Below are 55,429 nucleotides of genomic sequence, written 5' to 3'. Positions count from 1 at the left end.
CCCCAACTCCTGGCGGGGCTTCAGCCGCTTCATCAACCAGGACGAATGGGACTGAGACACCACCCCGCACACGAGCCCACACCACCCGGCCCGACTCTCCCCGGGCCCGCCGTCGTCGTCCCCGGCGGCGGGCTCCCGGTCGAGCTCCCCACAGCCGCACCGTGCCGTCGCCGTGCCCCCGCAGTACCTCGTGCCGGCCGTCGGTCACGACCCGGCCCGTCGGCCCATCGACCCGGCGGCTTGGTGGGCGTGCGGTCCGGGGAGGCGTACAGCCGGGGCGCGCGGAAGCGGAACCCCGGCCGCGGGCGTGCGTCCGCCCCGGACGGCAGCGGAACCGTGTGGCGCGCACCGGCGTCCGTCCGGATGCCCGCAGGATCGCGAACAGTGCCGGAGGAAGCCGTCCATGCCCGAAACAGCCGCCCGTTACCTCTACCTCGCCCGGCACGGCGAGGCCACCCCGGACGAGAGCGGGCTGACGGACGACGGGCGCCGCCAGGCCGTACTGCTCGGCGAGCGGCTCCGGCGCATCCCGCTCGCGGCCGTCCACCACGGCCCGCTCCCACGGGCGGCACAGACCGCCCGGCTGATCTGCGAGCGGCTCGACGGCGTGTTCCCGCAGCCGTCCGAACCGGCCGGGGACTACATCCCCCACCTGCCGGAGCGAGAAGAACTCCCCGCGGAATCGGCCGACTCCATGCTCGCCCGCCTCTCCCTCTTCCCGGCCGAGGAACGCGAGCGCGGACCGGAACTGGCCCGGGAGGCCCTCGCACGGTTCACCGGACCCGTCGAGGGGGACGAACCACGCCACGAACTGGTCGTCACCCACAACTTCCTCATCGGCTGGATCGTCCGGGCCGCCCTCGACGCCCCCGAGTGGCGCTGGATGGGCCTCGACCACGCCAACGCCGCACTCACCGCCATCCGGTACGCGCCCGGCCGCCCCGCGTCCGTGCTCTTCTGCAACGACACTGGGCACCTCCCCGCGGAACTCCGCTGGACCGGCTTCCCGCCCGAGCTCCGGATCCCGCTCTCCGACGAGGGCCGACCGGCCGCGACGCGGACGGCACACGGACGACGTGACCACCGATGAGCGGACGGGCCCACAAACACCGCCTAGACTCGGCGAAATGGCGAAGTACTACGACGTACACCCCGTGAATCCCCAGCGACGCACCATCAGCAGCGTGGCCGACAGCATCCGGTCCGGCGCACTCGTCGCGTACCCCACGGACTCCTGCTATGCCCTGGGATGCCGGCTCGGCAGCCGGGACGGCATCGGCCGGATCAGATCGATCCGCAACCTCGACGACCGCCACCACTTCACGCTCGTCTGCCAGGACTTCGCGCAGCTCGGCCAGTTCGTCCACGTCGACAACGACGTGTTCCGCGCGGTCAAGGCGGCGACGCCCGGCAGCTACACCTTCATCCTGCCCGCGACGAAGGAGGTGCCGCGCCAGCTGATGCACCCCAAGAAGAAGACGGTCGGGGTCCGGATCCCCGACCACGTGGTCGCCCAGGCGCTGCTCGCCGAACTCGGGGAGCCGCTGCTGTCCAGCACGCTGCTCCTGCCCGACGAGGACGAGCCGATGACGCAGGGCTGGGAGATCAAGGAACGACTCGATCACGTGGTGGACGCCGTCGTGGACTCGGGCGACTGCGGCACCGAGCCGACCACGGTCATCGACTTCTCGGGCGGCGAACCCGAGATCGTCCGCCGGGGGGCCGGCGACACCGCCCGGTTCGAGTAGCCGCGCGTCGGTGGCCCCGCCGTCGCCGGCCGGGGCCGAGCGGCGCTCGCGACGGCAGGGCCGCGGCGCTGATCGGGGCGGCGGGAGCAGCCGGGCCCTCGGGCGGCGGTCACGATTCGTGCGGAGGCCGGGGAGATCGGTAAGGTGCCTGGTCACGACCGCACCCCGTTCGATCCTGGGACCGGTCAGAGCTCTGCCGCGGTCGGTGGCACCTCCACGACTGCTGTGCCGTTCTCTGCCTGCCCGGGACCCCGGGACACGGGGGGCGATCCTCATGGCGCGGGGCCAGTCGGGTCCCGCCCGACGGGCCAGGAGGAACCACGAGTGGCACAGATCATCGCCGAGGTCTCACGGACGTTCAACGAGTTTCTGCTCCTGCCGAACCGGACCCGGGCCGACTGCTCGGCCGCGACGGTCGACCTGCGTACGTCCCTGGTGCGGCACCTCGCGGGCGAGGCGTCGGCGATCGAACTGGGGTCCCCGTTCACGTCCGCGATCATGCAGGCCGTCAGCACGCCCGAGCTCGCGATCGCGCTCGCGCGCAACGGCGGTCTCAGCTTCCTGCACCACAACCAGCCGATCGAGGAACAGGCCGCGGCGGTCCGCCAGGTGAAGAACTTCAAGGCCGGATTCGTCACCAGCGACACGAACGTCCGTCCCGACGACAGCCTGGGCCTCCTGGTCGACGTCATGCGCCGCACCGGGCACAGCACCGCCGCGGTCACCCACGACGGGACCGCGAACGGCCGCCTGCTCGGCCTGGTGACCTCCCGGGACTTCCACCCCCAGCGCCACGACCTGGACGGCCCGGTCGGCGGCCGGATGACCGCCGTCGCCGACCTGGCCACCGCGGGGCCCGACGCCACGCTCTCCGAAGCCAACGCGCGGCTGTGGGACGAGCGGCTGGACTGCCTCCCGGTGCTGGACGCCGAGGGGCACCTCCAGCATCTGGTGTTCCGTTCCGACTACGCGGACAACAAGCGTTTCCCGCACCAGGTCGTGGACGCCGCCAAGCGACTTCGCGTGGGCGCGGGCATCAACACCCACGACTACCAGGAGCGCGTCCCGGCCCTGCTGGAAGCGGGCGCGGACGCGCTGTGCTTCGACTCGTCCGACGGCTACAGCGACTGGCAGGCACAAGCCCTGACCTGGGTGAAGAAGCACTACCCGGAGATCCCGGTCGGCGGCGGCAACGTGGTCGACGGCGAGGCGTTCACCTTTCTCGCCGAGGCGGGGGCGGACTTCGTCAAGGTCGGGGTGGGCGGTGGCTCCATCTGCATCACCCGCGACCAGAAGGGCATCGGCCGCGGCCAGGCCAGCGCCGTGCTGGACGTCGCGGCGGCCCGGGACGCCTTGTGCGAACGCACCGGCGAGTACGTGCCGATCTGTTCCGACGGCGGGCTGGTGCACGACTACCACGTGGCCCTGGCGTTGGCGATGGGCGCCGACTTCGTCATGATGGGGCGTTACTTCGCACGCTTCGACCAGGCGGCCGGCGCGAAGCTGCCCACCCGCGACGGCTTCGTGAAGGAGTACTGGGGCGAGGGCTCCAACCGGGCCCGCAACTGGCAGCGCTACGGCCAGGGCGGCCAGGGTCTCCTCTTCGAGGAGGGCGTGGACGGCTACGTCCCCTACGCGGGCGACCTCGACGAAGGGCTCGCCCTGACCGTCGCCAAGCTCAGGACCACGATGGTCTCCTGCGGGTCCGCCACCCTGCCTGAGTTCCGCTCCACGGCCCGGCTGACCCTCGTCTCGGACCAGAGCTTCCAGGAGAGCCACGCCAACGTCACCCTGCGGGACGCCCCGGCGACGGTCTCCTGACGGGCTTCCGGGGGTGCCGCCCCCGGAAGCGGTCGCTGCCCCGCCACCCCGGATCGGTTCAACCAGCAATCATTATCGGTATGCCATTTCGCGGGTGATCGCCCTTCGGGTCGGCCGCCTCGCGCCGGGGGAGAGGGGCGGCGATTTCGCGAACCCGCGGACGGTCCGGGCACCGGGGCGCCGTACGTCGCAGCCGGCGCGCGCCTCGCTCGTGCTCGATCTCGTCGGGCGGGAGAACCTGAGCAACGCCAACGCGCTGAACGCGCTGGCGATGAACATGACGCAGGTCATCGGCCCGGCCGTCGGCGGGGCGATGATCAGCGCCTTCGGGGCGCCCGCGGCCCTGTGGATCTCGACCACCTGGTACGCGGTCTCGCTCGAGGCGCTCTGGCCGCTGCGCGGCCCAGGTGCCCCGACTGCTCAGGTACAGCGGCGTCCACACGCCGTGACGCGCCCCGCCCTCGGCCGACGGCTTCGCGAATGGTGTACCGGAAATCGTGAACGGCGCCGCTCCCCGGCATCCCGGTGAAGAATGCCCGGAAGCGGTGCCGTGGGAGTTGTGCGGCCCGGGAAGTGCTCCTCGTGCCTCAGGAACCCTGTGCCCCGCGCCGCCGTGCCGCGACGGCGCGCCGGCTGTTCACCAGGTGCTCCGTCACGAGCTCCTCCACCCGCTGGACGTCACGGTCGGCGATCGCCTCGTAGAGCGCCTCGTGCTCCTTCGCGATCCCCACGAGGTCGTCGTGCTGCGCCAGGAACCATCGCATCCTGCTGCGAAGCGTCTGCTCCAGCTCGCGGAGCAGGTCGTTCCCGGCCAGCGAGGTCACCGTCTGATGGAAGTCGGCGGCGGCCCGCCGGGCCCCCACCGCGTCGCCCGCGAGAGCGGCGGACAGCTCGGCATCGAGATCCGCGCGGAGCCTTTCGAGACCCGCGCGGGCATGGCGCTGAGCGGCCAGCCGGAAGGTGAGCAGTTCGAGCGAGGTACGGATCTCGTCCAGATCGGCGATGTCCGAGGCGGTGAACTCCCGTACGACCGCCCATGTCCGGGGCCTGGGGGTGACCAGGCCCTCGGTCACGAGCGCCTTGAGGGCATCGCGGACGGGCACCCGGCTCACACCGAGCTCCGCGGCGATCTCGCGTTCGACGAGCTTGCTGCCCGGCAGCCGGACCCCGTCGAGGATGTCGTCCCGCAACTGCCGGGCCACACGCTCCGACTCAGGCTCGAAGGGTCCGGACTCTGTCATGGCCGATGATTCTTCCGTCATGGCGGGGACGGGACCGTCAGGAACGCGGACCGTCGGCCCGGTCGTCGCGCGCCGCGTTCTTCTCCTTGATCCGCGCGGCTTCCTTGCGGACCTCCGCCTGGGTGGCGCGCTCCTTCAGGAGCCACTCGGGGGACTCCTTCTTCAGCGCGTCGATCTGCTCCGTGGTGAGGGCCTGAGTGATCCCGCCCCGGGCGAGACCGGAGATCGAGACACCCAGCTTCGCCGCGACCACCGGCCGGGGGTGCGGACCGTTGCGTCGCAGTTCCTGCAGCCACTGCGGAGGATCGGACTGCAGGGCGTTCAGCTCGGTGCGCGAGACGACACCCTCCTGGAACTCGGTGGGGGTGGCCTCGAGGTACACACCCAGCTTCTTCGCCGCGGTCGCGGGTTTCATCGTCTGGGCGGTCTTGTGCGACGTCATGGTGTCCAGGGTATCGAGCATGTGAGCTACCTCCGACCAGGGCCGGTAACCTGGCGGGGTGACACGTTCGGAAGAAACCCCCTCGTTCCGGCTCGCCTACGTCCCGGGGGTGACCCCCGCCAAGTGGGTGCGGGTCTGGAACGAGCGGCTGCCCGACGTTCCGCTCACCCTCGTCGGAGTGTCGGCCGCCGAGGCCCCCGACATGCTGCGGGACGGCGGCGCCGACGCCGGCCTCGTACGGCTGCCCATCGACCGGACGGCCCTCAGCGCGATCCCGCTCTACACCGAGACGACCGTGGTCGTGGTGCCGAAGGACCACCTCGTGGCGGCGGTCGACGAGATCGGCACGGCCGACCTGGCCGACGAGATCGTGCTGCACCCCCTCGACGACACGCTCGACTGGGAGCGGCCCCCCGGGCTCCCGGCCAACGAGCGTCCCGCCACGACGGCGGACGCCGTCGCGCTGGTGGCGGCGGGCATCGGGCTGCTCGTCGTACCGCAGTCGCTCGCCCGCCTGCACCACCGCAAGGACCTCACGTACCGGCCGGTGACGGACGCCCCCGCCTCCCGCGTCGCGCTGTCGTGGCTGGAGGACGGGACCACCGACCTGGTGGAGGAGTTCATCGGGATCGTCCGGGGACGGACCGTCAACAGCACGAGAGGCCGGGCCAGGTCCCAGGAGCGGGCGGCGAAGGACAAGCGCGCGGAGACGGGCGGTGCGCGGCGCAAGCCCGCGGCCGGCGGCAGGTCGGCGGGGAAGAAGACGGACGGCAGATCGGCGGGGAAGAACCCGCGGGGCGGTTCCGGCGGCCGGACGGCCGGACGCGGCAAGCCCCGCCGCCGTTCGTAACCGCCCCGCGCCCCGTCTCCGCCGCGTACGCGGCGATCAGCCGTACGGGGCCGGGAACGACGAGTGACCGGGGGAGCGGTGCACCGGCGGACACCCGGCGCACCATCCGTGTCCGCCGTGCTCAGCGCCCGCGACGCACCCGGGGCTCGGGCACGAGGCGCACGACGCCGTTGAGCAGATGGTCGATCAAATCGTGCGAGGGCCTGTCCGTGAGGTTGGTGAGCAGCCGGGCCAGGGCGTTGAGGAGGAACGGCGACCCCATGACGTAACGGTTGAGGACCGGCTGGAAACCGGACCGGCTGAAGACGAGATCGGCGGCCTTGTTGCCGAGGCGGTAGTAGCTCCCCCAACGCCGGTTCATCTCAAGGGGATAGCCGCGCAGCACCTGTTCCCGCCGGGGCCCCCGGGGAAGGGCGAGAGCCAGCGCGACGGTCTCGGCCGCGACCTCACCGGCCTCCATGGCCTGGCCGATCCCCTCGCCGTTCCAGGGACTGATCATGCCGCCGGAGTCACCCACGAGAAGGAGCCCGCGGGCATACAGGGGGTGCCGGTTGAATCCCATGGGAAGGGCCGCGCTGCGGACCGGACCCTCCGCGTTCTCCTCGCGCAGCCCCCAGGCCTCGGGGGTGCGGGCCAGCCACTCGTCCAGCGCGGCGCGCAGGTCGGCCTTCCCGTGCCGGCGGTGCGGCAGCGCGCCGAGACCGACGTTGACGCGACCGTCGCCCATGGGGAAGATCCAGCCGTACCCGGGCAGGTAGTGGTCGCTCCCCGGGAAGCGGAGGTCGGCCCACAGTTCCAGGTACTCCTCCTTGGAACGCTCCGGGCTGTGGTAGTAGCGGCGGGCGGCCGTCGCGATCTGCCTGTTCCTGTCACGCTGGAGCCCCATGGCGAGGGCGAGCCGGGCGGAGGCGCCGTCGGCGGCGATCACGACCGGCGCGCGGAATTCCAGGGACTCCTTCTCCCCGTTGACGGCGGTGACCCCGGTGATGCGGCCCGCCCGGTCGGTCAGGGGGTGGGTCACCTTCGTACCGGGGCGCAGCCGAACTCCGGCGGCCACGGCGTGGCGGGCGAGGATGTCGTCGAAGTCGTGCCGGCTCCGGGAGAGGCCGAAATCCGGGTAACGCCCGAGCGCGGGCCAGTCGATGTGCACCTGATGGTCCCCGGCCACCCAGCGCATTCCGCGCGACCGCGTCCACCCCGGTGCCTTGATGTCGACGCCCATCCTGATGAGCTGGTGCACGGCGCGCGGCGTCAGACCGTCCCCGCACACCTTCTCCCGGGGGAAGTGGGACTTCTCCAGGAGCAGGACGTCCACGCCCGCTCTGGCGAGGTGGAAGGCCGCGGCCGAGCCCGCGGGCCCCGCCCCCACCACGATGACCTGGGCGTCCTGGTCCGACCCGTGGCCGGACCGGGCGTCGGACGGTGACCGCTCTGGTGTCGTCTCCCGCATCGGGAACCCCTTCTGGAACAGCCGGTGCCATACCGGGGACGGCATCCCCGGGCATCATCATCGATCAAGAAGGGGCCGGGCGGAACCAGGCCCGGTGATCCGGCAGCCGGTCGACACGGCGTCGAGCCGGTGCGCGGCCGGGGCCGCCGGATCCGCCCGGCCTACGACTCCAGATAGCGCAGGACCGCCAGCACACGCCGGCTGTAGCCGGTGGAGCGCGGCAGACCGAGCTTCTCGAAGATCGCGTTGAGATGCTTCTCGACCGAACTCAGCGAGAGGTGCAGCTGCTCCCCGATGGCCGCGTTGGTACGGCCCTGCGCGACCTGCTCCAGCACGTCGCGTTCCCGGGGCGTCAGCCCGGCCAGCGGGTCGGTGTGCGTGGTCCTGATCACCAGCTGCCGCACCACCTCGGCGTCGATGGCCGCACCGCCCGCATGGACGCGCTCCAACGAGTCCAGGAACTCGTCCACCTGCGCGACCCGGTCCTTGAGCAGATAGCCGACCCGCTCGGCGTTGGCGGACAGCAGCCGGACGGCGTAACTGCGCTCCACGTGCTGGGAGAGCACCAGCACACCCACCGGGGGCCACCGTTCCCGGATCTCCAGCGCGGCCCGCAGCCCCTCGTCGGTGTGCGTGGGAGGCATCCGGATGTCCACGACGACGAGGTCCGGCGGATCCGCCTCGACGGCCCGGACGAGGGACGCCCCGTCCCCGACCGCGGCGAGGACCTCATGCCCCTCCTCGGCCAGCAGGAGCGCCAGGCCCTCCCTGAGCAGGGTCGAATCCTCGGCCAGCATTACGCGCACGGCAACTCCGCGGTGATCGTGGTGGGGCCCCCGACGGGGCTGTCGATGTACAACCGGCCGTCGAGCGCGTCCACCCGGCCGCGCAGCCCGGCCAGTCCGCCGCCCGCGGGATCCGCGCCACCGGTGCCGTCGTCCCGGACGGAAACGGACAACCGGTTCCCGTCGCCCGTGACCCGGACCCGGACCCGGCCGGCACCGGAATGCTTGGCCGCGTTGGTCACGGCCTCCGACACCACGAAGTAGGCGGCCGTCTCCACGGGCCGGGGCAGCGGCGGCGGCACGTCGAACGCGATGTGCAGGGGAATGGCGCAGCGCTGTGCCACCCCGGTCAGCGCCTCCTCCAGCCCCAGCTCGTCCAGTGCGGACGGATAGACCTGCCAGGCCACTTCCCTCAGTTCGGTGAGGACTTCCCCGGCCTCCTCGTGCGCCTGCCGGAGCAGCGCGGCCACCTGCTCGGGCGTCCGGTTGCGGCGCGCCCGTCCCAGCAGCATGGCCAGCGCCACGAGCCGCTGCTGCACCCCGTCGTGCAGATCGCGTTCGATCCGCCTGCGTTCCGCGTCGACGGCCCGGAGCACCTCGGCCCGGCTGGCGGCCAGCTCCGCGACCCGCCGCTCCAGCAACTCCCGCTCGGAGGGGCCGAAGTGCTCGCGCGCCTGCCGGGTGTCGAGGGCACAGAGGGAGACGAGCCCCTGGAGGCCGAGGAAGAGCAGCAGGCCGCCGAGGACGGCCTGTGCCAACAGGGCGAGCGGGCCCGAGGAGGAGTGGGGCAGCCTGGTCACCAGCACACCGGCCAGGACGACTCCGTAGGCGAGCAGCGCGAGCACGGCACCCGTCAGCATGCCCGCCCAGGTGCGCACGGCGAGGTGGCGGAGCACGTCCGGGTCGGAGGCCCGGCGCGTGGGGAACCGGTCACCGAAGAAGAAGCTGCGACGCCCGCGTTCGAGTTCCACCAGGCGTCGCGCACCGGCGCTCAGCACGGCCCGTGCGCGCTGACGCGTGCGGGGCCACAGGAGGAACGGGCCCGTCGGCACGCCGACGACGGCGAAGTGGAGGAGCCCCGCCAGGGCGGTGCAGCAACCGAGCAGGGAACCGACGGCCCTCAGGTGCCACGGCCGGGCGCGCCCCGCCGGGGCGCCCCCCTCCTCGGGCCGTGGACCGGGCGAACCCGTGGCACGACCGGCCGAACCGTCTGTGGAATCCCCCCGCACGAAGGGCGAGGCTAGTCGTGCGGAACGGCCGGGGCAAGATCGTTCGTCCGGCCCGGGGCGGCCCCCGCCGTACGGGGCCGCGGCCCGCGGATCAGAGGACACGACGGTGCCGCGCCCGGCCGCGGGACCGGAGCCGCAGGACCACGTATCCGGCGACCGCAACCAGGGCCAGGGCGAGAACGGCCTTGGACAGGACCCCGACGTAGGTCTCCACCAGGTCCCACCGGTCGCCGAGCCAGTACCCGGCCGTCACCAGCACCGTGTTCCACAGCAGGCTGCCCACGGCGGTCAGCGCCACGAAGAGCGGCAGCCGCATGCGCTCCACCCCGGCCGGCACGGAGACGAGACTCCGGAAGACCGGCACCATGCGGCCGAGGAGGACGGCCTTGGTGCCGTGCCTGGCGAACCACTGCTCCGTACGCTCCAGATCGGACGTCTTCACCAGCGGTAGTTTCGCCCAGATCGCATGCATCCGGTCGCGGCCGAAGAGCATCCCGAGCCAGTACAGGGCCACCGCGCCCACCACGGAACCGAGCGTGGTCCACACGAGCGCGGAGGTCAGGGAGATGACGCCCCGCCCCGCCGCGAAGCCGGTCAGCGGGAGGACGACCTCGCTGGGCAGCGGCGGAAAGAGGTTCTCCAGGGCGATGGCGAGGCCGGCTCCCGGGCCTCCCATGGCGTCGACGAGATCGGCTGCCCAGCCCGCGACGCCTCCCGCGGGTTCCTGTGGAAGGCCCGACTGCACGAAATTCATGACCTGACTCCCGGCCGGTGGTGACGGGCGCGAGAAGTCCGTCGCGCCTCACCGGCAACGCTAGGAATCGGCGGTCGGCGCCGGTACGGGGATCACCGTCGAACCGGATGCGGTCGTCCGCACCCGCCGCCCTGCGGTTTTCCTCAACCACGAGGTCACGGTGGCGAGGCGCGGCGCGAACGCGACACCACGACGCCGTGCCGCGCGGATGCGGCGGCCGTCACCGGCCGGGGGCCCGGCGACGGTGAAACGCGGTCCGCCGCCCCCGGCCGGGGGCGGCGGCGTGCCGGGCCCCCGCTCAGTACGGCAACGGGCGGCCGGACGGAGTCCGCAGATCGAGGGGCGCCGGCCGGGACGGCGGTTGTGGACGTCGGACGATCCTGATGCGGCCCATTGCCATCACCTCCTGATCGGTAATCCGTCATATGCCCGGTGGGCAGCCCGCTCATGCGGATCTTCCGGGACTCTTCGCGACGGGACGGCGCGCCCGCCCCTCGCCCCACCAGGCGTACGCCGGGCGGAACATGACGGCGCGTCGGACACCGGACGGGCCGGGCGGCGCTTCGGCGCCGTTCCGTCCCGCACGGGACGGAACGGGAGACAACGGGAAGACGCCATCTTTACCTCGCGCAGGGGACAGCGGGTGCGCGTGCTCGCTATTCTTCCCGGCTATGAGCCATGAGCGTGGCACGGGTGGGGAGTTCGACGGGGTCGCGCGGAGCTCCGGGTGATCACCGAGGGCATGGGCCCTCTGCAGGACGCCCGTACCGCAGAGGTGTGGCAGGACTTCGGGGCCAGACTGCGGCAGTGGCGCAGGCGCGCCGGGCTCACCCAGGCACAGGTGGGCACCCGCGTCGGATACGACCACACCGCCATCAGCAAACTGGAACACGGCACCCGCAGGACACCGCTGCCGCTGGCCCGCAGGCTGGACGAACTCATGACGGCGGGCGGCGACCTCCTCGCCGCCTGCGAGGCCGCGGCGGAGGCCGAGAGCGCCGCGGGCCAGGGCGAGGAGGGCGGGGGAGCACCGCCCGCACCGGCCCCCGCGCGGACCGGCCCGCTGCCCGGCGAACCCGCGGGCGGCTCCCTGCTCGCCATGCTGCCGCCGGACACCGTGCTGCCCCGGAGCCTGCCCACCTACGGGCTGGTGTGCCCGGTGCACGGCCGCGAGGGGTGCGCCGTTCCCGCCCTCGACGACGTGGTCGCCCTGCACACGGCCTTCTGCGCGCTGGGCCCGGCCACGGTGTCCCACCCTCCGCTGGACACCGACACGGTGCACGCCCTGACGGCGCTGCTCGCCGTCTGTCTGCGGGCCGACGAGGAGCGGGCCTGGCCCGGAGCGACCGTCGTGGTCGAGCGCACCCTGCACGCGATGCTCCGCTGGATGGCCCTGCCCGCGGCGCCCTACCAGCGCCAACTGGCGCCGCTGGCAGCCGAGTACGCACAGTCGGCCGGCTGTCTGAGGCTGCTGTGGGGCCGCAACGCGACGGCGATGGCCTGGCTCGACCGGTCACTGGTCTGGGCCGGAATGGCCGGGCACATCGGGACGGAGGTGGCCGCACTCGGCGACATGAGTACCCTGGCCCGGCTGGAGGGCGACGGCCTGTCCGCCCTCGCCTACGGGGGCGCGATCCGGCAGGTGGCCGCCGGGCGGCACTGGGCGGGCGCCATGAGCGACCTGTACCAGGCGCGCGGCCACGCCGTCCGCGGCGACGCGCGACAGGCCCTGGGGCACATCGAACACGCCTGGTCGGAGCTGGACCGGGTCCGCGAACGGGACGAGACCGAGGCGCCCTGGCTGTCCGTCGCCTCCGTGCGCCTGCGGGTGGAGTCCGGTGCCGCAGGAGCGCTGCGGGACCTCGCCGCGGCGACCGGGGACCGTCGGCTGGCCCTGCGCGCGGTCGGGGCGGCCCGCGCCGCGCTGAACCTGCTCCCGCCCGGGATGGACTCGGCGCGGAAGCTGTTCCTGGTGCGCATGGCGGACGCCCACGCCTGCGCCCAGGACCCGCAGGCGGCGATCGCCGTCGCCCGGCCCGTGCTCGACACCACCGAGATCACCGCGTCGACCCTGCTCGGCCAGGAACTGCGCGGCCTGCACGGCAGGTTGGCGGCCCGGCGCGACGACCGGCCGGAGACCGACGACTTCGTCCGGCGGCTGGCCGCCGTCGTGCGCTGAGACGGCGGGGGCGGGGCGTGTGTGCACACGCCCCGCCCCCAGTGGTTCACCGGCGGAGGATCAACCGGCGTTCAGTGCGACGTCGTCCACGACGAAGCTGGTCTGCAGGTAGGCGTCCTCCTTGCTGGTGAAGCCGAGGGTGACCGTCTGGCCGGCGAACTCACCGACGTCGAAGGTCTTCTGGACGTAGGAGCCCGTGGCGTCCGTGTTGGAGTACGTCGCGAGCGTCTTGGTGCCCAGCTTCACGGTGAGCGTGTCGTACGCGGTCGGGTCGCTCGCCGACTCGTCGGTGTCGGTGCGCAGGTGGAACGAGAGCTTGTAGGCCGAGCAGCCCGACGGGACGGTCAGCGACTGCGAGACCGTGTCCGAGTGGGTGGAGCCCCAGCCGCCGAGCCACGCCGTGTACGAGCCGCCGTGCGCGGGCTTCTCGGACGTCCGGTTGTTGATCACACCGTCCGTCTGCGTCCATGGGGCGACACCGTCCTCGAAGCCGCCGTTGACGACGACCTGCCGGGCCTGGCAGCTGCCGCCGCCACCGACGACGAGGGAGTACGTGGTGGTGTGGGTGGCCTTGCCGGTCCCGGTCACCGTGATGGTGTACGTGCCCGCCGCGGCCTGTGCCCCGGCGGAGACGGTCATCGTCGAGGAGGAGCCCGACTGCACGGACGCCGGGTCGAACGAGACCGTGACACCGCTCGGCGCGCCGGAGGCGGACAGCTTCACGGTCTGCGCGGAGCCGCCGCTCGTCGCGGTCGACACGCTCGCGGTGACCGAGCCGCCCGGCTGCACGTTGCCGGTTACCGGCTTCACCGAGACGGAGAAGTCGTCGCCGGGCGCGGTGGTGCCGACGGACGTCTTCCACAGCGTGTGGGCGACCCCGTCCGCGCTGCGGTCGAGCGCGGTCGCGTTGATGTTGGCCGTGGTGTCACAGGACGAGTGGTAGCACGGGTCGTAGGAACGGCCCGCCGTACCGCCCCACTTGGCGGCCTGCGCCGACGTCTTCGTGTCGCTGGCGCCGGTGGCGTAGCCCGAGGTGGGGATGCCGCCCTGCTGGAAGGAGTAGTCGTCCGACCGCCCCTGGCCCTCGACGTTCTCCTCCGGCGAGAGGCCCAGCGAGTCCCAGTACTCCTTCATCGGGGCCGAGGCGGCCGAGCCGATGTTGTTGATGAAGTAGCCGCCGTTGGTCGAGGCGACCATGTCGAAGTTGTAGTACGCCTTGATGGTGCCGCGCTGGGCGGAGGTGAGCTGGCCGACGTAGTACTGCGAACCCTGCAGGCCCTGCTCCTCGCCGTTCCACCAGGCGAAGCGGACGTGCTTGGTCATGGCCGGGTTCCGCTGGGCCAGGGCGAGCGCGTTCTCCAGCAGGGTGGCCGAACCGGAACCGTTGTCGTTCATGCCGGGACCGGCCGACACGCCGTCCAGGTGGGCGCCGAACATGACGGTCTGGTCGGCCGGGCCGCCCGGCCAGTCGGCGATCAGGTTGTTCCCCCGGTAGGTGCAGCTGGTGCAGGTCTGCTCGCTGACGGTGTACCCGGCGGCCTGCAGCTTGCTCTTCACATAGGCGACCGAGGCCGTGTAACCGGCGCTCCCCGCCCGGCGGTTGCCGCCGTTCTGCGAGGCGATGGTGTTGAGCTGCGTGAGGTGCGCCTGCACGTTGGCGACGCTGATGTCCGGTGCGTCGCCGCCCGGGGTGCCACCGCCGCCGACGGTCAGGGTGTACTGCGCGGTGTGGCTCTGGGTGCCCTCACCCTTCACGGTGAAGGTGTACGAGCCGGGCGCGGCGCCGGACGACGCGGACACGGTCATCGTCGAGGACGCGCCGGACTGCACCGACGCCGGGCTGAACGAGGCGGTGACACCGCTCGGCAGGCCGCTCGCCGTGAGCGCGACCGCCTCCGCGCTCCCGGAGCTGACCGAGGTGCGCACCGTGGCCGTCACCGAACTGCCCGGCTGCGCCGAGCCCGACGCCGGGTCGAGGGAGATCGAGAAGTCGTTGTTCCCGCTCGGCGTGCAGACCGGGTCGCCGCTCTGCGCCGGGACGCTGATGGCGTCCCAGGCGGCCTTGGTGCGGTTGAAGAGCACACAGCCGGCGTCGAGGTTCTTGGCGGCGGTGAGCGTGGCCGTGCGATAGCGCTTGTACGTCATTCCGCTCGTCTTGAGCAGCATGCCGCCGTAGAAGACCTTGCCGGCGCTCTGGATGCCCACGCCGGCGATCGAGGCGTTGTTGCAGGTGGGGCTGGAGGGCTTGCCGCCGCCCGGGTTGGAGCCCTCGGCCAGCAGGTAGAACCAGTGGTTCAGCGGACCGGCCGCGGCGTGCTCCTCGGTGTTGGGTATGGAGGAGCTGTAGCAGCTCGGGTCACCGGTCTGCGCCGGGTCGTACATGACCCGGATCGGCCCGTTGCCGACCAGGTTGATCTTCTCGCCGACCGTGTAGTCCGGATCGTCGTACGGTGCCGGTTCGTTGGCGTACGCCTCGGTCAGGGCGCCCATGATGTCGCCGGTGGCCTCGCCGAGCCCCGACTCGTTGTTGGCGCCGCCGGGCGTGTACTGGTCGAGGCCGTGGCCGAACTCGTGGCCCACCACGTCCATCGCGCCGATCCACTGGTTGGCGTTGTTGTGGCCGATGGAGACCGACGAGCCGTCCCAGTAGGCGTTGACGTCGTTGAGCCCCACCTTCACCGGCCAGCTGCGGCCGTTGCCGTCGTGCCCGTTGCGGCCCAGCCAGTCCTTGAGCATGTTCCACTCGTGCTGCGCCGCCCACATGACGTCGACGCAGCCGGTCTCCTTGCTGGTGGCGTTGCCGGTGCCCCAGGAGTCGCTCGACTTGCTGAAGACACTGCCCGTGCTGTAGTCGGCGCAGCTCAGGCCGGGCCGGTTCGGGTCGCGCAGCGAGAAGCTGCCGCCCGAGGCGGTGGTGTCGATGGCCAGCGGCGACGGGCCGTTCCACTGGCTGTTGCCGGTGCCCGCCCTGACGTCGTCGTAGCTGTCGAGGACCTTGCCGGTGCCCGCGTCCACGAAGACGTGCAGCCGGCTGGGGGCCTTGGCGGTGCGTCCGGAGAGCACCGTCTCCCAGGCCAGCCGGGAGGTCTTCTCGGTGGCGCGCACCACCAAGCGCTGCGATTCGACCCGCCGCACCGTGCGGAGCTTCTTGCGGGCGGTGGCCTCGGCCTTCTTCGCGGAGACGGTCGGGACGGTCGGCACGTTGATCCGGCGGGAGACCGCCGACTGGGTGCCGCGGACCCGGCCCTTGGAGTCGGCGACCACGACGGCGTCCCCGCCGACGACGGGCAGCCCGCGGTAGGTGCGCTGGTACGCGACGGAGTACAGACCCTTGACCCAGGGGGTCACCATCTGCCGTTCGTACCGCTCCTCGGGCCCTTTGGCGAGGGTGTCGAGGCCGCTGGCGGCGGCCCGGTCGGCGGCGGACACCGCGACCGAGAGGGCGGACGGGGCGGGCGGGGACGGTTCGGCGGACGCCGACTGGCCGCTGGTGACCACCAGCATTCCGGCGAGGACGGCCAGGGTGGTCCCGGCCGTCAACGGTCTGCGTTTCATCGAGGCTCCTTGAGTTGGGGGGTCCTCGACCACGGACAGCCGCGCACGGAGACGCGACGGCGACGGCCGCCGGGTTTCCGGCGCCCGTGAGCGAGCGACCGAACACTCACACGTCGCCATGAACTCGTCAATGAACTGCGGTGGCCGCCGGGGGACTTGGCAAGTTTGGTCAAGCCGCAGTGGTGCGATCGCACGACGGCCGGGACCGGGGCGGCTTGCGGCCCCGGCGTGCGCGGCCGTCCGGCCCGGCTCCGGACCGACGCGCGGTCAGGGAGCCGGTGCGGCGGGCCCGGTGGTCGCGGTCGAGCCGGTCTCCGGCGTACCGCCCGGCTCGGTGTCCGGGGAGAACAGGGTCATCCCCAGGTACACCGCCGCGATGAAGGCGATCGTCCCGGCGATGGCGCTCGCCACCCTCGGGCGCCGCCTGATCGCCTCGCGCGTCCCGGTGCGTGGACGGCCCGGCGCACCCCGCCGGGCGGACGTCGGCCGCTCGGCCGCGCGCCGCCGGTGGCCACCGGCCTGCGGCAGGCGGTACGTCGCCATGCCCCCCGACTGCGGGTCGGAGACGGGCGCGGGCGCGAACGAGGGCGCCGGGGCGGGGCGAGGAGCGCCCGCGGCGGACGGGGCGGGGCGAGGGGCGCCGGTCGCCGCCGGAGGCGTGGGGGAGTACATCGGGAGCGGCTCGGGCTGCCCCCGCCAGGCACCGCTCTGGAACCAGTCGGCGACCTGCTGCGCGCCGGGCCGGTCCTCGGGCTGCTTCGCCAGCAGCCCCAGCAGATAGGAGTCGAAGGCCGGGGACAGGTCGACGCCCTGCTGCCGCAGCGGCACCGGTGCGGTGTCGACATGTTGATAGAGCGTCGCGGTCGCCGTGTCCGAACGGAACGGCGGCCGGCCCAGCAGGAGCTGGTAGATCACACAGCCGAGGGAGTACATGTCGGACGCCGCGCCGGCCGTACGGCCCAGGGCCCGTTCCGGGGCGAGATAGAGACTGGTGCCGACGATCTGTCCCGTGGTGGTCAGTGCGGCCGAGGGGTCGTCGACGAACTGGGCGATGCCGAAGTCGCCGATCTTGACGGACCCTTCGGCGTCCAGCATCAGGTTCCCGGGCTTGATGTCACGGTGCACGATGCCCTGGCGGTGGGCGGCGGCGAGCCCGGCGGCCGCCTGGCCCGCGATCCGGGCGACCTGTTCGGCGCCGAGCCGTTCCTCGGCCGCGAGCAGATCACCCAGGCTTCTGCCCTCGACCAGCTCCATCACCAGGAAGAAACGGTCCTCCCAGGCGCCGAAGTCGAACACGGCCACCAGATGGGGGTGGCTCAGCCGGGCCGCGGTCTGCGCCTCCAGGCGGAACCGGGCGGTGGCCGACTCGTCGGCGTGGTCGCCCAGCAGCAGCTTCACCGCGACCGCTCTGCCGAGCACTTCGTCGGCGGCGCGCCACACCTCCCCCATGCCGCCGCGGCCGATGGGGGATATCAACCGGTACCGACCAGCTACCAGCACCTGTGCACCAATCTCGGATCGTGGGCCGCTTCTGCTGCCACGGCGGCGACCCGACCGGGATCGGGACGAGGTGGGGGGCGCGCGGCAAGATCAGGATATCGGTCCGCCGGACCCCGCCCCGCCCCGTCCCGCCCGGTCGCGGGACGGGGCGGCCGCCGGACCGGCGAACCCGGGCCGCCCGGCGATCACTTCTGGCCACCGGTCGCCGTGCGCCCCACCGATTCGACGAGCGGCAGCAGCCGGTGCGGAACCCGTTCGCGCAGCGCCACCTCGGTGCGGGTCCTGACCACGCCGGGCAACCGGATCAGCCGCTGGATCACGTCCTCCAGATGCCCGTTGTCCCGGGCCACCACCCGCGCCAGCAGATCGCCGCCCCCCGTCGTCGAGAACGCCTCGACGATCTCCGGCACCGCGGCGAGCGCCTCGCCGACCTCGTCCAGATGCCCCTGGGTGACCTCCAGATGCACGAAGGCCAGTACCGGATGACCCAGCGCGGCGGGGGACAGCACCGGCCCCGTGCCCGTGATCACCCCCTCCCGCTCCAGCCGGTCGATCCGGGCCTGGAGGGTGCCCCGGGCGATCGAGAGGATGCGCGCGTACTCACGGACGCTGGTACGCGGCTGCTCGATGAGCAACCGCAGGATACGGGTGTCGAGGGCGTCCACGGCCATGGGTCCGATGGTCTCTTCCTGGTGGGCCGGTCGGGGCTGCGAATGTACCAACGGCATGAAAGGCCGACCTGACGGACATGTCCGGCCCGGCCCGATGCCGCCTCATACCTGTAGTCCCTCGGAGCTACGGAGAAGGTTCACCCCAGGGTGGGACGCCGACTACGAGGCGCCGTACCTAACTTCTGTACCCGAAGTTCCCCAGTCGCCCGGTACGGAAGGAACACCCCGTCATGCCGTCCCCTCCGCGCGGAACCCGCCTGCGCCGCGGTCTGTTCGCCGCGCTGGTGGCCGCCTCGGTGGCCGTGCCGGTCTCGGGCGCGGCGGTCCCCTCGGCCGTACCCGCGCCCGCCCCGACCGCGCACGCACCGCTGCGCACCGCCGCCCCCCAGGCCCTCGCCGAGCGGTACGCCGCGACCCGCGCCGACATCGACGCGGCCGGGCGGACGGCGGCCCGGCACGGCGACCACGGGCGGGCCGCGGCACTGCGCGCGATGACCGGCCCCGGCCGCCACTTCCTCTCCTTCGACGGGCGCGACGGGGGCCGCGGCGTCGAGGTCGTCGGCGATCTGTCCCGTGCCGAGCGGATCGCCGTGCTGGTCCCGGGCGCGGGCGTCGGCCTCGACCACTACTGGCGGCTGCGCAGGGGGGCGCTCGCGCTGCACGAGGAACTGGGCGGGCGGTCGGCCGTGATCGCCTGGCTCGGCTACCGGACTCCGACCACGGTGAGCACGACCTCGCTGACCTCGGGCCGGGCCGCCGAGGCGGCCCCCGGACTGCGCGCGTTCACGAGGGAGTTGAGAAGACTGAGACCCACGGCCCGGACCACCCTGCTCTGCCACTCCTACGGCTCCGTCGTCTGCGCGCGGGCCGCGCACGGCCTGCGGGTCGACGGCATCGTCCTGTACGGAAGCCCCGGGACCGGCTACGGGAACGTCGCGGCCCTGCACACCCCGGCCACCGTCTGGGCGGGCCGCGGCAGCGACGACTGGATCGCCGACGTCCCCCATGTGAAGCTCCGACTGCCCTTCTCGGACATCGGGTTCGGGACGGACCCGGTCTCGCCCGGGTTCGGTGCCGAGGTCTTCGCGGCGGGCTCCGCCGGTCACAGCGACTACCTGAAGAGCGGTTCCGAGTCGCTGAGGCACATGGCCCGGATCGTGACCGGAGAGGCCGGAGAGGCCGGAGAGACCAAGGAGGCTGGGGAGATCAGGGAGACCGGAGAGGGCGAGGGAGCCGCGGAGGTCCGGGGCGCCGCCGCGGCATCCGCCCCGTCAGCCCCGTCCCCGGGAGGGCGCCGTGCGTGACCTCGTCCGGCGGATCGACGCCGTCACCCCCGCCGACCGCGACCGCGCCGTCGACGCCCTGCGCGCCGTCGCCATCCTCGGAGTGGTCCTCGGCCACTGGCTGGTGACCGCGCTGGTCGTGGACAGCGGCACCGTGCACGGCGCGAGCCCGCTCCAGTACATGCCCGGCCTCGTACCGGTCTCCTGGCTCCTCCAGACCCTCGCGCTCTTCTTCCTGGTCGGCGGGCAGGTCGCGGCGAGGAGCCACGCCCTCGCCCGTGCCCGCGGCAGGAGTTATGGCCGATGGCTCCGCACCCGCATGACCAGACTGCTGCGGCCGGTGCTCGTCGTACTGGCCGTATGGACCGTGGCGGCGGGCACGATGCTGGTCTCCGGAACGGACCAGGACACCGTGCGGGCCCTGTGCAAACTGGTCTGGTCCCCGCTGTGGTTCCTGGCGGTCTTCGCGGCGCTGACGGCGGCCACCCCGCTGGTGGCGAGGCTGCACCCGCTCTGGCCGTTCGCCGTCGTGCTCGTCGTCGACCTCTGCCGGTTCGGCCTGGACGCGCCGCCCACCGGATTCGCCCCGGTCAACGTGGCGGCCGGCTGGCTGGTGCCGTACTGCCTGGGCGCGGCGTGGTCGCGCGGTGAGCTGCGAAGCCGCCGGACCGGCTGGATCCTGCTGATCGGCGGGGCCGCGGTCGCCGCCGGACTGGTCGGCCGGGGCGGCTACCCCGCGGCCATGGTCGGCGTGCCCGGTACGGAGGTCTCCAACCTCGACCCGCCGACCCTCGCCGTGGTCGCCTTCGGCCTCGCGCAGTGCGGTGCGGCGCTGCTGCTGCTCGGCCCGCTGCGCCGGGTACTGAGGCGCCCCGCCGTCTGGGCGGTGGTGGCGGTGCTGAACCTCTCCGCGATGACGGTGTTCCTGTGGCACCAGACCGCGATGATCGCGGTCACCGCGCTCGGCCTGTCGGCGGGCGGGGCCCTGCCGGGTCTGCACACCGTTCCCGACCACCCCGGCTGGGTGCTCGCCCGGCTGGCCTGGCTGCCCGTGTTCGCCCTCGCGCTGGCGGTCTGCTGGGCGGCGTTCCGGGGCCACGAACGGGGACGGCCGAGAAAGAGGAGCCTGGTCGTCCGCGAGGAACACCCCCGACGGCCGGCGGCACGACGTGTTTAAGGTGCGATCTGTGAATCGGGGAGACATGGTGAAGCGGTCGGCGCGGGTGCTGCGGGCGCTGCCCCGTACCCTGCGCAAGGACCTCATGACATCGGCCGCCGACCCGAACGGGCCGTACGGGCAGCCGCGTTGGCTGGAATGGCGGCCGGTGATCATGGTGCCGCTGGTGCTGCTCGCGGTGGGTGTGCTCGTCGCCGCCGCCAATCAGTACACCTTCGGCCTCGGGACGGGCATCCAGCTCGGCGTCCTGTTCGCCGGGATCCAGTCGACGGCGCTCGTCGTCGCCCTGTACCGCCCGGTCCCGGCCTGGTGGACGTCGATGCTCGTCATGGTGCTGGTCACCCCGTTCGCCGCGAACGCCGGTTCCGGCCGCAGGGCGTTCCCCTGGAGCGGAGCCGCCGCGACCACCGGCCCCGACCCCGTGACGTTCCCCTGGAGCGGAGTCGGCATCGCGGTGCAGGCCGGTGTGCTGTTCCTGCTCGCCCTGCGGGTACGTCCCCGGATCACCGCCGAGACCCTCACGATCACCGTCCTGGTGGGACTCGCCTGCGGCGCGGCCGTTCCCCGGCACGACGCCCCCGGCGCCCGTCTCGCCCTCGCCGTCCTCGTCGTCACCGCGATGATGGGCGCCGCCCTGCGCGGCCTGGCGGCGGCCCGTACCCAACTCGTCGTGCAGGAGGAGCTCACCGCCGAGGAACGCGCCCGGCGCACCCTGCTGGAGGAACGCAACCGCATCGCCCGCGAACTGCACGACGTGGTCGCCCACCACATGTCGGTCGTCTCGATCCAGGCGCAGGTCGTCCCGCACCTGGTCGACAACCCGTCCGACGAACTGCGGGAGAACGTCGAGGGCATCCGCAGGAACGCGGTCGACGCCCTCACCGAACTGCGCCGCGTCCTGGGCGTGCTGCGCTCCGAGGACCCCCTTCCGCAGGCGGCCCGGCACGCCCCGCAGCCCACCCTGGACCGGCTGGACGAACTCATCGGCAACGCGCGCGGCGCCGGGGTCACGGTCACCGCCGGGACCACCGGACAACCGCGCCCCCTGTCGCCGGGCGTCGAACTGTCCGTCTTCCGCATCGTGCAGGAGGCACTCAGCAACGCGATGCGTCACGCACCGGGCGCACGGGTGCGGGTGGAGATCGGCCACGGCACGTCCGAGGTCACCGTCCGGGTCACCAACACCGCCCCGGACCGGGCGGTCCCGCCCTCGCCGGGCGCGGGCCACGGCCTGCTCGGCATGCGCGAGCGCGCCGCGATGCTGGGCGGCGAGATCGCCACCGGGCCCACCCCCGACGGCGGCTACGAAGTCGCTGCGATACTGCCCGCCCAGCCCCCAGTGGCACACGACGCCCCCGCCGACCCTGCCGAGGACACCCGATGACGGCCATTCGCGTTCTGATCGCCGACGACCAGATGATGGTCCGGCAGGGCTTCACGGTGCTGCTCGACGCCGAACCCGGCATCGAGGTCGTCGGCCAGGCGGTGGACGGCGTCGACGCCCTGGAGAAGGAGGCCGAACTCGCCCCGGACGTGGTCCTGATGGACATCCGCATGCCCCGGCTCGGCGGGATCGAGGCGACGCGCGGCATCACCGGACGCGACGGGGCCACCGCCAAGGTCCTCGTCCTCACCACCTTCGACCTCGACGAGTACGTCTACGAGGCGCTGCGCGCGGGCGCGTCGGGATTCCTCCTGAAGGACGCCTCGGCCGACGAACTCGCCCACGCGGTACGGGTGGTGGCGGCCGGCGAAGCACTGCTCGCCCCGAACATCACCAAGCGGCTGATCGCCGAGTTCGCCCGGGTGAGCGCCGCGCCGCGCGCCCCGGTGAAGAGCCGCACGGGCGACCTGACGGAACGTGAGACCGAGGTCCTCTCCCTGATCGCGCAGGGCCTGTCCAACACCGAGATCGCCACGCGCCTGGTGGTCGCCGAGCAGACCGTGAAGACCCATGTGGGCCGGATACTGCTCAAGTTGGGACTGCGCGACCGGACCCAGGCCGCGGTCCACGCCTACGAGACGGGACTGGTGCGCCCGACCGGCTACTGATCCGGCACCGTCCCCCCCCTTCCCGCCCCCTCCTCCATCACCACCCGCACGCAGCGTCCGTTTCCGCCGGCCCGGAAACGGACGCCTGCCCGGAAACATCCGCCTGCCCGAAAACGGCCGTGCGGCGCCGCACCGCGCCCGAAACCACCGCAACCCCGCCGCGCCCGGCACCGGACCCCGCCTCCCCGCGGACCGACCGATCCCGTCCAGCCGAAGGAACCGACACACCCATGGGCTCCACCCTTGTCATCACCAACGACTTCCCGCCCCGCCAGGGCGGCATCGAGACCTTCGTCCACGCGATGGCCACTCGCGTGCCCGACGACGACGTGGTCGTCTACACCTCGCACGAGCCCGGCGGCGCCGCCTACGACGCGCACCTCCCGTTCCCCGTCGTACGGGACTCCGGCCGCATGCTGCTGCCGACCGGCCGGACGACCCGCAGGGCCGTCGAGATCGCCCGGAGCCACGGCTGCGACCGGGTCTGGTTCGGGGCCGCCGCCCCCCTGGCCCTGATGGCGCCGGCCCTGCGCCGCGGCGGTGTGCGGCGCATCGTGGCGACCACGCACGGCCACGAGATCTGGTGGGCCCGAACCCCCGGCGTACGCCGGCTCGTGCGCCGGATGGGCCGCGGCGTCGACGTCGTCACCTACCTGGGGCAGTACACGCGCGACCGGATCGAGCCCGCGCTCGGCCCGGGGGTGCACATGAGCCGACTGGTGCCCGGCGTCGACACCGAGGTGTACCGGCCGCCCGCCGACGCCGCGGCGGACCTGCGGGCCGAGCTCGGCCCGGACGGGGCGCGCATCGTCCTGTGCGTCGCCAGGCTCGTCCCCCGCAAGGGACAGGACACACTGATCCGGGCCCTGCCGCTGATCCGGGACAAGGTGCCCGACGCGGTGCTGGTGGTGGTCGGCCAGGGCCCCGACGAGGCCCGGCTGCGCAGACTGGCCGAACGCCACGGCGGGGGAGCCGTCCGTTTCGTGGGCGGCGTCTCGCACACCGGTACGCCGCCCTACTACGCCGCGGCGGACGTCTTCGCGATGCCGTGCCGCACCCGCAGGGCCGGGCTGGAGGCCGAAGGGCTCGGGATCGTGTTCCTGGAGGCGGCGGCGAGCGGGCTGCCGGTGCTCGTCGGCGACTCGGGCGGCGCCCCGGACACCGTCCTCGACGGCAGGACCGGCCGGGTCGTGGACGGCACCGACCACACGGCCGTCGCCGAGGCGCTCACCGGCATGCTCCTCGACCCCGAGCGGGCCGCGATGGGCGCCGCGGGCCGCGCCTGGGTCGAGGAGAACTGGACCTGGGAGGCTTCGGCCCGCCGTCTGAACCACCTCCTGACCCCCGTCGGGGAACGGGCGGCGGTGGCGCTGCCGGGCGAGGAGTAGGGGCCGCCCCGGTACGGGAACACCGTCCCGCCGCTTCGCCGGTCCACGGCGCGGTGGGACGGCCCGGACGCGGCACACCGCCGGTCCGTTGGCTTACTCATGGTGCGTCGATCGACCGGTTCACTGTGCCAATGGCTCAGCAGTTTTGTGCCGAGTTGAGCCATGATTCGGAAAGATGCTGTGATGTACCCGTCGATGGCGCTGCGGATTTCCGCGGCGCCTTTTTCATGCCGGTGCACGGAACCGGCGTGCGGAAGCGGGAGCATGCGGTGCTGAAGAGGATGTTCGTTTCCCCGGACCCGGGCCGGGCGCGGCTGCGCGGCGCCCTCCGGGCCGTCCTCGGCATCGGATCGGCCGTCGCGGTGTGCGGATTGGCCGGCCACTCGCTCGTCGCGGCCGTCACCGGCGGCCTCGCCGCACTGCTGGCCCTGTTCACGGTGCTGGACCCCACGGTGCGGGGCCAGGCGGTCACGACGGCCCTGCTGCCGACCGTCGGTTTCCCCGTGCTCGCCCTCGCCGCCGGACTGCACGACCACCCGATGGCCCGGGACGCGGCCTTCCTCGCGATCGTGGGCGCGGGCGTGTACGCCCGGCGCTGGGGGCCGCGCGGCCACTCGCTCGGCGTGTTCGCGTTCATGGCCTTCTTCACCGCGCAGTTCCTCCACACCCTGCCCGGACAACTGCCCGAGCTGTACACCGCGATCGCCCTCTCGCTGCTCGTCGCGTCGGCCGTCCGCTTCGGGCTGTGGTGCTACGAGCGTCGGCAGCCGCCCGCCGTCGCACTCGCCCCGGTGCCCGGCCGCGGCCTGGCCAGGGCGACCACGCGCCAGGCGGTCCAGGCGACCGTCGGCGGCGCCCTCGCCCTCATGGCGGGACTGCTCCTCTCCGAGGAGCGGTGGTACTGGGCCGTGGGCGCCACCTGGTGGGTGTTCGTGAACACCGCCTCGCGCGGCGAGACACTGGTGCGCGGCTTCCGCAGGATCCTGGGCACGCTGATCGGCGTCCCCGTCGGCCTGGCCGTCGTCGTCCCCCTGCACGGGGCGCCCGTACCCACCGCGATCCTCGTCGCCGCCGGAGTCTTCGGCATCTTCTACACCGCCGCGGTCTCCTACACCTGGATGGTCCTCTCGGTCACGGTGCTGGCCGGGGCGCTCTACGGACTCCTCGGCGTGCTGGACCCGGCGCTGCTCGCACTACGACTGGCGGAGACCGGCGTGGGCGCGCTCGGCGCGATGCTCGCGGTACTCCTCGTGCTGCCCGTCACCACACACGCCACGACCGACGCCTGGATCCAGCGGGCCCTGCGCTGCGTGCACGCCTGCACCGCGGAGGCCGCCGCCCGGCTCTCGGGCTCACCGACCGCCGACCCGGCGCCCCGGATCGCCGAACTGGAGGCGCTCCTCGGCCGGGTGCGGCTGTCCCTGGCCCCGCTGGTCCACCCGCTGAGCCCGCTGCGCGCCCGCCGGGTCCGCGCCGGGCAGGTGCTCGCGCTGCTGGACGACTGCGCCCGCGAGGTGCGTGGCCTGGCCTCCGTCGCGGCCGACCCGGAAGCGAGCCACGACGCCCGGCTCGCCGCCGCCTGCTGGCGCGTCGAGGCGTCCGTGGAGGCCCTGACGGCCCCGGAGCCCCCGCACGGGACGGGCGCCGTGCCGGGCCTTCCGCCGCACCCGGCCGCGGCCGGGCCCGCGCTCGCCCATCTGCACGGCCTGGAACGGGCGCTCGCCGAACTCGCCGCCCCGCTGCGCTCCGACCCGCGGGCGCCGCTGGTCGGTGCGTGAGACGCCCCACCGGACCGGTCGAGGGCGTGTTTCGAAAGCAGCGTCGTCCGCCCGGAGGGCGGGGCCGGGCGTTCCCGACCGGACGGGACTTTCGAAACACGCCCGATGCCCGATGACGGACGGCCGAGGCCCTGGTCCGGACCAGGGCGGTCACTGCTACCGTCGCCCCGGAAGATCACGCCCCGGCACGCGGCCGTGATCAGTCGGCCGAGAGGGGCAGTGCGATGGGCAGCGACAGCGGTGCGACACGGGCGTTCATCGGCTCGTTCACCTCGACGGGCGGACCGGGAATCACCGTCGCCGCCGTGGACGGGGAGTCCGGGGCACTGACCGCCCTCGGCGCCACGGACGCGGTGCCCGACCCCTCGTACCTCGCCCTCGGCCACGGCACGGGGCCGGACGGCGGCGTGCTCTACGCGGTCAGCGAGACCGAGGACGGTGCGGCAGCCGCGCTGGACGTCACCGGCGACGTACCGCGGCCGATCGACGGGCCCCGGCCGGTGGACGGCAGCGGCCCGACCCATCTCGCGCTCGTGGCCGGCCACCTGCTCACCGCCAACTACAACTCCGGCAGCGTCACCGTCCTGCCCGTCCGGACGGACGGCTCGCTCGGCCCGGCCGCGTCCGTGCTCCGGCACGAGGGCAGCGGCCCCCACCCCGACCGCCAGCGGTCCCCGCACGCCCACCAGGTGCTGCCGGACCCGTCGGGGAACTGGGTGCTCGGGGTGGACCTGGGCACCGACTCCGTACGGATCTGCGCGCTCGACCCGGCCACCGGGGCGTTGCGGCCGCACGGCGAGACGTCCCTGCGACCGGGCACGGGCCCGCGCCACCTGGCCTTCCACCCCGCGGGCGGCCACGCCTACGTCCTGAACGAACTGGAACCCACCGTCACCACGTGCCGGTGGAACGCCGCCGCCGGGACCCTGGAACCGCTCGGGGAGACACCCGTGCTGCCGGACGGGGCGTCGGCGGACGGCGGCGCGGCGACGTACCCGTCCGAGGTGGTCGCCTCGCACGACGGGCGGTTCCTCTGGACCGCCAACCGGGGGCACGACAGCATCTCCGTCCTCGCGCTCGACGGAACCGGCGAGCGGGCCACCCCGGTCACGACCGTGGACTGCGGCGGGCACTGGCCGCGCGACCTCGCGCTCGACCCCACCGGGCGTCGGCTGTACGCGGCCAACGAGCGGTCCGGGAACGTCACCTGGTTCGACATCGACCCGACGACCGGCATCCCGGAGCGCGCGGGCTCGCTGGACGTCCCCTCGGCCTCCTGCGTGATCTTCGGCTGACCGCTCCCTCCGCACGCGACATCCCCCCGCGACACGATCGCCGGGCAGGACCGGAGGACCGGTACCGCCCGGCGATCGTGAACGGCGGGAGTGCCGGGCACCCGGCACCGGGTCAGTGCGCCTGGGCACCCTGCGGCGTCACCGGCGTGATCCCGAGCGTCGTCATGTACATCGACAGCACGAGCTTGCCGATCGCCGGGTACGCGCCGAGCGGCTCGGCCGTCGCGCAGCCGGCCTCCTTCGCGGCGGCGTCCAGCAGCCCCTCGGACACCTCCGGGCCGACCAGGTACGGCGCCACCGCGAGCTGCACCGAGCCGGAAGCGGTGAGCTGCTCGGCGATCGACGCGACGGAACCCTCCACGTCGAGCGCCGCGGCCATCACGGGCACCGCCAGCCGGGCGGCCAGCAGCATGCCGGTGATCCCGGCGGCCTGCACGGCCTCCTCGCCGCCCACCGTGGCCAGCACGATTCCGTCGGCGGCCGTGGCCACCGTGAAGAGCCTCGCCCGGTCGGCGCGGGCCAGCCCGGCCTCGGAGAGACGTACGTGCAGCGCCTCGGCGAGCAGCGGGTGCGGCCCGAGCACATCGGTCAGCTCGGCCTGCGTACCACTGTCCATCACCGCCTGCCGTATCCGCCGGATCAGGGCGCTGTCGGGACCCGCGAGCAGCGGCACGACGACGGCGGACGGCCCCTCGGGCTCGGCGACCTCACGCCCCGCGGCCTGCGCCTGCTCGTAACGCGCGACGCGCTCGGCGGCGCAGTGGGCGAGCACGGAGGAGAGCGTCGGGTACTCGGCGTCGTCGCCGTCGAGGTAACCGATCCGGGCGTTGAGGCCGGGCAGCTCGGAACGGGCGATGCTGATCACCTCTTCGGCCAGACCACGCGTGGCCGAGGAGGGAGTGCCGGGGACGGCGAGGACGAGCGCGGCAGCGCCCTCGGGTGCGACCACGGGCTCCGGGCGGCGGTGCCGTCCGGACTGGCGAGGTCGCGGCATTCGTACAGGCAGGCCGGAAGCGGGCCCAGTGGGGGTGCTCATGGCGCCGCATGCTACTGGTTTTGGGTGCGCCTCTGTTCGGGGAGGGCCCGGACGGGCGACATCTGTCCACTTTTATCCGATGGGTGGCGTATCAACCGACTGTTCCGCTCTGGCGGTGCCTAGTCGATCTCTTGTCCAGGCCCGTCACCAGGCACGCTGAGCAGTGTCGGATGGCGGGGCAGCGGTAGGTCCCCGGTCGCCAGCGCTCGGGCGATCACGAGCGCTCCCGTCAGTGGATCACCCGAACCGGGGACCGGCCGTGCCCACGGAAGCCGGTGCGCCAGCTCCGCGCGCAGCGGCAGGAGCAGCGGATCGCCCATCCGGAACAGGCCGCCCGTCAACGCCACCTCGCACGGCCCGCCGTCGGCCCCGGCCCCGGGGCACACCGCCGCAGCCGCGTCCGCGATGTGCCCGGCGGCCTCGCGCAGAATGCCCGCGGCGACCGGATCGCCCCCGGCGCACGCGGCTACCTCGGGCGCGAACGAGGCCAGTACGGCAGGGCGGTCGGTACGCGGGTAGAGCAGCCCCGGCAGCTCCGGCGCGGGCCCGAACACCGCCTCCAGCCGGGCCAGCAGCGCGGCGGACCCACCGCGCCGCCCGTCGTGGGCACGCATGGCCGCGTCGAGCCCGGCCCGGCCGATCCAGGCACCGCCCCCGCTGTCGCCCAGCAGATGTCCCCAGCCGTCGGCCCGGCGCCAGCTCCGCAGATCCGTACCCAGCGCGATCATGCCCGTGCCACCTGCGACGACGGCGCCCGGACGCAGGCCGACCGCTCCCGCGTACGCGGTCACCGCGTCGGCGGCGAGGGCCAGCCGCCGCACCCCGAACGCCTTCTCCAGGGCCGACGGCAGCTCTGCGCGCAACTGCCCGCCGAGCGTCGCCATGCCGGCGGCGCCGACCGCCACGGCCCCGATCCCGGCGTCGTCCGCGCCGCCGCACTCCTCCAGCAACCGGCGGACGGCGGGCAGCAGTTGTTCCAGCAGATGGTCCGCGTCGATCCCGGCGGGCCCGGTGCGCACCGGCTCGGCGCAGACCGTCGTCGCCACCGGGTCGGACGCGCCGACGGTGCCCAGCGCCACCCGCAGCCCCGAACCGCCCGAGTCCACGCCGAGCACATACGGCCCCGATGTCGCACCGGTGCTTTCCGGCGAACGCCTGGCTGAGCTCATGGACCGGCTCCAGTGGGGGAGGGACACGACGGCGGCAGCCTATCCCCATCCCCGCGGACCGGGACCGGGGGAGCGGCCGTCGCGTTCTCGCGGGCGGAGCCGGGCCGACGCGGGCCGGGGCGGGGCGAGCGCGGGCGGACGCAGGCGGATGTGGGCGGTCGGGAACGGACGGGAGCGGTCCGGCCACGCCGGTAGAGTGATGCACCGTGGCACCACGACCCTTGAATGAAGTAGTAGAGCCCGGTTGGGCCGAGGCACTCGCCCCCGTGGCCGGACGCATCGCCGCGATGGGCGATTTCCTGCGGGCGGAGGTCGCGGCGGGCCGCACCTACCTGCCGGCCGGGGCGAACGTCCTGCGCGCGTTCCAGCAGCCCTTCGACGAGGTGCGCGTCCTGATCGTCGGTCAGGACCCCTACCCGACACCCGGAATGGCGATGGGGCTGAGCTTCTCGGTGGCCCCCGAGATCCGCCAGGTGCCCGGCAGCCTGGAGAACATCTTCCGGGAACTCCACACGGACCTGGGCCTGCCGCGCCCGTCCAACGGCGACCTGACGCCCTGGACACGACAGGGTGTGCTGCTGCTGAACAGGGCGCTCACCACGGCCCCCCGCAAGCCGGGCGCCCACCGCGGCAAGGGCTGGGAGGAAGTGACCGAACAGGCCATCCGGGCACTGGCCGCGCGCGGCAAACCGCTGGTGTCCGTGTTGTGGGGGCGCGACGCCCGCAACCTGCGGCCGTTCCTCGGCGACTACCCGGCGATCGAGTCCGCGCACCCCTCGCCCATGTCGGCGGACCGCGGCTTCTTCGGCTCGCGCCCGTTCAGCCGCACCAACGAACTCCTGCTCGGCCAGGGCGCCCAGGCGGTGGACTGGCGACTGCCGTAGCACGGCCGCGAAAGTGCTGTTACCGGTACGGCGCGCCCGCCCCGAAGGACAGGCGCGCCGTACCGGCGCCACCACCGCGCCGCGCATCACACGGAATCGGCTTTCTCCGGACCCGAGTTGGACCGATGACCGGCAGGAAGAGGCCGTGCAGGGGTACCCGGGCACACCGAGGACGGGGGCCGGGACAGGCCGCCCGCGTGCCCGGGGCCGGTCGCACGGACCGGCTGTCGGCGGTCAGGTGCCGATGACCGCCGCCCGCACGCAGAAGACGTCCGGCAGGTGCGAGGCGAGCTGCTGCCAGCTGTCCCCGTCGTCCGCGCTCGCGTACACCTCGCCGTTGCGATTGCCGAAGTAGACCCCCGCCGGGTCGGCGTCGTCCGTGCACAGGGCGTCCCGCAGCACCGTGCCGTAGTGGGCGCCGTCGGGCAGACCGGCCGACAGCGGCTCCCAGGTGGCACCCGCGTCGTCGGTACGGAACACCCGGCAGCGGTGCTCGGCGGGCACCCGGTCGGAATCGGCGTTGATCGGGAAGACGTACGCCGTGTTCGGACGGTGCGGGTGCGCGGCCGCGGCGAAACCGAAGTCCGAGGGCAACCCCCGCCCGATGTCGGTCCAGTTGTCCCCGGAATCGTCGCTCCGGAACACCCCCCAGTGGTTCTGGAGATAGAGCCGGTCGGGATCGACCGCGTCCCGGGTCACCTTGTGGACACACTGGCCGAACTCCGGATTCGGGTCGGGCAGGAAGACCGCCGACACTCCCTTGTTCGACGGGGCCCAGCTCGCGCCGCCGTCCTTGGTGCGGAACACCCCGGCCGTGGACACCGCGACGGTCACGGCACGGGCGTCCCTCCGGTCCGTCAGGATGGTGTGCAGCCCCTCACCGCCACCGCCGGGCACCCACTGCGAACGCGTCGGGTGCTCCCACAACGGACGGACCAGCTCGAACGACTCCCCGCCGTCCTCGGAACGGAACAGCGCGGCGGGCTCCGTTCCCGCGTACACGACATCGGGTGCCTCGGGGCCCGCCGGGTGCAGCTGCCAGACCCGCTCCAGCGACGCCTCGGTGAACCGTGGGAACCTCACGGCCGGTTGCTGCGGCTCCACCCACGTCCTGCCCAGGTCGTCGGAGTGGAAGACCGAAGGGCCCCAGTGCGAACTGTCCCCGCCGACCAGCAGCCGGGGGACCTTCCTCCGGGTGTCGATGGCAACCGAATGGACCGCCTGGGCATTGAAGTGCGGGCCGTCGAACTCCCACGCGCCACCGCTCCTGCGGCCGATGAAGAGCCCCTTGCGGGTGCCCACGGTGAGCAGTACGTCGGTCATGACCGAACCTCCCGAAACGCCGTTGTGTCGGATACGGGCCAGTCTGCACCCCACCACTGACACCGGCCCGCAGGGCGGCACCGACATCCGGACCCTGTCGCGCCCGGGGCGGTGCGGATGCGGTGCGCGCAGGCGCGGACGGCCTGCGCGGCGGGACGCCCGGACACCGCTGTTGCCCGGCGCGCCGGCCCGGTTCCGCGCCGGATCAGCTCCGGGTCCCGGCTCCGGCGCCGGTGCCGGCCGCCGTCCCGGTCCCGGCGGAGCGGGTCAGGACCCGGGTCGTGCTGCCGTCGTCCTCCGTCTTGTCCCGGACGTGCCGGAACCCGATCCGGCCCAGCAGGGCCAGGGACGCGGCGTTCTCGACGTCCACCGTGGCGTGCACTTCAAGAAGCCCGAGCGTGCCGAAGCCGTAGCCGGTCAGCGCCTCCGCGATCTCGGTGCCGAACCCGCGCCCCCACGCGGTGACGGCCAGCGCGTAGACGATCTCGTGGCCGCCCACCTCCTCGGACGGCTTGATCTCGGCGTGTCCGATGAACCGGCCCTCGTGCCGGACCGCCCAGACGTCGAACAGGTCCTGCGCGTACACCTTGCTGAAGATCCGTCCGAACAGGGCACGGTCCTCGGCCTCGGTGGAAGGGCCGTCCCCCATCCAGCGGGATACCCGGACGTCCTGGAAGAGCGCGACGAAGTCTTCCTCGTCGCCGGGCGTGTACGGTTCCAGGCGCAGCCGTGCGGTGTTCAGGGCAGAGGCAGTCATGGCCGGTGACGCTACGCAGGGAAACGGCCGGTCCGCAACGGACATTTTTCGAGGCCGTTGCCGTCGACGCCGGATGCGGGCGCCGACCGTCATCCTTCACCGCAATCGGCCAACGCCTCGGTCCGCAGCAGCACGTAGGGACCGAAGCGGGCATCGATGAGCGCGACGAACTCGTCGTAGAGGGGCGAGAACCGCGCGCCGAGCCGACTGGTCAGCCCCTGCCGCCGGGCGTGCAGTCGCGACAGCGCCGTCCGCTGGTCGACCACCAGGTACGGGTAGGTGGCCTCGCCCCACTCGCTCAGCAACTCCGCGTGCTCTTCGGTACCGGCGTCCTCGGTGTCGGCGATCCTCGCCTCCACGAGGTCTTCGGGGCTGAACATCGCCCACCACAGCAGCGGCGGCCAGTTCTTGGCCTCCAGTTCCGACGCCCCGTCGAAGAAATCGGCCCATTCACCCGCCGACCCGTCCGGCGTACGGGGTTGCCGGGCGCTGTCCAGATAGAGGCGCAAACTCATGTCGGTTCCCCACCTTCACTTGTGGATGCGCCGGCCATGGGGCACCGGTGGCCGCCGCAGCACCCTCGCCCGCCATCCCGGCTCCCTGCCCTGTCGCCGACGAAGTCTTCCGCGGCTCGATCGTCGCGTCGCGTGAGGGCCCACTTTCACCGACTGCACCGCTCCGGTGCCGGCCGAAGTGCTGGGGCGGGTGCGTGGGCGCCCCGGCCCGGTCCGTGGCGTGTTGATGCGCCCGGTCGACCGTGGAGCCGGCCGACCCGGCCCCCTCCGGTCGGCCCACCACAAAGATCAATCATTGCCAGTCGTCTGTTCCGCCCAGCACCTCCACCAGCTCCAGACCCGGGTCGCCGGCTTCAGCCGACCACCGGTCGTAGGCGGCTTCCCGGAACGGGGCGAGTCGGAGCAGCCGCGGCAGCCGGTGGCGGTGCACGAAAGCGGGTCGGCCGGGCTGGAGAACAACAATGCGCTGACTCGGGGCGAACCGACCGCTCTGGTGGCGGATCTGCGTCCGGGCATCGACGACGGTCGGCCAGTCACCGATCCGCAGGACCCGCTGACCGTCCACTTCCCGTACCGCTGCGGACACCCGGCCGAGGGAGCCCGACCAGAGGACCCCGGACCGGTCCGGTCCCGAGCCTGCCAATCTGCCGCCCTCCCTCAAGACGGGCACAGCCCAACGGACGGGCCGCGCTTCTCACATACTGACCCGGCCCGGGTGGCGGCACAAGATCAACTGCCAGGCAGGACCTGACTGCCGTCCCCGTCCCCAGGCCGAAGTTCTCCGGCCGCTCCATCCGGAAGGGTTTCCAGGAGGGCGTGGGGCCACGGAAGTTGGTTGACTGGGACCCATGAACTCATCCGTGTTCGAGACTGCCGTTCCCGACCCGATCGCCTACCTCGACCGGGTTGCGGCCACCGACCTGGGCCGGTCCTACAAGAGGTGCATGCTCGACGAACTCAAGGCCGGGACAGGGCAAACGGTGGTCGACCTCGGGTGTGGGCCCGGTACCGATCTCGGGGCGCTCGCCGAGGTGGTCACCGCGGCGGGTTCCGTGATCGGTGTCGATCGCGACGAGTCCGCGGTGGCAGCCGCCAGGGACCGTACTGCCGGACGGGACAACGTGACCGTTCGGCTCGGCGATCTTCATGAACTGCCGTTGCCGGACGGGGGCGCCGACCGGGCCCGCACCGACCGGGTTCTGCAGCATGTCGCCGATCCCGGCCGGGTGCTTCGTGAGGCGCGGCGGGTGCTTCGGCCCGGTGGGCGGCTCGTCATGGGGGAGCCGGACTGGGGCACGCTGACGGTCGATCATCCGGACAGCGGTCTGTCGAGCGCCTACACCCGGTACGTCACGGACGAAGCCGTTCGCAACGCCCGCATCGGCAGTCAGCTGCCCCGGCTGGCGGCGGACGCCGGATTCGCGGTGCCGACGGTCCTCCCGATCACTCCCGTGTTCCGGGACGTCCGCGCCGCGGACGGGATCCTCGGCCTGGAGCGCACCACGCGGCGTGCCGTCGAAGCCGGGCATCTCACCGAGGAGGCGGGCCGACGCTGGCTGGACCACCTCGCCGACGGGCCCTTCCTGGCGGCCGTGACGTTCTACGTCGTCGTGGCCGAGTGCTGAACCGGGCGGTGGTGGAACGCCCGTGTGCTGAAATCTGGTGACCGGTCCGAGGTTTCCTCGGCGGGACCCGGCGGTCGGTGCCGGGCCGTACCGGCGGACCGGGTGAGGAACGGAGAGGGTGGCGATGACGAGCGGGCACGGGTTCGAGGACGGCGACGGGTACGGGGCGGCCCTGGAGGTGGTTCCTGTCGGGGCGCGGGTCGAGCTCAGGGCCTCGGCGCCCTCGGGCGAACTCTCGCTGAGCTGCGCCCCCGACCGGGCCCGGGAACTGGCGGCGGCCCTCGCCCTCGCGGCGGACGAGGCCGAGAGCGCACTGTCGGCGGAGCCCGTCACCGTCAAGGCGCGCGAGCTGCGACGCGGGGACGTGCGCGACGGCGACCGGACCATGACGGTGGAGGAGGTCAGGGTCGACGGGGCCACCGCTCACGTCACCTGGAAGTCGGGCGCCGGGCGCATTTGGACCCAGGGGTACGACGCGGACGCCGGCATCGCACTGCGGCGACGGACCGGAGGTCGATGAGGTCGTCCCTGCTGGTGTCCGGTCGGTCGGTTTCCCTTTCCGTTGTACGAGGAGCGTCGTAATTTGACGGACGTCGTAGTACGGTGTGTATCGTACTAGCGATTCTTCCGTACCCGTCGAAACGGAGTCCGACGTGAGTGCCCTCTTCGAGCCCTACACCCTGCGGTCGCTCGTCATTCCCAACCGGGTCTGGATGGCGCCCATGTGCCAGTACAGCGCCGCACCTGTCGGGCCGGCCGCGGGCGTCGCGACCGACTGGCACTTCGCCCATCTCGCGGCGCGTGCCATCGGCGGCACCGGGCTCATCCTCACCGAGGCGACGGCCGTCAGCCCCGAGGGCCGGATCAGCCCCGCCGACCTCGGCATCTGGAACGACACCCAGGTCGCCGCCCTCCGCCGGATCACCGACTTCATCAAGGAGCAGGGGTCCGTTCCCGGCGTCCAGCTCGCACATGCCGGGCGCAAGGCATCCACTGCGGCTCCCTGGCTGGGCGGCGCCCCGGTCGGGGACGAGGCGCACGGCTGGACGCCCGTCGCCCCCAGCCCGCTGCCCTTCGACGACGGTCATCCCGTACCGCACGAGCTGACCGTCGAGGAGATCCGGGGCATCGTCGACCGCTTCCGCGACGCGGCGCGCCGCGCGGTCGAGGCGGGGTTCCAGGTCGCCGAGGTGCACGGCGCCCACGGGTACCTCATCGGCGAGTTCCTCTCCCCGCACAGCAACCGGCGCACCGACGAGTACGGCGGCAGCTTCGAGAACCGCATCCGCCTCGCGCTGCAGGTCGTCGACGCGGTCCGTGAGGTCTGGCCGGAGGACCTGCCCGTCTTCTTCCGCGTCTCCGCGACGGACTGGCTCACGGAGAACGACGAGGACGAGCGCGAGGGCTGGACCGTCGACGAGACCGTGCGGCTGGCCACGGAACTCCAGGCCCACGGCGTCGACCTGCTGGACGTCTCCAGCGGCGGCAACGCGCCGCGCGCCCGCATCGGGACCGGTCCGGGGTATCAGGTGCCGTTCGCCGAGCGGGTCAGGAACGAGACCTCGCTCCCCGTCGCGGCGGTGGGCCTGATCACCGAACCGCAGCAGGCCGAGAAGATCCTCACCGAGGGCCGGGCGGACGCGGTGCTCCTCGGGCGCGAGCTGCTGCGCAACCCCTCGTGGGCCCAGCAGGCGGCCCGTGAACTGGGCGCTGAGATCCGCACGCCGAACCAGTACCTCCGGGCGGTCTGACCGAGTCGCCCGGTCAGGAGGTGCGGTGTGTCGCCCCGGGCGCAGGCGCCCGCCCGGGGCCGGGCGGCCGCCCGTGTCCGATCCATTTCCACACCCGGCCCATTGCTACGGATCCGCGAGCGAGCCCGAGGAACCGGTTCCGCCCCGGTCCGGCTGTCTCGGCTGCGGGGCCGCCGTGGCCGGGGAATGGCGGAATACGACGCGGGGTTGGGATGTCCATGACCTTCTATGTGGACGTGACCGTACGGGGCTATGAACTCGACACCCAGGGACATCTGAATCAGGCCGTTTATCTGCAGTACGCCGAGCACGCGCGCTGGGAACTGCTGCGCGCGGCCGGTCTGCCGCAGGACAAGCTGCTGGCCAGTGGTGTGGGACCGGTGGCGCTCGAAACGACGGTGAAGTTCCGGCGGGAACTGCGCGGCGGCGATCGGGTGCGGGTGACCTGCCGGTTCGTGTACACCGGGGGGAAGACGTTCACGGTCGCGCAGCAGATCCTCAAGGAGGACGGCACCGTTGCGGCGGAGGTCACCGGCGTGGCCGGGATGCTGGACCTGGCGGCCCGCAAACTGATCGCCGACCCGGCCGGGCACCTCGCCTCGCTCGCCGAGAATCCGGATCTGCTCAGCGGCTGATCCGAGCAGTTGAACCGGGCGGAGGGCCGGTCCGGGGCGTCCGGTGCGGGTATCCGTGCCCGTGCCGGTGGGGGAGGCAGTGCTGGTGCGGGTGTCGCTGTGGGGCTCCGGCGGGTGGTTTCCGTGACGACTCCCGGCCCCGTGCGAGGGCGCGCCGCGCCGTGCCCCGTCGCGCGGACACCACGGACGCCGCCTCCTTCCGGTCTCGAACTACGATGAATCTCGTAGCATGGAAGGCCGATCAGAGCCGATCGTGGAAGACCGGTCATGGAGGACCGACCGTGGAAGGTCGGCCGCGGAAGGCCGGAACAATCCAGGAAGTGGAGCCGTCGTGACCCCCCTCAGCGCCCCTGCCGCAAGCGCCGCCGAGGCCGGCGGCCGCGTGCTCGACCATCCCGCGCGGGACGAGATCCGCATCGAAGGGGTGCTGCACGCGCTCTCCGACCCGATGCGGCTGCGCGTGGTCCGCGAGCTGGCCGCCGCCGACCGCGAACTGACCTGTTCCTGTTTCGACCTGCCGGTGTCCAAGTCCACCTCCACGCACCACTTCCGGGTGCTGCGCGAGAGCGGGATCGTCCAGCAGATCTACCGGGGGACGGCCAAGATGAACGGGCTGCGCCGCGACGACCTGGAGGAGCTGTTCCCCGGGCTCCTCGACAGCGTCCTCGGCGCGGCGAACCTCCAGGCGCAGCGCCTCGGCGAGGACCGTTAGGGCCCCGGGCCGCGGGACGACCGCCCCGCCCCATCCGGCCATGCCTGCGGCCTGCGGCCCGGGGCCCCGCATCCCTGTGGCCCCGGCCCGCGCCGCGCGTCCCCGGCCTGCGGCATTGCCGGGCCGGGGATGCGCGACGGGACCCCGTCAGGGCGTCATCGTGCGCATTCTGTTGATCTCCACCGTCTGCTGCGCGACTACGTCCCCGGCCATCTCCTCGATCTGCACGTCGTTCCCCTCCGAGAGGACCTCGGTCGCCATCGTGACCGCCCCTTGATGGTGGGTGATCATCAGCTTCAGGAAGAGCTTGTCGAAGGCGGTGCCCTTCGCCCCGCGCAACCGCTTCAGCTGGGCGGCGGTGGCCATGCCGGGCATCGCCGAGTGGTCGTGGCCGCGGGCGGTTCCGCGCTTCTCGCCGTCGTTGTGCGTGAGCCAGCCCTCCATGGCGCCGATCTCCGGTTTCTGGCCCGCCGCGATGCGCTCGGCCAGCCGTTTGACCGCGGCGGAGCCGGCGCGATCGGGGGCGAGACCGGTCATCTCCAGTGCCTGGGCGTGGTGTTGGATCATCATCTGCGCATAGCGGAAGTCGGCGGAGTTCGCCCGGTCGTTCCCGGCGGCCTTCGCGGCCTCCTCCGCGGACAGGGTGCGGGCGGGCTCGCCCGGCTTCCCCGGTGCCACCACCGAGGGGCCCCCGCCCGCCCGCGCCCCGGCGGCACGGTCCTCGCCGCCGTCCGCGTCGCACGCACTCAGGGCCAGGGCCGTGGACAGGACGACCGCGACGAGCGCGGAGCTGCGTACACACATGGTCTGACGGCGGATCAACAAGTGGACCTCCATTGCCCCATGGGTCGGTTGTGGCCGTGCTGACACGCTTCCGCACGACAGCGACCGGAAACTTTCGGCACGTCTCCGCCGCCATCTGTCGGGATCATCGCGGGAAGGACCATACTGCCGGAGACCGTGAACCGTTCAACTACGTTCGGACACATGGGAGGACGCAGTGATTTCGTTGCGTACGAACCCGGCACGGCGCAGACACCTGGGTGTGGTGGCAGCCGCCGCCGGCCTGCTGGCCGCTGTCCTGACGGCCGGGCCCGCGGCCGCCACGCCCGACCCCGGTGACACGTCCGCGGCCCGCACCGGTGCCTCCACCGCCCAGCAGGCCGAAGCCGAGGCCGCCATCAGGAGCGGTGAGATACCCGGCGTGGACGAGATGGTCCACAGCAGCAACATCACCCACCTGGCCAACGTCCCGAAGGACGCACTCAAGGGGCTGAACACGGACCTGGCCTTCCAGGGGAAGTACGCCTACGCCGGAAACTACGACGGCTTCCGGATCTTCGACATCAGCGACCCGAAGTCCCCGAAGACGGTCTCGCAGGTCCTCTGCCCCGGCTCGCAGAACGACATCTCGGTCTCGGGCAACCTGCTCTTCCTGTCCACCGACTCCTCGCGCAGCGACAACTCCTGCACCAGTACCACCCAGCCCGCCACGGAGAAGTCCTCCTGGGAGGGCATGAAGGTCTTCGACATCAGCGACAAGCGCAACCCGAAGTACGTCGCCGCGGTCGAGACCGCCTGCGGGTCGCACACCCACACGCTGGTGCCCGAGCGCAGGAACGTGTACGTGTACGTCTCCTCGTACTCGCCGAGCGAGGCGTTCCCGGACTGTCAGCCGCCGCACGACGGAATCTCCGTCATCAAGGTGCCGCGCAGCGCACCCGAGAAGGCCGCGGTCGTGAACTTCCCGGTGCTCTTCCCGGACGGCGGCAACCCGGGTGCCCCGACCAACCCGGGCGTCTCCAAGACCACCGGCTGTCACGACATCACCGTGCTGCCCTCGAAGGACCTGGCCGCCGGTGCCTGCATGGGGGACGGTCTGCTGTTCTCCATCAAGGACCCGGAGAACCCGAAGATCATCGACCGGGTGCAGGACAACGTGAACTTCGCGTTCTGGCACTCGGCGACGTTCAACCAGAAGACGGACAAGGTCGTCTTCACCGATGAGCTCGGCGGCGGTGGCGCGGCCACCTGCAACGACGAGGTCGGCCCGGACCGCGGCGCCAACGGGATCTACGACATCGTCGGCAGGGGAGACCACCGCAAGCTGGTCTTCCGCAGCTACTTCAAGATCGACCGCCCGCAGGCAGCCACCGAGGTCTGCGTCGCCCACAACGGTTCGATCGTCCCGGTCGAGGGCCGCGACGTGATGGTCCAGGCCTGGTACCAGGGCGGAGTCTCGGTGTGGGACTTCACCGACTCGTCGAAGCCGAAGGAGATCGGCTACTTCGAGCGCGGCCCCGTCAGCACCGACGCCGTCACCACGGCCGGCCCCTGGTCGGCGTACTACTACAACGGCTACATCTACTCCAACGACATCGCCAAGGGCCTCGACGTCCTGAAGATCGACGACCGGCGGACCGACCCGGCGAAGCGGGTGCGGCTGGACGAACTCAACGTCCAGACGCAGCCGGACTACTTCGACCACTGACCGGTGCCGGTCAGCACCGGCCGTCAGGATCGCCCGGAGAAACCGTCCGGCTCCACCGTGTGACCGCGGCGTGCCCCGGGGCGCCCCCTCCCCGCGGCACGCCGCGACGGTCGCCACGGGGTGGTGCGGGGCTGCCGGGGAAGCCGGGCACGGATGCGGGATGCAGCCGGGGTCGTACGACGTCGCCTGGGAAAGGGCGGGATCAGGCGGCGTGCCGGGTGCTTCCGTGAGTCGCCGCGGCCCACTCCACCAGCAGCCGCTGGTACTGCTCCTCGTCCTCCGGGGACAGACAGCCGCCGGAGCGCTGCCACAGGTCGCGAATTTCTTCGTTCACCACGGCGGCGGTACGCGTGGAATCGGAGGAGCACGGAGAACGGGACATACATACAGGCTAAGGCCACGATGTGATAATCGGACCCATTGGGTGTCAGGGACATCTCTCACATGTCCGTCGGGCAACGCCCGGTACCAGTTCGAGCGTCCGCAGTCCGTCGGGCCGCTCCTCCACCGGCAGATGCTGCACGAAGCGTACGTCACAGCCCAGTGCCGCCGCCCCGCCGTCCGCGCGCCGGTCGTCGCCGACCATCACCACATCCGTCGGATCCAGTTCGAGAAGCGTGCAGGCCGTGTGGAAAAGTCGTGCGTCCGGCTTCTGGACGCCGTGCTCGTACGACAGGACGTACGCGTCGACCGGGGCGTCCAGCCCGTGCGTCCGGAAGACCGGCCGCAGGTCCCAGCCGATGTTGCTGACCACACCGACCCGCACCCCGGCGTCGCGCAGTGCGCCGAGCACCTCCGCGGCGTCCGGGTAGGGCCGCCAGGCTTCGGGCGACCGGTGCCGCTCGTACAGCGCGTCGTACAGCCCCGGATCCGGCAGGTCCACCTGCCGGGCCAGGGCCGTGTACGCCTCCCGGTGCAGTTCCGCGCTCTCGTCGCGGGCGGCCCACACGGAGGCGAGCCCTGCGGGGAGGTTCCGGGGGAGCGGGCCGCCCGGCAGCGCTCCGGCGGCCTCCAGCTCCCGCGCGTACCGCTCGAAGTCGGCCTCGTCCACCGTCGTCCCCCGCTCCACGAGGACCGCGCGCAACCAGGACCGGACCGACTCGATGCGGAAGAGGGTCCCGGAGAAGTCGAAGAGCACACCCTTGATCTGCATGGGGCGATCCTCCCCGGTCGGGGAGCGGAGCGACAAGGCCGTCCCGGGGCGGTGCGGCGGGAGCGTTCCGGGATGCCGGGGCGACCGCCGTCTCCCGGGGCCGTGCGGGCCCGGGAGACGGTTCAGGGACGGTGCGGCACGGTGGCGCGGTCGCCACGCTCGTAACGGACGAACCCGGCGATCGAGAACCCCACCAGGGCCGCCCCCAGCAGCCACCCGCCCAGCACGTCGCTCATCCAGTGCACACCGAGGTAGAGCCGGGTGAAGCCCACGCCGATCACCGAGACGCACGCCACCACCAGCGCCGCCCACCAGGGTCCGGCCCCCGCGCCGTGCCGGCGCAGCAGCCAGAGCAGCAGACCGCAGCTCACCGTCGCGGTCATCGCGTGGCCGGACGGGAACGCCGCGTAATGGGCGGTGTCCACCGGGTCGGGCCACTGCGGCCGCTCCCGGCCGACCGCGGCCTTCAGCCCCTGCTGGAGCAGCGTGGACAGCAGGCTCGTCGCCGCCACCCAGCCCGCGAGCAACCGCGCCCCGCGCCACCACAGGGCCACCACGGCCACCGCGATCAGGATGCGCATCGTCCACGGGTCCCACACCCAGTCGCTGAGGATCCGGTTCACATGGACGAGCCCGGGTTCGGTCACCGCTCTGCGGTGCAGTGAGATCGCGACCGTACGGTCCGCCTCCATCAGCGGGGACCAGCGGACGGCGACGAGGACCAGCAGTGCCAGGCCGAGGAACGCACAGACCGCACCCGCCCCGAAGAGCGTGACACGAGGGCGCGCCCCGGCGGACCGGGAGGGCGTCGGGGTTGCTGTTGACATGGAGCGATCTTCGCGGAAGACCCGCGACGCGGGCTATCCCAGAGCACTGAGTCCCGGAAGGAAGGCCACCAGCAGCGGAACCGCCGGTACCAGCGTGGCCGCCGCGGTCAGCCGGAGCCGACGGCCCGCCGTGAGCCGCTCCACCGGGGTCAGCAGGCGGTTCACCCGCAGCGGCAGATCGGTCCCCGGCGTCGGGCAGGGGCCGAACACGCCCCGGTCCTCGTTGAGTTCCACCAGGGCGAGCGCGATCGTCAGCCGTCCGAAACGCCGCGACGCCACGTCGTCCGCGGCCAGTTCGACCAGCCGGTGCATTTCGTCACGGAAGGCCGCGAACACCGGGACCTGCGGAAAACCGATCGCGAGCGCGCCCGCGCAGTGCAGCAGCCAGTCGTGCCGCGCCCTCGCGTGCCCCTGCTCGTGCGCCAGCACCGCATCCAGTTGACGCCCTTTCAGGCGGCTGAGTGCCGCGGTGGTGATGACCAGTTGGGGCGCGGCACCCGGCAGCCACCAGGCATCCGGACGCTTCCCCTCCAGGACGACGAGACGACCGCTGCCGGGCTCCTCGCCGGGCAGCAGCGGGGCCCGCACCAGCAGTTCGGCACGGCGCTGCCTGCGACGCACCTGGGCCCGGTGGACCTCCCGGGCCAGCATCACCGCCGACCACACCCCGCCGAGTGCCAGCAGCACGGCCATGACGGCGGACCATTGCCCGTGCCCGCCCAGGGCGTACGCGTCCACCACGGCACGCGGCGCCGGTGCGAAGACCTGACCGCGCACGGCCTGCCAGGCCGCCGCCGCGCTGAACGTCATGGAGAGCGCGAAGGAGAGCAACACCCCGGCCACCACGCACTGCCACACCCACAGCGCCACCACGGGCTCGCGCTCCGGCCACCGGAACCGCGCCATCAGCCGCGGAGTCAGGACGGCAGCCAGTGCACCGAGCGACAGCAGCACCAGGGAGACCAACATGGCATCAGCCTATTGAGGGTGCGGTACCCACGGGTATGGCTCTGCACGGCAAGTGACGCACGCCACGGTTTGCCGCCCCTCACATTTCACAGAGCGAGCAGCATCGCGAACATCCCCATCCCCATCGCCAGTCGGCAGGCGAGCGCCAGCTCGGGCCGCGCGCCCCGGCCGCCCCCGGCCGGACCGTCGCCGTCGCCCCCGCCCGCTGCGGCGGCCACGGGTATCAGCCGGACCCCCGACCGCACCACGTACACCGCGTAGTAGGCCAGCAACAGCCCGGTCAGCAAAGGTATTCCGCCTGCCGTGACCGCCGCGCCGTGGCCCGGGTGCCCCCCGTGTCCGCCCTGTGCCGTCGCCCCGCCGGGCGCCATCGTCAACGCCATGTAGACCATCGCCACCGAGCCCACCAGGTGGTGCAGATGGTGTCCGCTGCGCCGGGAGAACCACAACGCGCGCAACGCCGCCGCGCCGAACAGCACCGCGTACACCGCCCACCCCCACGAGGGTGGTGGCACGACGGCCGCCGGCACCGCCATGGCGGCCATGCCGAAGCCCATCAGCGCCTCGGCGCGCGCCGTCCTGAGCCCCTCCCCGGTCTCGCTGCGGGTGCGCAGCAGGCAGTACGCGCCCGTCAGCGCGCACAACGCCATCAGCAGCCACCCGGACATCGCCGGTCCGTGCACAGCGCACCTCCCCCTGGACGTACGACGCGGTCCCCCTGGTCGATGCCCGGCCCGGGAGTGTCGTACGCGGCGCACTGGGGTGCAGGGGAGCGCGCGGAGGTGGTGTTCACCGCCGCGCCGTGTGCTCCCGTGCCTCGCCCGGCCGGGCATGTGCCTTGCCCGGCCGGGCATGTGCCTCGCTCAGTCGACCGTGAGCCTTGGCTCAGTCGACCGTGAGCCTTGGCTCAGTCGACCGTGAGTGCCTTGAAGGCGCGTGCCTGCTCGGTGATGGCGCGCTCCGTCGGCAGCCGTTCCATGGACGAGGCGCCGAAGAATCCGGCGATGCCTGAAGTGTGCTCCAGGATGTAGCGGGCGTCCTCGGGCTCGGCGATCGGGCCGCCGTGGCAGAGCACGACGATGTGGGGATTGACGAGCTTGGCGGCGTCGTGCATCTCCTGTACGGCGGCGGCGGCCTCGTCGAGGGTGAGCGCGGTGGAGGCGCCTATGGACCCCTTGGTGGTCAGTCCGACGTGCGGGACCAGGACATCGGCACCGGCCCGCGCCATCTCGGCGGCCTGCTCGGCGTCGAAGACGTACGGCGCGGTGAGCAGATCGCGTTCGTGGGCCTGGCGGATCATGTCGACCTCCAGCCCGAAGCCCATGCCGGTCTCCTCCAGATTCTCGCGGAACTTCCCGTCGTACAGGCCGACCGTGGGGAAGTTCTGCACGCCGGTGAAGCCGATGGCCTTCAACTGGTCGAGGAAGTTGCCCATGATCCGGAACGGGTCGGTGCCGCACACCCCGGCGAGCACGGGGACGTCCCGCACCACGGGAAGGACCTCGCCCGCCATGTCGAGCACGATGGCGTTGGCGTCGCCGTAGGGCAGCAGGCCCGCCAGCGAGCCCCGGCCGGCCATCCGGTAACGGCCGGAGTTGTAGATGATCAGCAGGTCGACGCCGCCGGCCTCCGCGCACTTGGCGGACAGGCCGGTGCCCGCGCCTGCGCCGATGACGGCCTTGCCGGAGTGGATCTGCCTGGTCAGGCGGGCCAGGGCCTGGTTGCGGTTCACGGTTGGGCTCCTGTTCGGTCGTGGTGCGGGCGGGACGGGCCGCCCGGTGCGGGCGGCCGGGCCATCGGCCGCCCCGTTCGGTATCGGGTGTCCGCCCCGCTCAGGCGGGCGCGTCCGGCCGCCCGGACGCGCTGATCAGCCGGTGGAGGTGATCGGCGGCGGCGACGGCGAAGGCCGGGTCGTTGAGATGGGCGTCGAGCTCGCGCAGTTCGACGGCGCTGCCGCGCAGAGCGATGCGCAGGGAGGCCAGCCCGGCCGCGTCGGCCTGCGGATCGTGGAAGGGCCCGCCCGGGGCGTCCACGGCGGAGACGCCGTCCAGCGGCCACAGGACCGCCGTCGGGCCGTGCGCCGCGGCCAGCTTCCGCCCCATGGACTCGCCGAGCTCCGCCATCTCGCCCGTCGTGGTGCGCATCAGGGTGACGGTGGGGTTGTGCACGAGCAGGCGCCGGTCGGCGAAGCGCTCGGGGACGGTCTCCCGGGCGCCGAAGTTGACCATGTCCAGCGCGCCGGGCGCGACGACCTGCGGGAGACCGGCCCGGCCCGCCGCGGTGAGCCGGTCCGGGCCCGCGCTCAGCACGCCGCCGACCAGGTCGTCCGCGAGTTCGGTGGTGGTCAGGTCCAGCACGCCGGAGAGGAAACCGCCCGCGGCGAGCTTCTCCAGCGCCCGGCCGCCTGCACCGGTGGCGTGGAAGACCAGGACCTCGTAGCCGAGCTCGTCCAGACGCTGCCGCGCGGCGTCGACCGCGGGGGTGGTGACGCCGAACATGCTGGCGCCGATCAGCGGGCGCCCATGGATCCGCGGCTCGTTCAGGCTCCGCTCGTGGTGGACGGCCATGCCCGCCGCCGCGGCCACCGCGTTGCCCAGGATCTGCGACGACACGGAGTTGATGCCCGCCACGTCGACGACGCTGTACATCATGGTGATGTCGCTGCTGCCCACGTACGGCGACACGTCCCCGCAGGCCATGGTGGACACCAGCACCTTCGGAACGCCGATGGGCAGGGCTCGCATCGCGTGGGCGGCGATGAACGAGCCGCCGCTGCCGGCCACCGCCAGCACCGCGTGCAGCCGCCCCTCACGGTGCAGGTCGCCGACGACCAGCTCGACGCCCCGGGCCATGGCGGTCACCGCGGCGCCCCGGTCCCCGGCGGCGCGCAGCGCCTCCAGGTCGTGCCCGGCGCGGCGGGCGACGGCCGCGGCGTCGACGTCGCCCGAGGGGGTGCCCGCGGACGGGGGCAGCACCCCGGCGTCGACGAGCACGACGTCGCACCCCGACGCGCGCAGCCGCTCCGAGAGCCACGCGTACTCCGTCCCCTTGGTGTCCAGCGTCCCGACGAGCACCACGGTCGCCATGTTCTGCTCCTTTGCAACGGCGTTCTCCCGATCATGGGACGGGCACCGGAGGGCGGCAAAGACCACTTGGCGGCAATTGGCCTGGAGCAGGCGATGATGGGGCCATGGACCGGATTCCACCCACCCGCCTGTCCCGTCTGCTGACCGGATGGTCCAAGGGCGGCCCCGGCCCCCTGCCGCAACTGCTGGCGCAGGCGCTGCGCGAGCTGGCCCAGCGCGGGGACGTGGCACCGGGCACCCTGCTCCCCTCGCAGCGCGCCCTCGCCTCGGCCCTGGGAATCAGCCGCAGCACCGTGACCGCCGCGTTCGGTCTGCTGGAGGCCGAGGGCCGGCTGGAGAGCCGGCAGGGCAGCGGCTCCCGGCTGAGGGGCTCCGGGGCGATGGGCGAACCCGCCACCGAGGGGCGGTTGGCCAGCTTCGGGACCCGGGACGGCGGCATCGACCTGTCCAGCGGCGCGCTGGACGGCCTGTCCACCGTCGCGGAGGCGGTCGGTGACCTGTCGGCCCGCGACCTCGCCACGGCGCTGACCGGCGACGGATACCTGCCGTACGGGCTGCCCGAGCTGCGTGAGGGGATCGCCGGTTACCACCGGGCCGCGGGCCTGCCGACCTCCCCGGAGCAGATCCTGGTGACCGCCGGGTCCCAGCAGGCCGTCTGGCTGATCACCCAGGGGCTGGTCGAGCCGGGCGACACGGTGGTCGTGGAGGACCCGACCTACCGGGGCGCCCTCGAAGCGCTACGGGCCCGCGGCGCCCGGCTGGTCCCGCTGCCCGCGGACACCGCCCCCGGCGACAATGCCGCCGCCCTGGCCCGCCTGGCCCGCCACGTCCGCCCGCGCCTCGTCTATCTGCAGCCGGCCGTCCACAACCCCACCGGGCGCGGCATGACCGAACACACCCGCCGTACCTGGGCCGCCGTACTGGCCGAACAGGGCCTGTACACCGTGGAGGACAACGCCAACGCGGAACTGTCCCTGCACCACGACGCCGCGCCGGTCTCCCTCGCCGGTCTGCTGCCGCCCGCCGCGACGGCCACCATCGGCACCCTGTCCAAGCTCTTCTGGGGCGGTCTGCGGCTGGGCTGGATCCGCGCCTCCACCACCGTCATCCGCCGTCTGGCGGACATCAAGCGGTCCGTCGACCTGGCCTGCCCGGTGGTGGAGCAGATGGTGGCCGTGCGGCTGCTCCGGCAACTGCCCGAGGCCCGCGCCCTGCGCCGTTCCCGGCTGCGCGAACGTCTGGCGGAGACCGAACGGCTCCTGCGCGACCGGGGGACCGGCTGGCGGTGGGAACGGCCCGTGGGGGGCTCCGCCCTCTGGGTGGAGATCCCCTGGGCGGACGCCGAGGCCACCGCCCAGCTGGCCCGCCGCGCGGGCGTGCTCATCGTCCCCGGCCCGGCGTTCTCCGCCGTGGACGGGTTCCGGCACCACCTGCGCCTCCCGTTCGCCGATCACGACGGCGGCCTGGAGCGGGCCCTGCCGCTGCTGGTCGACTGCGCGGAGCGGAGCCGCACCGCGCACTGAGAACCCCGTCGGCCACGAGCCCTCAGGGCCGGTAGCGCAACGGATGGTCCGCCGGCACCTCCACCACGACGATCCTGTGCCCGTCCGGGTCACGGATCCACATCTCCACCAGCCCCCACGGCTCGCGCACCGGCGGCCGCAGCACCTCGACCCCGCGGGCCGACAGCTCCTCGTGGGCCGCCCGCACGTCCGCGACCTGGAGCCACAGTTCGAGACCGGGCACCGGCGGTCCGGCGGCCCGCCCGGAGACCTCCAGGAAGCCGCCGCCGAGGAAGTAGACGGTGCCCCGTTCGGGGCCGGTACCGAACTCCCGGTGGACGGACAGCCCGAGGGCCTCCCCGTAGAAGACCCGTGACCGTTCGGGATCGACCGGACGCAACAGGATCCGACTGCTCAGCACATGGACCATGTCCCGACTCTAGGACCGTCCGCGCGGCCCCGCCCTCCGCGCGAACGACGCCACTTCCGGAACACGCCCCAGGACCGTCCGCGCGGCCCGCCCCTCCCGCGGTGGACACCGCCCCTCGGCCGGCGGCACGAGGGTTACGCTGCTCCGGCACCGCCACAGCAGAGGATCGGAGAGCCATCGCCATGGACACAGCTCCTGCCCAGGACCCGGGACAACTGACTTTCCGCGACGCGGACGACGCCGATGTGCCCGCGCTCGTGGCACTGATCGAGTCGGCGTACCGCGGGGACTCCAGCCGGGCCGGATGGACCACCGAGGCGGATCTCCTCCAGGGGCAGCGGACGGACCCGGACGGGGTCCGCCAGGTCGTCGAGGCCCCTGGCAGCCGGTTGCTCGTGGTGGAGCGCGACGGCGACCTCGTCGCCTGCTGCCAGCTCGAACACCGGGGCGAGGCCGCCTACTTCGGGATGTTCGCGGTCCGCCCCGAACTGCAGGGAGAGGGGCTCGGCAAGGTGATCATCGCCGAGGCCGAGCGCGTCGTCCGGGAGAGCTGGGGGACGACCGAGATGCACATGACCGTGATCTCGGTGCGCGACGAGCTGATCGCCTGGTACGAGCGGCGCGGTTACCGCCGTACGGGAAAGCTCACCCCCTTCCCGTACGGCGACGAGCGCTTCGGCATTCCGCAGCGCGACGACCTCACGTTCGAACTGCTGGTCAAGGACCTGGTCTGAGCGGCCCCGTCCTCATGCGGTGAAGCGGCCGGCGCGGCGGATCTCCGGGTAGTCGGTGGTCGCGCCGTCCAGCCGCAGGGCGCGGGCCAGCCGCAGGTGGTCCTGGGTGTTCACCACCCAGCCGATGACCTTCAGTCCCTCGGAGTGCGCCCGCTCGACCACCTCCAGGGTGAGACGGCGGATGTTCAGGGCCAGGGTCGCCGCTCCCACCGCCTTCGCCCGCTCCACCACGTCCCCGCCCCAGCGGCTCGCGATGAGCACGGTCCGTACGCCCGGCACCAGCCGGGCGATCTCGGTGACCGCCCCGTCGTGGAACGACGACACCTCGACCCGGTCGACGAGACCGCGCCGCAGCATCACCTCGGCCAGGACGCGGGCCGCGGCCGCGTCCTTGATCTCCGCCTGCACGGGGGACCGCACGGCGTCGAGCACCTCCTCGAAGACCGGCACGCGCTCGCCCTGCCCGGCATCGAGTTCACGCAGCTCGGACAGGGTCTTCAGGGCGATCGGCCCCGTGCCGTCGGTCGTGCGGTCGACCTCGGCGTCGTGCATGACGGCCAGTGCGCCGTCCTTGCTCAGATGAAGGTCCAGCTCGATGGCGTCCATCCCGGCCCGCTCCGCGCGGACGAACGAGCGGAGCGTGTTCTCCGGCTCGACGCCCATCACCCCGCGATGACCGATGGTGAGAAAAGACAAGGCAACCCGCTTCCGTCGACGGCCTCTTCCACGTGCCACTCCTACCCGCGAGGCGGCGGGGCATCACGGCGGAACGGCGGCGGGAACCCGGCGCCGACGGTCCGGGCGGCCCGATAGCCGACGTACGGCGAGGCCGATGGAAGCAACCGTCGACATGGTTTCACGCAGGAAGAATCACGGTGACCATGGGGGTGCGGCAGGATAATTTACCGAGGCTCCACTTGTTCGTAGCAACCGCACATGTATACGGTTGCTTGACGCGAGGTTCTCCCGTGGAGGAAGTGTTATGACGGAAATTCTTGTGCAGGACGTCGCCACGGGTGACATAGCTACGGATCGGCGGGTGGTCGACCACCCCGCATGGCCGACGCTCAAGAACGCCGTGGAGGAGATCCGTCCCTGGCAGTCGAAGGACGGTTCCATCGACTTCGAGGCCGAGGGCGCGCCCACCCGGGACGCCGCCCGGACGACCCTGGAGCAGGTGATCTCCGCGGTCGAGGCGCTGTCCCCCCTGCTGCCGCACGACGCCGCGTACCACCGCGCCCTCGTCACGGACCTGCGCCGCTGGGCCACGGACGGTTTCGGCGTGCCGGACTTCCTCGACTCGCTGCTCGCCTTCCAGCCGGCCAAGGACCGCGCCGACGGGCTCCAGCACCTGGTCGTCTTCGCGATGTACACGCAGAACGGCAACCCGGACCGCAACCTCGAAGCGGTCGTGCTGCGGATGGTCTGGCCGCAATGGCTGGCCGAGCTCGAAGCCACCCGTTACGACAACCCGCTGTTCTGCGGCATCACCTTCGAGGACTTCACCTCGGGTTACGACACCAACTCCGCCGTGCTCTTCCCGGAGACCATCGCCGTGCGCGAGGCCCCCGAGCGCTTCAGCTGGGGCGGCATCTTCTGCGACCGCGAGGCCGCCCGCTTCCGCCGGGTCACCGAGGCGTCGGTCGAGCTGCTCGGCGTCGAACTGCCCGACGACATCCGGGAGATGGTCGGTGACCAGCGGCGCTGCGAGCAGGCCTTCGTACTCTGGGACATGGTCCACGACCGGACGCACAGCCACGGCGACCTGCCGTTCGACCCCTTCATGATCAAGCAGCGCCAGCCGTTCTGGATGTACGGGCTCGAAGAGCTGCGCTGCGACCTCACCGCCTTCAAGGAGGCCGTGAAGCTGGAGGCCGACGGCTTCGCCCAGGGCCGCGACGTGCAGTACGCCGTGCTGTTCGACCGGATGTTCCGCTTCCCCGTCACCGGCGAGCGCGTCCGCAACTACGACGGCCTCGGCGGCCAGCTGCTCTTCGCGTACCTCCACAAGCACGACGTGATCCGCTGGACCGACAACAAGCTGAGGATCGACTGGGACCGCGCCCCGCAGATCACCAACCAGCTCTGCGGCGAGATCGAGAAGCTCTACCGCGACGGCATCGACCGCCCCAAGCTCGTCCACTGGTTCGCCGCGTACGACCTGGTCTCCACCTACCTTGCCCCGCACCCGGGCTCCCGCTGGGCCAAGGGCCCCGAGGCGCTGGACCTGTCGCAGCCGCCGCGTAAGCTCGTCGACGATGTGCTTCCTGACGAGTTTCCCCTGAGCATGTTCTATGAGGCGCTCGCCAAGAAGCTGAAGAACGTGATCGCCTCCACCAAGGGGATCACCGCCGCGGCCGCCGAGCAGGCAGCCGCGTGAGCGCCGGGTCCGAGGAGGCGGTGGCCATGAACGCAAACGGCAAGGGCAACGGGAGCGGTGCTCTCGAAGGTGCCGTGATCGCGGTCGCAGGGGCTGCGGGGCCGGCCGGCCGGGCCGCCCTGCTGAGGCTCGCCGAGGCCGGAGCGACCGTCGTCGCCTCCGACGCGGACGCCACCCGCCTGGCCGAGGCGGTCGACGCGGCGCGCTACGCCCACGGCGGCGCCACCGTCACCGGCGACACCGTCGACCTGCTCGACCTCGGGGCCACCCGGGAATGGGCGCACAAGACCGAGAAGGAATTCGGCCGGATCGACGGCCTGGTCCACCTCGTCGGCGGCTGGCGCGGCAGCGCGAGCTTCGCCGAGACCGACCTCGCCGACTGGAACCTGCTGGAGAAGCTGCTGATCCGTACGGTCCAGCACACCTCGCTGGCCTTCCAGGAGGGGCTGCAGCGCAGCGACCGGGGCCGCTACGTGCTGATCAGCGCGGCCGGGGCGAGCAAGCCCACCGCCGGGAACGCGGCCTACGCCGCGTCGAAGGCGGCCGCCGAGGCATGGACCCTCGCCCTCGCGGACGCCTTCCGCAAGGCGGGGGGCGACGAAGGGCCCAGGACGGCGGCTGCGATCCTGATCATCAAGGCACTGGTGCACGACGCCATGCGCGCCGAGCGCCCGAATGCGAAATTCGCGGGCTTCACCGACGTCAGGGACCTGGCCGATGCCATCGCCGGCGTCTGGGACCGGCCCGCCCCGGAAGTGAACGGAAAGCGCCTGTGGCTGACCCCACAACCGTAAGGACCGACGCGCGACGTCACCACGACCCGCAGGTACGCGGCTTCGCCAGCGACAACTACGCGGGCGCGCACCCGGAGATCCTTGCGGCCGTCGCCCTCGCCAACGGCGGTCACCAGATCGCCTACGGCGAGGACGCGTACACCGACCACCTTCAGCGCGTCATGCACAGCCACTTCGGCCCCACCGCCGAAGCCTTCCCGGTCTTCAACGGAACCGGCGCCAACGTCGTCGCCCTCCAGGCGATGACCGACCGCTGGGGTGCGGTGATCTGCGCCGAGTCCGCCCACATCCACGTGGACGAGGGCGGTGCCCCGGAGCGGATGGGCGGCCTCAAGCTGCTCACCGTGCCCACCCCGGACGGCAAGCTCACGCCCGAGCTCATCGACCGGCAGGCGTACGGCTGGGACGACGAGCACCGCGCCATGCCGCAGGTCGTGTCGATCGCCCAGAACACCGAACTGGGCACGGTCTACACCCCCGACGAGATCCGCGCCATCTGCGACCACGCCCACGGACACGGCATGAAGGTCCACCTGGACGGGGCCCGGATAGCCAACGCCGCGGCGTCCCTGGACGTGCCGATGCGCACGTTCACCAACACCGTCGGCGTCGACGTCCTGTCCTTCGGCGGCACGAAGAACGGGGCGATCTTCGGCGAGGCCGTGGTCGTCCTGAACCCGGATGCCGTCCGCGCCATGAAGCACCTGCGCAAGCTCTCGATGCAGCTCGCGTCGAAGATGCGCTTCGTCTCCGTGCAACTGGAGGCGCTGCTCGCCGGGGACCTCTGGCTGCGCAACGCCCGGCACGCCAACGCCATGGCCCAGCGCCTCGCGGAGGGGGTGCGGGCGGTGGGCGGCGTCGAGATCCTCCACCCCGTTCAGGCCAACGCGGTCTTCGCCCGGTTGCCGTACGCGGTGAGCGAGCGGCTGCAGAAGCGCTTCCGCTTCTACTTCTGGGACGAGGCCGCCGGCGACGTGCGCTGGATGTGCTCCTTCGACACCGCGGAGGAGGACGTCGACGCGTTCGTCCTCGCACTGAAGGAGGAGATGGCGAGGTAAGCACCGCCGGACAGCCGTGCGGCAGGCCGGGAAGTCACCGACTTCCCGGCCTGCCGCATGCCCGGGGACCGGACCCGCCGGGCTCCGGGAGGGCGGGCCGGTGCCGGCCCTCCCGGAGTGACGTTTCGGCGCCGGAACCGGTCGCGTCAGCTCTTTTCGCGCAGCTCGGCGGGGGAGGGAGCGGTGCCGCCGAGGTGCGCCGGCACCCACCAGGTGTCGGTCGCGTCCTTCGGACGCACCGGATGGGCGCGCTGGGCCGCTTCCAGGAGCTCCTGGACCCGTTCGCGCAGCCGCCGGGTGATCGCGCCCGCGTACTGGTCGGCAGGCGCCTCCACGGGCTCGCCGACCCGGATCGTCACCGGGAAGTGGTTGCGCTTGAAGTTGCGCGGACGGCCCTTGGTCCACAGCCGCTGCGTCCCCCACAGCGCCATGGGGACGAGCGGCACGCCGGCCTCCTGGGCCAGCCGGGCGGCACCCGACTTGAAGCTCTTCAGCGTGAACGACTCCGAGATCGTGGCCTCGGGGAACACCCCGACCACTTCGCCGGAACGCAGCGAGGTGAGCGCGTGGGCGTAGGCGTGCTCGCCCTGCTTGCGGTCGACGGGGATGTGCTTCATGCCGCGCATCAGCGGCCCGGAGACCTTGTGCCGGAAGACCGACTCCTTCGCCATGAAGCGGACGAGCCGCTTCTGCGGCAGAGCCGCGAGCCCGGTGAAGATGAAGTCCAGATAGCTGATGTGGTTGCTCACCAGTACCGCGCCACCGGTCTTCGGGATGTGCTCGGAACCCTGAGTGTCGATCTTCAGGTCAAGCGCCTTGAAAAACGTGAGGGCGGCGCCGATGACCGGCCGATAGACGAGTTCTGCCATCTGGGGAAGACCCTTCTTCAGCGCCTGAGGAGGGTTCTCCCGGCGGAAGTTACGCAGCCGTAGGTTTGCGGCATGGCGCCGATCGTGCCCCATGTACGACGCGGTGGCCAGTCTCAGAGGGCACGGGGCGCGAGATTCTCGTCACGTGGAACCGGCGGGAATGTCTCGTCGGCCGGTGGCGCTGACCACCTGCGGGAAGTTCCGAACAGGAGGCCGAAGGTGGACGGGCAGGGAATCGGGGGCACGCTCGACGCGGCCCGAATCGGCGCGGAGCTGGGGGAACGGGCCACGCTCGTGCAGTTCTCCAGCGCGTTCTGCCAGCCCTGCCGGGCGACCCGCCGCACCCTCGCCGAGGTGGCGCGCATGGTGGACGGCGTGGCCCACGTCGAGATCGACGCCGAGGCGCATCTCACTCTCGTGCGGGAGCTGGGGATCAGCCGGACGCCGACCGTCCTGGTCCTCGACGCCGACGGCCGGATCGCCCGCCGGGCCGCGGGACAGCCGCGCACCGCCGACGTGGTCGCCGCCCTGGGGCAGGTGTTGTGACGGACCGTGATGCATCTCCCACATCGGGGAACGCCCTTGACTGCACCCACCGTGCATCGTCAGTCTGACGCTATGCCGTCTGAAAACCTTCTCCACGGCCGGGTTCATGTGGACCTCGCCCGCAACGCGAGCGCGCGCTGTCCGGGTGCCTGAGCAACCACGGCCCCGTACGCCCTCTTCGCAGAAGGACATCTCCATGACGGCTTCCCCCGAGCTCGGTGCTCCCCGCACGGCCTCCCCCGAACTCCTCCGTTCCGTCTTCCGGCAGCACGCCGCCGGAGTCGCGGTGATCACCGCGGCGGGCGACCGGCCGGTGGGTTTCACCGCGACCTCCCTCACCTCCGTCGCCGCCGAGCCCCCGCTGATCTCCTTCGGCGTGGGCACCTCGTCCTCCAGCTGGCCCGTCGTGGCCGAGGCCGAGCACATCGGCGTCCACATACTCGGCGAGCACCAGCAGGAGCTGGCCGCCACTTTCGCCCGCAGCGGCGCCGACCGATTCGGGCCGTCCACCTTCTGGCGCAACGGCCCCGAAGGCGTGCCGGTGCTCGACGGCGTGCTGGCGTGGCTGGTCTGCCGCGTGGTGGCGCGGGTCCCGGCGGGGGACCATTGCATCGTGATCGCCGAGGCCGTGGTCGGGGACCCGGCCGGAGGCGGGCGTCCGCTGCTCTATCACCAGGGCCGTTTCACCGCTCTGCGGGACTGAGGACGGCCAGGCGGCACAAGGGCTCGGGGCGTTGGCCAGATCACAGCTCCGGGCGCTTGCCCATCGGTGGGACGCTGGGTGTACTGACTAGTAATATTTCGTTCGGAGCGCCGGTCATCCCGACCGGAAGCCGCCCCATCAGGCGCCTATGCTGCGTGCAACAAGGCAGCCCGGAAAAGACGATGCAGTAGGAGAGCCGGCGTGAGCTTGAGGATCGTTGTCTGTGTGAAGTACGTGCCCGATGCCACGGGTGAGCGGCGTTTTGCCGATGATCTGACGGTG

Annotated in this window: 53 protein-coding genes and 1 pseudogene; 28 read left to right on the top strand and 26 right to left on the bottom strand. The window is 72.5% G+C overall.

Going from position 1 to position 55,429, the window contains the following annotated elements; genetic code table 11:
• The first annotated feature begins 403 nt into the window (after positions 1-403).
• The 4 genes from ACWCXX_RS29610 to ACWCXX_RS29595 all read left to right on the top strand — a co-directional run bounded on the left by ACWCXX_RS29610 (position 404) and on the right by ACWCXX_RS29595 (position 4,098).
• Entirely contained in the window at positions 404-1,090 is a 687-nt protein-coding gene (locus tag ACWCXX_RS29610) for a histidine phosphatase family protein (RefSeq protein ID WP_451132516.1), read from the top strand.
• Between the two features lie 37 nt (positions 1,091-1,127).
• On the top strand, positions 1,128-1,748 hold the full coding sequence (locus tag ACWCXX_RS29605) for an L-threonylcarbamoyladenylate synthase (protein WP_451132514.1): 621 nt from the start codon (positions 1,128-1,130) through the stop codon (positions 1,746-1,748).
• Between the two features lie 324 nt (positions 1,749-2,072).
• Positions 2,073-3,569, top strand: a complete 1,497-nt coding sequence (locus ACWCXX_RS29600) for an IMP dehydrogenase (RefSeq protein ID WP_451132512.1) — start codon at positions 2,073-2,075, stop codon at positions 3,567-3,569.
• Between the two features lie 94 nt (positions 3,570-3,663).
• Positions 3,664-4,098, top strand: coding sequence for an MFS transporter (locus ACWCXX_RS29595; RefSeq protein WP_451132510.1), 435 nt, complete (start codon positions 3,664-3,666; stop codon positions 4,096-4,098).
• A gap of 58 nt (positions 4,099-4,156) precedes the next feature.
• Here the strand turns inward: ACWCXX_RS29595 and ACWCXX_RS29590 are convergent, their stop codons facing one another.
• Both ACWCXX_RS29590 and ACWCXX_RS29585 read right to left on the bottom strand, forming a co-directional pair.
• Positions 4,157-4,810, bottom strand: coding sequence for a GntR family transcriptional regulator (locus ACWCXX_RS29590; protein WP_451132508.1), 654 nt, complete (start codon positions 4,808-4,810; stop codon positions 4,157-4,159).
• 37 nt (positions 4,811-4,847) lie between these two features.
• On the bottom strand, positions 4,848-5,252 hold the full coding sequence (locus ACWCXX_RS29585) for a DUF5997 family protein (RefSeq protein WP_451132506.1): 405 nt from the start codon (positions 5,250-5,252) through the stop codon (positions 4,848-4,850).
• A gap of 58 nt (positions 5,253-5,310) precedes the next feature.
• Here ACWCXX_RS29585 and ACWCXX_RS29580 point away from each other — a divergent pair, with 58 nt between their 5' ends.
• Positions 5,311-6,102: a LysR family substrate-binding domain-containing protein gene (locus ACWCXX_RS29580; RefSeq protein ID WP_451132504.1), complete on the top strand. Its 792-nt coding sequence runs from the start codon at positions 5,311-5,313 to the stop codon at positions 6,100-6,102.
• 121 nt (positions 6,103-6,223) lie between these two features.
• Here ACWCXX_RS29580 and ACWCXX_RS29575 read toward each other — a convergent pair whose 3' ends face one another.
• The 4 genes from ACWCXX_RS29575 to ACWCXX_RS29560 form a co-directional block, all read right to left on the bottom strand.
• The gene (locus tag ACWCXX_RS29575) at positions 6,224-7,552 is read right to left on the bottom strand and encodes a geranylgeranyl reductase family protein (protein WP_451132524.1); all 1,329 of its coding nucleotides are present in this window, start codon (positions 7,550-7,552) and stop codon (positions 6,224-6,226) included.
• A gap of 161 nt (positions 7,553-7,713) precedes the next feature.
• Entirely contained in the window at positions 7,714-8,349 is a 636-nt protein-coding gene (locus ACWCXX_RS29570) for a response regulator (RefSeq protein WP_451132522.1), read from the bottom strand.
• Complete coding sequence (locus ACWCXX_RS29565; protein WP_451132502.1) at positions 8,349-9,566, bottom strand: sensor histidine kinase; 1,218 nt, start codon at positions 9,564-9,566, stop codon at positions 8,349-8,351. Before ACWCXX_RS29565 ends, ACWCXX_RS29570 begins: the two co-directional genes overlap by 1 nt.
• Before the next feature lie 91 nt (positions 9,567-9,657).
• Positions 9,658-10,320 (bottom strand): DedA family protein, encoded by a 663-nt coding sequence (locus ACWCXX_RS29560; protein ID WP_451132500.1) that lies wholly within the window; start codon positions 10,318-10,320, stop codon positions 9,658-9,660.
• Between the two features lie 742 nt (positions 10,321-11,062).
• Between ACWCXX_RS29560 and ACWCXX_RS29555 the strand changes: the two genes are divergently transcribed.
• Positions 11,063-12,499: a helix-turn-helix domain-containing protein gene (locus tag ACWCXX_RS29555; protein WP_451132498.1), complete on the top strand. Its 1,437-nt coding sequence runs from the start codon at positions 11,063-11,065 to the stop codon at positions 12,497-12,499.
• A 60-nt stretch (positions 12,500-12,559) separates the two neighbouring features.
• Here the strand turns inward: ACWCXX_RS29555 and ACWCXX_RS29550 are convergent, their stop codons facing one another.
• From ACWCXX_RS29550 to ACWCXX_RS29540, 3 genes are all read right to left on the bottom strand, one after another.
• Positions 12,560-16,054, bottom strand: coding sequence for a M28 family peptidase (locus ACWCXX_RS29550; RefSeq protein ID WP_451132496.1), 3,495 nt, complete (start codon positions 16,052-16,054; stop codon positions 12,560-12,562).
• Positions 16,055-16,321: 267 nt separating this feature from the next.
• Positions 16,322-17,503, bottom strand: coding sequence for a serine/threonine-protein kinase (locus ACWCXX_RS29545; protein WP_451132520.1), 1,182 nt, complete (start codon positions 17,501-17,503; stop codon positions 16,322-16,324).
• Between the two features lie 236 nt (positions 17,504-17,739).
• Entirely contained in the window at positions 17,740-18,225 is a 486-nt protein-coding gene (locus ACWCXX_RS29540; protein ID WP_451132494.1) for an Lrp/AsnC family transcriptional regulator, read from the bottom strand.
• A 230-nt stretch (positions 18,226-18,455) separates the two neighbouring features.
• Between ACWCXX_RS29540 and ACWCXX_RS29535 the strand changes: the two genes are divergently transcribed.
• From ACWCXX_RS29535 to ACWCXX_RS29505, 7 genes are all read left to right on the top strand, one after another.
• Entirely contained in the window at positions 18,456-19,529 is a 1,074-nt protein-coding gene (locus ACWCXX_RS29535; RefSeq protein WP_451132492.1) for an alpha/beta hydrolase, read from the top strand.
• Complete coding sequence (locus ACWCXX_RS29530) at positions 19,522-20,685, top strand: acyltransferase family protein (protein ID WP_451132490.1); 1,164 nt, start codon at positions 19,522-19,524, stop codon at positions 20,683-20,685. Before ACWCXX_RS29535 ends, ACWCXX_RS29530 begins: the two co-directional genes overlap by 8 nt.
• A 25-nt stretch (positions 20,686-20,710) precedes the next feature.
• A complete protein-coding gene (locus ACWCXX_RS29525; protein WP_451132518.1) occupies positions 20,711-22,069 on the top strand; it encodes a sensor histidine kinase in 1,359 nt (452 codons plus the stop codon).
• Positions 22,066-22,737 (top strand): response regulator, encoded by a 672-nt coding sequence (locus ACWCXX_RS29520; protein ID WP_451132488.1) that lies wholly within the window; start codon positions 22,066-22,068, stop codon positions 22,735-22,737. The genes ACWCXX_RS29525 and ACWCXX_RS29520 overlap by 4 nt, the downstream gene beginning before the upstream one ends.
• A gap of 230 nt (positions 22,738-22,967) precedes the next feature.
• Complete coding sequence (locus ACWCXX_RS29515; RefSeq protein ID WP_451132486.1) at positions 22,968-24,125, top strand: glycosyltransferase family 4 protein; 1,158 nt, start codon at positions 22,968-22,970, stop codon at positions 24,123-24,125.
• Between the two features lie 269 nt (positions 24,126-24,394).
• Complete coding sequence (locus tag ACWCXX_RS29510) at positions 24,395-25,903, top strand: FUSC family protein (protein ID WP_451132484.1); 1,509 nt, start codon at positions 24,395-24,397, stop codon at positions 25,901-25,903.
• Positions 25,904-26,127: 224 nt separating this feature from the next.
• Positions 26,128-27,198, top strand: a complete 1,071-nt coding sequence (locus ACWCXX_RS29505; RefSeq protein ID WP_451132482.1) for a lactonase family protein — start codon at positions 26,128-26,130, stop codon at positions 27,196-27,198.
• A gap of 112 nt (positions 27,199-27,310) precedes the next feature.
• On the opposite strand, the gene ACWCXX_RS29500 is transcribed toward ACWCXX_RS29505, so the two are convergent.
• Complete coding sequence (locus tag ACWCXX_RS29500; protein ID WP_451132480.1) at positions 27,311-28,234, bottom strand: sirohydrochlorin chelatase; 924 nt, start codon at positions 28,232-28,234, stop codon at positions 27,311-27,313.
• A 119-nt stretch (positions 28,235-28,353) separates the two neighbouring features.
• Positions 28,354-29,403 carry an N-acetylglucosamine kinase gene (locus ACWCXX_RS29495; protein ID WP_451132478.1) on the bottom strand — a complete coding sequence of 350 codons (1,050 nt, stop codon included), beginning with the start codon at positions 29,401-29,403 and terminating at the stop codon, positions 28,354-28,356.
• A gap of 206 nt (positions 29,404-29,609) precedes the next feature.
• Between ACWCXX_RS29495 and ACWCXX_RS29490 the strand changes: the two genes are divergently transcribed.
• A complete protein-coding gene (locus tag ACWCXX_RS29490) occupies positions 29,610-30,287 on the top strand; it encodes a uracil-DNA glycosylase (protein ID WP_451132476.1) in 678 nt (225 codons plus the stop codon).
• 234 nt (positions 30,288-30,521) lie between these two features.
• On the opposite strand, the gene ACWCXX_RS29485 is transcribed toward ACWCXX_RS29490, so the two are convergent.
• The 4 genes from ACWCXX_RS29485 to ACWCXX_RS29470 form a co-directional block, all read right to left on the bottom strand.
• Positions 30,522-31,610 carry a WD40/YVTN/BNR-like repeat-containing protein gene (locus ACWCXX_RS29485; RefSeq protein WP_451132474.1) on the bottom strand — a complete coding sequence of 363 codons (1,089 nt, stop codon included), beginning with the start codon at positions 31,608-31,610 and terminating at the stop codon, positions 30,522-30,524.
• 205 nt (positions 31,611-31,815) lie between these two features.
• The gene (locus ACWCXX_RS29480) at positions 31,816-32,367 is read right to left on the bottom strand and encodes a GNAT family N-acetyltransferase (RefSeq protein ID WP_451132472.1); all 552 of its coding nucleotides are present in this window, start codon (positions 32,365-32,367) and stop codon (positions 31,816-31,818) included.
• A gap of 89 nt (positions 32,368-32,456) precedes the next feature.
• Positions 32,457-32,882 carry a hypothetical protein gene (locus ACWCXX_RS29475; RefSeq protein WP_451132470.1) on the bottom strand — a complete coding sequence of 142 codons (426 nt, stop codon included), beginning with the start codon at positions 32,880-32,882 and terminating at the stop codon, positions 32,457-32,459.
• A 292-nt stretch (positions 32,883-33,174) separates the two neighbouring features.
• Positions 33,175-33,525 carry a hypothetical protein gene (locus tag ACWCXX_RS29470; RefSeq protein ID WP_451132468.1) on the bottom strand — a complete coding sequence of 117 codons (351 nt, stop codon included), beginning with the start codon at positions 33,523-33,525 and terminating at the stop codon, positions 33,175-33,177.
• 205 nt (positions 33,526-33,730) lie between these two features.
• Between ACWCXX_RS29470 and ACWCXX_RS29465 the strand changes: the two genes are divergently transcribed.
• The 5 genes from ACWCXX_RS29465 (at position 33,731) to ACWCXX_RS29445 (ending at position 37,605) form a co-directional block, all read left to right on the top strand.
• Entirely contained in the window at positions 33,731-34,507 is a 777-nt protein-coding gene (locus tag ACWCXX_RS29465) for a methyltransferase domain-containing protein (protein WP_451132466.1), read from the top strand.
• Between the two features lie 124 nt (positions 34,508-34,631).
• The gene (locus tag ACWCXX_RS29460) at positions 34,632-35,027 is read left to right on the top strand and encodes a hypothetical protein (protein ID WP_451132464.1); all 396 of its coding nucleotides are present in this window, start codon (positions 34,632-34,634) and stop codon (positions 35,025-35,027) included.
• Between the two features lie 133 nt (positions 35,028-35,160).
• A complete protein-coding gene (locus ACWCXX_RS29455) occupies positions 35,161-36,258 on the top strand; it encodes an NADH:flavin oxidoreductase/NADH oxidase (RefSeq protein ID WP_451132462.1) in 1,098 nt (365 codons plus the stop codon).
• Positions 36,259-36,476: 218 nt separating this feature from the next.
• The gene (locus ACWCXX_RS29450; RefSeq protein ID WP_451132460.1) at positions 36,477-36,893 is read left to right on the top strand and encodes an acyl-CoA thioesterase; all 417 of its coding nucleotides are present in this window, start codon (positions 36,477-36,479) and stop codon (positions 36,891-36,893) included.
• 331 nt (positions 36,894-37,224) lie between these two features.
• Positions 37,225-37,605, top strand: a complete 381-nt coding sequence (locus tag ACWCXX_RS29445) for an ArsR/SmtB family transcription factor (protein WP_451132458.1) — start codon at positions 37,225-37,227, stop codon at positions 37,603-37,605.
• A gap of 147 nt (positions 37,606-37,752) precedes the next feature.
• Here ACWCXX_RS29445 and ACWCXX_RS29440 read toward each other — a convergent pair whose 3' ends face one another.
• Positions 37,753-38,409, bottom strand: coding sequence for a DUF305 domain-containing protein (locus tag ACWCXX_RS29440; protein ID WP_451132456.1), 657 nt, complete (start codon positions 38,407-38,409; stop codon positions 37,753-37,755).
• Positions 38,410-38,605: 196 nt separating this feature from the next.
• On the opposite strand from ACWCXX_RS29440, the gene ACWCXX_RS29435 reads away from it, so the two are divergent.
• Complete coding sequence (locus tag ACWCXX_RS29435) at positions 38,606-40,096, top strand: LVIVD repeat-containing protein (RefSeq protein ID WP_451132454.1); 1,491 nt, start codon at positions 38,606-38,608, stop codon at positions 40,094-40,096.
• Positions 40,097-40,298: 202 nt separating this feature from the next.
• Here the strand turns inward: ACWCXX_RS29435 and ACWCXX_RS29430 are convergent, their stop codons facing one another.
• The 7 genes from ACWCXX_RS29430 to ACWCXX_RS29400 form a co-directional block, all read right to left on the bottom strand.
• Positions 40,299-40,478 (bottom strand): hypothetical protein, encoded by a 180-nt coding sequence (locus ACWCXX_RS29430; RefSeq protein ID WP_451132452.1) that lies wholly within the window; start codon positions 40,476-40,478, stop codon positions 40,299-40,301.
• 45 nt (positions 40,479-40,523) lie between these two features.
• On the bottom strand, positions 40,524-41,249 hold the full coding sequence (locus ACWCXX_RS29425; RefSeq protein ID WP_451132450.1) for an HAD family hydrolase: 726 nt from the start codon (positions 41,247-41,249) through the stop codon (positions 40,524-40,526).
• A 122-nt stretch (positions 41,250-41,371) separates the two neighbouring features.
• Positions 41,372-42,076, bottom strand: coding sequence for a phosphatase PAP2 family protein (locus tag ACWCXX_RS29420; protein WP_451132448.1), 705 nt, complete (start codon positions 42,074-42,076; stop codon positions 41,372-41,374).
• Positions 42,077-42,109: 33 nt separating this feature from the next.
• Positions 42,110-43,045 carry a M56 family metallopeptidase gene (locus ACWCXX_RS29415; protein ID WP_451132446.1) on the bottom strand — a complete coding sequence of 312 codons (936 nt, stop codon included), beginning with the start codon at positions 43,043-43,045 and terminating at the stop codon, positions 42,110-42,112.
• A gap of 86 nt (positions 43,046-43,131) precedes the next feature.
• Positions 43,132-43,728: a DUF5134 domain-containing protein gene (locus tag ACWCXX_RS29410; RefSeq protein WP_451132444.1), complete on the bottom strand. Its 597-nt coding sequence runs from the start codon at positions 43,726-43,728 to the stop codon at positions 43,132-43,134.
• 224 nt (positions 43,729-43,952) lie between these two features.
• Positions 43,953-44,777: a phosphoenolpyruvate hydrolase family protein gene (locus ACWCXX_RS29405; RefSeq protein WP_451132442.1), complete on the bottom strand. Its 825-nt coding sequence runs from the start codon at positions 44,775-44,777 to the stop codon at positions 43,953-43,955.
• Positions 44,778-44,877: 100 nt separating this feature from the next.
• On the bottom strand, positions 44,878-46,131 hold the full coding sequence (locus ACWCXX_RS29400; protein WP_451132440.1) for a Tm-1-like ATP-binding domain-containing protein: 1,254 nt from the start codon (positions 46,129-46,131) through the stop codon (positions 44,878-44,880).
• Positions 46,132-46,235: 104 nt separating this feature from the next.
• Between ACWCXX_RS29400 and ACWCXX_RS29395 the strand changes: the two genes are divergently transcribed.
• A complete protein-coding gene (locus ACWCXX_RS29395) occupies positions 46,236-47,654 on the top strand; it encodes an aminotransferase-like domain-containing protein (RefSeq protein WP_451132438.1) in 1,419 nt (472 codons plus the stop codon).
• Positions 47,655-47,676: 22 nt separating this feature from the next.
• Here the strand turns inward: ACWCXX_RS29395 and ACWCXX_RS29390 are convergent, their stop codons facing one another.
• Positions 47,677-48,063, bottom strand: coding sequence for a VOC family protein (locus ACWCXX_RS29390; RefSeq protein WP_451132436.1), 387 nt, complete (start codon positions 48,061-48,063; stop codon positions 47,677-47,679).
• Between the two features lie 182 nt (positions 48,064-48,245).
• Here ACWCXX_RS29390 and ACWCXX_RS29385 point away from each other — a divergent pair, with 182 nt between their 5' ends.
• The gene (locus tag ACWCXX_RS29385; RefSeq protein ID WP_451132434.1) at positions 48,246-48,797 is read left to right on the top strand and encodes a GNAT family N-acetyltransferase; all 552 of its coding nucleotides are present in this window, start codon (positions 48,246-48,248) and stop codon (positions 48,795-48,797) included.
• 12 nt (positions 48,798-48,809) lie between these two features.
• On the opposite strand, the gene ACWCXX_RS29380 is transcribed toward ACWCXX_RS29385, so the two are convergent.
• Positions 48,810-49,493: a glycerophosphodiester phosphodiesterase gene (locus tag ACWCXX_RS29380; protein WP_451132432.1), complete on the bottom strand. Its 684-nt coding sequence runs from the start codon at positions 49,491-49,493 to the stop codon at positions 48,810-48,812.
• A 286-nt stretch (positions 49,494-49,779) separates the two neighbouring features.
• Here ACWCXX_RS29380 and ACWCXX_RS29375 point away from each other — a divergent pair, with 286 nt between their 5' ends.
• The 3 genes from ACWCXX_RS29375 to ACWCXX_RS29365 are packed head-to-tail and all read left to right on the top strand — an operon-like array spanning position 49,780 to position 53,029.
• Positions 49,780-51,177, top strand: a complete 1,398-nt coding sequence (locus tag ACWCXX_RS29375; RefSeq protein WP_451132430.1) for a DUF6421 family protein — start codon at positions 49,780-49,782, stop codon at positions 51,175-51,177.
• A 26-nt stretch (positions 51,178-51,203) separates the two neighbouring features.
• Positions 51,204-51,971 carry an SDR family NAD(P)-dependent oxidoreductase gene (locus ACWCXX_RS29370; protein ID WP_451132428.1) on the top strand — a complete coding sequence of 256 codons (768 nt, stop codon included), beginning with the start codon at positions 51,204-51,206 and terminating at the stop codon, positions 51,969-51,971.
• A complete protein-coding gene (locus ACWCXX_RS29365; RefSeq protein WP_451132426.1) occupies positions 51,950-53,029 on the top strand; it encodes a threonine aldolase family protein in 1,080 nt (359 codons plus the stop codon). Before ACWCXX_RS29370 ends, ACWCXX_RS29365 begins: the two co-directional genes overlap by 22 nt.
• Positions 53,030-53,175: 146 nt before the next feature.
• Here ACWCXX_RS29365 and ACWCXX_RS29360 read toward each other — a convergent pair whose 3' ends face one another.
• Complete coding sequence (locus ACWCXX_RS29360; protein WP_451132424.1) at positions 53,176-53,898, bottom strand: lysophospholipid acyltransferase family protein; 723 nt, start codon at positions 53,896-53,898, stop codon at positions 53,176-53,178.
• Positions 53,899-54,117: 219 nt separating this feature from the next.
• Here ACWCXX_RS29360 and ACWCXX_RS29355 point away from each other — a divergent pair, with 219 nt between their 5' ends.
• The 3 genes and pseudogenes from ACWCXX_RS29355 to ACWCXX_RS29345 all read left to right on the top strand — a co-directional run.
• Positions 54,118-54,444 (top strand): TlpA family protein disulfide reductase, encoded by a 327-nt coding sequence (locus tag ACWCXX_RS29355; RefSeq protein ID WP_451132422.1) that lies wholly within the window; start codon positions 54,118-54,120, stop codon positions 54,442-54,444.
• 196 nt (positions 54,445-54,640) lie between these two features.
• Positions 54,641-55,147, top strand: coding sequence for a flavin reductase family protein (locus ACWCXX_RS29350; protein ID WP_451132420.1), 507 nt, complete (start codon positions 54,641-54,643; stop codon positions 55,145-55,147).
• Between the two features lie 201 nt (positions 55,148-55,348).
• Positions 55,349-55,429 (top strand): annotated as a pseudogene (locus ACWCXX_RS29345) (electron transfer flavoprotein subunit beta); the annotation flags it as partial.

Source organism: Streptomyces sp. NPDC001732, assembly GCF_053596315.1.
Note: the sequence above shows the minus strand (reverse complement) of the source record. Positions and strands in the feature narration are given on the sequence as shown.

Coding starts and splice junctions, on each gene's coding strand:
- ACWCXX_RS29475 (WP_451132470.1), bottom strand. CDS start 32,882: ATGAGTTTGCGCCTCTATCTGGACAGCGCCCGGCAACCCCGTACGCCG.
- ACWCXX_RS29535 (WP_451132492.1), top strand. CDS start 18,456: ATGCCGTCCCCTCCGCGCGGAACCCGCCTGCGCCGCGGTCTGTTCGCC.
- ACWCXX_RS29375 (WP_451132430.1), top strand. CDS start 49,780: ATGACGGAAATTCTTGTGCAGGACGTCGCCACGGGTGACATAGCTACG.
- ACWCXX_RS29430 (WP_451132452.1), bottom strand. CDS start 40,478: ATGTCCCGTTCTCCGTGCTCCTCCGATTCCACGCGTACCGCCGCCGTG.
- ACWCXX_RS29555 (WP_451132498.1), top strand. CDS start 11,063: ATGGGCCCTCTGCAGGACGCCCGTACCGCAGAGGTGTGGCAGGACTTC.
- ACWCXX_RS29575 (WP_451132524.1), bottom strand. CDS start 7,552: ATGCGGGAGACGACACCAGAGCGGTCACCGTCCGACGCCCGGTCCGGC.
- ACWCXX_RS29560 (WP_451132500.1), bottom strand. CDS start 10,320: ATGAATTTCGTGCAGTCGGGCCTTCCACAGGAACCCGCGGGAGGCGTC.
- ACWCXX_RS29570 (WP_451132522.1), bottom strand. CDS start 8,349: ATGCTGGCCGAGGATTCGACCCTGCTCAGGGAGGGCCTGGCGCTCCTG.
- ACWCXX_RS29395 (WP_451132438.1), top strand. CDS start 46,236: ATGGACCGGATTCCACCCACCCGCCTGTCCCGTCTGCTGACCGGATGG.
- ACWCXX_RS29485 (WP_451132474.1), bottom strand. CDS start 31,610: ATGACCGACGTACTGCTCACCGTGGGCACCCGCAAGGGGCTCTTCATC.
- ACWCXX_RS29350 (WP_451132420.1), top strand. CDS start 54,641: ATGACGGCTTCCCCCGAGCTCGGTGCTCCCCGCACGGCCTCCCCCGAA.
- ACWCXX_RS29550 (WP_451132496.1), bottom strand. CDS start 16,054: ATGAAACGCAGACCGTTGACGGCCGGGACCACCCTGGCCGTCCTCGCC.
- ACWCXX_RS29515 (WP_451132486.1), top strand. CDS start 22,968: ATGGGCTCCACCCTTGTCATCACCAACGACTTCCCGCCCCGCCAGGGC.
- ACWCXX_RS29440 (WP_451132456.1), bottom strand. CDS start 38,409: ATGTGTGTACGCAGCTCCGCGCTCGTCGCGGTCGTCCTGTCCACGGCC.
- ACWCXX_RS29545 (WP_451132520.1), bottom strand. CDS start 17,503: ATGGGGGAGGTGTGGCGCGCCGCCGACGAAGTGCTCGGCAGAGCGGTC.
- ACWCXX_RS29525 (WP_451132518.1), top strand. CDS start 20,711: ATGGTGAAGCGGTCGGCGCGGGTGCTGCGGGCGCTGCCCCGTACCCTG.
- ACWCXX_RS29420 (WP_451132448.1), bottom strand. CDS start 42,076: ATGTCAACAGCAACCCCGACGCCCTCCCGGTCCGCCGGGGCGCGCCCT.
- ACWCXX_RS29450 (WP_451132460.1), top strand. CDS start 36,477: ATGACCTTCTATGTGGACGTGACCGTACGGGGCTATGAACTCGACACC.
- ACWCXX_RS29390 (WP_451132436.1), bottom strand. CDS start 48,063: ATGGTCCATGTGCTGAGCAGTCGGATCCTGTTGCGTCCGGTCGATCCC.
- ACWCXX_RS29370 (WP_451132428.1), top strand. CDS start 51,204: ATGAACGCAAACGGCAAGGGCAACGGGAGCGGTGCTCTCGAAGGTGCC.
- ACWCXX_RS29610 (WP_451132516.1), top strand. CDS start 404: ATGCCCGAAACAGCCGCCCGTTACCTCTACCTCGCCCGGCACGGCGAG.
- ACWCXX_RS29415 (WP_451132446.1), bottom strand. CDS start 43,045: ATGTTGGTCTCCCTGGTGCTGCTGTCGCTCGGTGCACTGGCTGCCGTC.
- ACWCXX_RS29385 (WP_451132434.1), top strand. CDS start 48,246: ATGGACACAGCTCCTGCCCAGGACCCGGGACAACTGACTTTCCGCGAC.
- ACWCXX_RS29540 (WP_451132494.1), bottom strand. CDS start 18,225: ATGGCCGTGGACGCCCTCGACACCCGTATCCTGCGGTTGCTCATCGAG.
- ACWCXX_RS29605 (WP_451132514.1), top strand. CDS start 1,128: ATGGCGAAGTACTACGACGTACACCCCGTGAATCCCCAGCGACGCACC.
- ACWCXX_RS29495 (WP_451132478.1), bottom strand. CDS start 29,403: ATGAGCTCAGCCAGGCGTTCGCCGGAAAGCACCGGTGCGACATCGGGG.
- ACWCXX_RS29505 (WP_451132482.1), top strand. CDS start 26,128: ATGGGCAGCGACAGCGGTGCGACACGGGCGTTCATCGGCTCGTTCACC.
- ACWCXX_RS29590 (WP_451132508.1), bottom strand. CDS start 4,810: ATGACAGAGTCCGGACCCTTCGAGCCTGAGTCGGAGCGTGTGGCCCGG.
- ACWCXX_RS29585 (WP_451132506.1), bottom strand. CDS start 5,252: ATGACGTCGCACAAGACCGCCCAGACGATGAAACCCGCGACCGCGGCG.
- ACWCXX_RS29465 (WP_451132466.1), top strand. CDS start 33,731: ATGAACTCATCCGTGTTCGAGACTGCCGTTCCCGACCCGATCGCCTAC.
- ACWCXX_RS29400 (WP_451132440.1), bottom strand. CDS start 46,131: ATGGCGACCGTGGTGCTCGTCGGGACGCTGGACACCAAGGGGACGGAG.
- ACWCXX_RS29520 (WP_451132488.1), top strand. CDS start 22,066: ATGACGGCCATTCGCGTTCTGATCGCCGACGACCAGATGATGGTCCGG.
- ACWCXX_RS29480 (WP_451132472.1), bottom strand. CDS start 32,367: ATGACTGCCTCTGCCCTGAACACCGCACGGCTGCGCCTGGAACCGTAC.
- ACWCXX_RS29460 (WP_451132464.1), top strand. CDS start 34,632: ATGACGAGCGGGCACGGGTTCGAGGACGGCGACGGGTACGGGGCGGCC.
- ACWCXX_RS29500 (WP_451132480.1), bottom strand. CDS start 28,234: ATGAGCACCCCCACTGGGCCCGCTTCCGGCCTGCCTGTACGAATGCCG.
- ACWCXX_RS29425 (WP_451132450.1), bottom strand. CDS start 41,249: ATGCAGATCAAGGGTGTGCTCTTCGACTTCTCCGGGACCCTCTTCCGC.
- ACWCXX_RS29360 (WP_451132424.1), bottom strand. CDS start 53,898: ATGGCAGAACTCGTCTATCGGCCGGTCATCGGCGCCGCCCTCACGTTT.